The organism is Providencia sp. PROV150, assembly GCF_028481025.1.
Classification (GTDB): Bacteria; Pseudomonadota; Gammaproteobacteria; order Enterobacterales; family Enterobacteriaceae; genus Providencia; species Providencia hangzhouensis.
Window position 1 is genome coordinate 1 of record NZ_JAMPPJ010000007.1, and the last position, 57,671, is coordinate 57,671.

A 57,671-nucleotide genomic window follows, 5' to 3' on the forward strand; every position below is an offset into this window, starting at 1 on the left:
CAAGCCATTATCAAGCAAGCAATCCAAGTAATATTTACCTAAGTAAGTACTTAGTTGTCTAATCGCTCACAACAATAAAAGCACCGCATTCCTTTGCTGTGCTTCATTTATATTTATCTTATTTTACAGTGTTTCAGGGAGTAGGGCGTTATCCTGCAAAATGCCAATAAGCAGTTCTTGCATTTTTTCTGCCATAAGCTGCATATCATTGAAGCCTTGAAGGCTAGCGAGCTCGGTAGCTACTTCATTAAAGCAGCGCATCAAACACTGAAGAGACAATGAAGCGCTGTGAGCCGTTCCACAATTAAAAATGACCTCCAATGCCTCGATATAGGGTTTAGGCATCCATTCGTGATATTGACGGCCTTTATACCAAACATGCTTACCTTGCAGAGAAACTAGGTTTTCAACTAGTGTGAGAAAATACTGCTTCATATCTGCACTTCGCGACCATGCCACCCATAGCTCATTTCGTGTGAGTGCGATGGCGACTTGATGAGCCTCATGCCAAAAATCGGTGATTATCTCGGCAAATTCAGAGGCACTAACAGGCTTTGGCTGTAAAGATGTTGAATTGGCAATTTCAGGCAGCTCATTAGCGATCCCTGTTTTATCCAATAAAACAGTAAAGCCCCGTGAAAATGTCGCATCTAAACCTTCACACTTCATTTTTTCGAGACGCTCAGGTTCTGCAAAAGTGAAATCAACTTTGCGGCCTTCTTCATAGATCACCAAGCAAGTAGGCCAGTCTGGCGCATCATTTTCTTCGTTAAGTAAATGAAGAGCAGCCAAGGGGGTACCAAAGTTATTAATCCAATGTGTTTGTTGGAATAGCTCTGTCACCCCGTGGCCAATCAATTCGATATCAATATCAGAATAACTATCGATATGTTGTTCTCGCCCTCGAGAGCCGGTTAATACCACGGCTTCAATTCTTGGATCGAGCAATGAAACTGAAATAATTTTATTTATTAATAATGCAGGTGATTCCATAACTGACCTAATGAATTAAGTAAGGATGGCTACGATACCGATAAAGAGGTAGAAAAGCGAAGGTTCAAACGTAAAAAGTATGAAAAGAGTACTTAAATGACTAAGTTTTTTCTAAAGTGAGGGAAAGTCGTTAACATTTATAGGAGAGGTATCAGAAATTCGGCTGTGTTAGTACCAAAATTGCCTTAATCGCTAAAAGTATATTACATTAAACATGGGGATGAAAAAGATTACAATGATGATATAGCTAATCTGAATTTACTTTAAGTTTTACTTTTTGAAAGCACTCTGAAATTACTCTGTATTTTATTATTTGTAACTATATTTATAAGGTATTATTTCCTCTGTTATATATTAATATGAAATTTGTATTTAATTGCTTAACAAATTATTATTTGTTTTTTTTAAGAGGGAATTAAAATGGGAATGAGAACAAAGGAACTAAACGGAGATGAATGTTTTTTGGAATTAAAAAAACATTATGAATATATGAATGGAATTATACAAGAACTTCATGCAGAACTAGGTGAGTTAGCTGAAAAAATATTAAAAACAGAAACTAAACGTAAGAGTATATTCGATGCCGAAAGTGATCTGTTTGAAAGTAAACTAACATACTCTGAATATGTTCAATCTAAAAAATATATTTATAGAATTAAAGATTATATTGATACCGTTAAGGATGGTCTAAATAGCTATCAGAAACTGCAAGATAACTTAAGTTTTTATATTAAAAACCCAGCAGAGAAAAAAAACATTACACCAAACATCGCTGAGGATTATGATAATGTGACAGAAAAAATTCGTAATTATCCATATATTGGTTCTAGATTACACCGACTGTTATCCAAGTCTGATGCCAGGGTTAGCCAGTTGGTCATTGATGCTAAAGGGGATACTTTAGCTTTTCACGGTTCCTTGGCTAAAGTAAGATACACTGCAAATGATATATCTTATATGGTAGAATATTTACATTATAATAACCAATTAGATGAGAGTTTAAATACTAGTAATTTTGAGAATGATGAACTTAAAATTGTTGATGAATATAGACAAGAAATGGACATGTCGAGTGATAAATTAATACAAGATAATACTAAAGAAGGTGAGGTTATCAGTAATAAAAATAAAATAAAATCAGAATGGCATATTGATGGTGGTAATTTAACAGATAATATTGCAGGACTTTATAGCAGAGAGCAAATTCTATCTAATGTAGTAAGTCATGATAATATTATAGAATCCATTCTTCTACCTATACCAATATATTAGTTGCATATCTTCCTTTGATTCATCATACCTGCCTACAATGCAAGTAGGTAGGTTGTTACTTTTTCATTTCATGACATTTATAACCGTAATTCTTCAAGTTGCAGCGCTTTTCGTTGAGGTATAAGTGACTAGGCTACGCTCGCCGAGTCACAGAGTTTATCTATGCATCCCGTCTATTTCCCTTGTCGCATACCACAGTTTGAATTGTTTGGGTTATGTAAAATTAACTTGTACGCTCCCTATTACATATACAAATTAACCTTCTAATTAAACACTATCTATTGATAAATCAAAGAGCAATCAACTTTTGCTTTGATGTCTGGTATACCCTTTGAGGTAATTGGGTAATAGGGAGGAAATGATGCTAGATAAGTAAAAATAGTGAAGACTTATTGGGTAAACTAGCGTATCGTGTTTAGTATATAAAACAAAAATTGTAAGGTTAGGCGGTTTTTAGCTTGATTTAACTATTAAAATCGCTTTTTGCTAAACAGAGGCAACTAATGAGCGTGTTTATCGATTTTGACCAGTCAGTTTATCCGTTCCCAGCAAAACCAGCACGATTAAGCTCGGATGAAAAAGAATTTTATCGGCAGAAGATTAAGTCGCTATTGGTGGAGAAAAATGCGGTAATCGTTGCACACTACTATACTGATCCTGAAATTCAAGCTCTTGCAGAAGAAACTGGGGGCTGTGTTGCAGATTCACTTGAAATGGCGCGTTTTGGGGCTAAACATTCGGCATCTACCTTAGTTGTTGCTGGAGTGAAATTTATGGGCGAAACAGCAAAAATTCTCAGCCCAGAAAAACAAGTCTTAATGCCAACATTAGAAGCCCAATGTTCCCTTGATATAGGTTGCCCTGAAGAAGAATTTATCCGTTTTTGTGATGAGCATCCAGATAGGACTGTGGTGGTGTATGCTAATACTTCAGCAGCAGTAAAGGCTCGGGCTGATTGGGTAGTCACATCCAGTATTGCTGTTGAATTAATAGAGCACCTTGATAGCTTAGGTGAAAAAATAATTTGGGCTCCAGACCGCCATCTTGGGCGTTATGTCCAACAACAAACCGGGGCTGATATTCTGTGTTGGCAAGGGGCTTGCATCGTTCATGATGAATTTAAAACACAATCATTAGAAAAAATGAAAGCCCTATACCCTGAAGCTGCGGTATTGGTTCACCCTGAGTCGCCACAAGCGATAGTCGACCTTGCAGATGCGGTCGGTTCTACAAGTCAGTTAATTAAAGCAGCACAAAATTTACCTAACCCATCGATGATAGTGGCGACGGATAAAGGTATTTTTTACAAAATGCAGCAAGCTTGCCCGGAGAAGACGCTTTATATCGCTCCAACAGCTGGTGAGGGCGCAACATGTCGAACTTGTGCACATTGCCCTTGGATGGCAATGAATGGCTTAAAAGCGATTGCTGATGCCTTAGAAGGGAATTCGCAAGACCATCAAATTCAAGTCAGTGAAATATTACGAGAAAAAGCATTACGACCATTAAATAAGATGCTAGATTTTGCAGAGAGTCTAAAATAATAAAATACAATTTCAATGAAATACTGAGCAATACAACATTAACGAACACTTATAAAGGATTTTGGGATGGATTTCTTTAGTACAGCCAATACGTTAGTGCAGATCCCGCTTTGGGGATCGGTTTATGATTTATCTTACATTGAAGCCGTGGGGACCATTGCTGGTTTACTTTGTATTCTACTTGCGAGTCTAGAAAAAACGATTAATTATCTATTTGGGTTAATTAACGTTTCTCTGTTTGCAGTTATTTTCTTTCAAATTCAGCTATATGCAAATCTATTGTTACAGATATTTTTCTTTGTCGCCAATATCTATGGCTGGTACGCATGGAGCAGAGTTACTAGTTCGCAGCAAGCAGAGCTAAAAATTCGTTGGTTGAGCTTACCAAAAGCAGCTATAACATTGGTTATTTCAGTTATCGCTATTATTTATCTGACATTTAATATTGATTCGGTATTTGGTGTGCTGGCGAGATGGGCCGTCGAGTTATTAAATCTATTTGGCGCTAACCTCGCAATGCCTGCAATAGAACCTGATGCCTTCCCATTCTGGGATTCGACGATGACCATTCTTTCCGTTGTCGCGATGATTTTAATGACACGTAAATATGTAGAAAACTGGTTGTTGTGGGTCATTATTAACGTCATCAGTATTGTAATTTTCTTTATTCAAGGTGTTTATGCCATGTCCTTAGAATACTTAATTTTATTAGGTATCGCCCTAAATGGCTCTAGACTTTGGATAAAATCAGCAAAAGAAAACGGCTCTTTGCCTGTTTCTCGTACTTAGACAGAAAAAATCATCTAAAACAGCTAAAGTGGCATTATCGCCATTTAGCTGTTTTAGTTATTATTTGCTCTGAAAAATGCCAGTTCTGCCTACTTATCATGCTAAATTTCAACATTTCACCTCATTTTATAATTGACTACTAATAAAGTCCTAGTTTTATCGTGCGCTTGCCTGTTTACAGATGTCTGTTGAACGGTTAGATTAAAATTTCGATGCTAATTATCTTTTATCCTTTCGAGTACAGTGAAGGAATTCAGCTGTCTACTCTGCGCTTTGTTCGGGCGAAGCCAACTTGGATAAATTTGGCATGTAAATCAACTACAGTAAAAATAATAAACATTGGATATACAGGTATGAATTATCAGAACGATGACGTCAGAATAAAACAAATAAAAGAATTATTACCACCAATTGCTCTACTTGAAAAATTTCCAGCAACCGACAAAGCTGCGTTTACCGTTCATGAAGCACGCCTGGCAATCCACAATATTTTAGCCGGTAAAGATGACCGTTTAGTGGTAGTTATTGGCCCTTGCTCGATTCATGATACTAAAGCGGCTTTAGAATACGCAGAGCGCTTGGGTAAATTACGTGAGGAATTAAAAGGTTCTCTGGAAATTGTGATGCGCGTGTATTTTGAAAAGCCACGCACAACGGTAGGTTGGAAAGGGCTAATTAATGACCCTAAAATGGATTGTAGCTTTGATATTAACGAAGGTTTACGTATTGCTCGTGAATTATTGCTGACAATCAATAACCAAGGCTTACCAACCGCGGGTGAGTTCTTAGATGTCATCAGCCCACAATACGTGGCAGATTTGATGAGTTGGGGAGCTATTGGTGCTCGAACCACTGAATCACAAATTCACCGTGAGCTAGCGTCTGGTTTATCTTGCCCTGTTGGTTTTAAAAATGGTACAGATGGCACAATTAAAATTGCCATTGATGCAATTAACTCAGCGCGTTCAGCCCACTGTTTCTTGTCAGTGACTAAGTGGGGCCACTCTGCGATAGTGAACACCAGCGGAAACCCAGATTGCCATATTATTTTACGTGGTGGTAAAGAACCAAATTACAGTGCTAAGCATGTGCAAGAAGTCCGTGAAGGGCTAGAGAAAGCGGGGCTTGTGCCTAGTATCATGATTGATTTTAGCCATGCAAATAGCTGCAAAAAATTCGAGAAACAAATGGAAGTGGCGACGGACGTTAGCGAGCAAATCCGCCAAGGTGACCGTTCGATTACAGGGATTATGATTGAAAGTAATCTTGTTGAAGGTAACCAGAATCTCGAATCTGATGAGCCATTAGTTTACGGTAAAAGTGTGACGGATGCGTGTATTGGTTGGAGTGATACTGAAAAAGTATTGCGTCAGTTATCAGATGCGGTGATCGCTCGTCGAAATAAATAATTTAAGAATAATAAGTACATCAAGCCAGATATTTTAATATCTGGCTTTTTTTATATATATACAGCACGATGGAATTTTATATTTTTTATTATACAAAAAATAAATTAGTTTTTTATTCTAAGCTGCATTATTATTTTTTTTGTCATTTTTATTAATGGCATTCTTTAAAGTTAGTTAAGTTTTCATATAAAGGAGTATATAAAATGGCATTAACTGATAAATCAAGAATTAATTATGAAATCAATCTTAGAGTGCTTTCTAATAAATTGAAAGAGAGTGCAGAAATAATGCAAGAAAGTATTATGAATGCTAGGAAAGAGTTAGAGGAAGATCGTGTAAGGCTGAATAATGATATTGATATTAGCATTAGAGGAGGCTGGGGGAATGATAAAGATAAAACCGATTCATTTAAATATATTGATTCGTTAAATGATTATCTTAACATAAGAGCAAGTGAATATAAGGATAATATTAAGGTATCTGAGTTAATGAATGAGTACATTGAAAACCCAGATAAAAGAACGGCTATCTTAGAACAAATCCGCCCTCTCGCTGAAAAGGTAAGTCAATTAGATGAAGTGCCTATTTTGTCTCGCAAAAATTATCCTTCAATGAATTCAGCAATTTGGTATGATTTGAAAGCGAATATTTCTGGACCTAAATTAAATAATGATTTCAAGTATGAAGTTGAATATATATTTAATTTAATGAATGCAGAAATAGATAACGATAATGGATATATTTCCAATAATGTCTATAATTATATGGAGGATGTTAAATATATTCGGGAAGGAATCCCCCGCATTGAGAAATCAATTTTAGAATATGAGGCAGACTATGTATCGGACAAAGAATCATTTCCTAGCACTGAATATTACAATGAATTTATATCAAGTTTAAAAGATAAAGTTAAAGAAGATAAAAGAATAGTTTCTATTATTAATGAAACTATTAAAGAATATGCAATTAAAAATCCTAATAGTACACTTCATTTAAGTGGGAATAGTGGTTTTTCTCCAGTAGATATTTTGGGAGAATGGACTGTTTCGTTCATAGATAATCACTTTATTAGTATAGGTTCTCCTAATGAAGTGAATATTATTAACTTGACTCCACCTGTAATACCTATGATACCTAACGCAAATTAATCGTAACGACTGCCGGCTTGTCAAGCGGCAGTCATTGTGTCGCCCACTTACTGTTTTTTTTGAATTTGGTTAATGAAGGTATTCAATTTTGACTGTTCTTCAGGTGTTGCATTCGCCGGAGTTGCCGTTAATTGCAATCGTTCAGTATCGGTCTGGACATCAAAATGTACTTTGCCTTTCTCGCCTTTTGTATATTCCACCTCTTTTAATGGAATACGATAACAGTAAGCGAAAATGTTTGGGCGAATATAGAAATATGAGTCTTTAATCGCTAAATAGACACCATCACCCGCTTTTTTGCCAAAGTAACCAAGGAAAATGGTGAAAACAAACAGGAACATCCCTAAGCTTTGGCTTAATATAATAAAGGTGATACTGATTAAGCCAAGTGCAACAACTAAAATACGGTTATTGCGTTTGTTGAACTCAACGCGTTGGTCAAATTGAACATTTAAAGAGGTATCAAATTGGGTTAACTGATGGTAACGCCAGCGGATCGCAGAGAAAATCATTCCCATGGTAAATACAATGGTGATTGGCATTAATGCTAGGCTACTGAGTACGGCAAGGACAATGGATAATCGAGGTTTATAAGTCATCACCATCATACTAATAATTTGTACTGGGAAGCTGATACAAGCAATGATCATTAAGGTTTTCATCAGCTCGGCATTAGCAGCACCATTTGAACCATCAACGACTAATTCGCCACCTTGGATCATATACAGCAGGGAACCCAAGATACTGGCGCTAAGTACAAGGCCAACCCAAACATACATATTAAATTTGTTCATTTTATTGTTTTATCAACCTTTCAATGTGTTTTCCCTATAATAATCGGTTATTGGGATTTCTTACACTGTGAGTTAAGTTTTTTTGAGGAATAGAAGTAAATGGATAAGAAAAAAGGGCTAAGCATATGGCTTAGCCCTTCAATATTTAGAGATAAAGTTAATAATTACTTCGCTTTACCTTGGTTTGCTACTGCGGCTTGTTTTGCAGCAATTTCATCTTGGTTACCTAAATAGTAACGTTTGATTGGTTTCATGTTTTCATCGAACTCATAAACCATTGGTACCGCAGTTGGGATGTTTAATTCCAAAATTTCATCTTCACTTAAGTTGTCTAAGTGTTTCACTAAAGCACGCAGAGAGTTACCATGAGCGGCAATAATGACTTTCTCGCCACTAGTAACGCGAGGCTTGATGACTTCTTCCCAGTAAGGAACGACACGCTCAATAGTGGTTGCTAAGCTTTCAGTAACGGGTAATTCTTTATCTGACAGTTTCGCGTAGCGAGGATCGTGCCCTGGGTAACGCTCATCATCTTTTTCTAAGTCTGGAGGTGTGATAGCAAAACCACGGCGCCATAATTTAACTTGTTCGTCACCGTATTTTGCCGCGGTTTCTGATTTGTCTAAACCTTGCAGAGCACCGTAGTGGCGTTCATTTAATTTCCAGCTTTTTTCAACGGGTAGCCATGATTGTTCAACTTGATCAAGGATATTCCATAAAGTATGAATAGCGCGTTTCAGAACGGAAGTGTAAGCAAAATCAAACACAAAACCTTCGTCTTTTAGCAGTTGGCCTGCAATTTTTGCTTCTTCGCGGCCTTTATCGGACAGTTCTACATCAGTCCAACCTGTGAAGCGGTTTTCTTTGTTCCACTCACTTTCACCGTGTCTTACTAAAACCAGTTTAGTTACAGCCATAGCTAAAACTCCTATCAGTACACTCAAATTAAAAATGAATTATTGCTGACCTACATTATAGGGATAGTCAACTCGAACGCTAGTAGCAACTTGCATTTTCTCCCTATCAATGCGAAAAACAAATTTTACACGAGAGTGATGACTTGTTTTCTAGGTTCATAGATCCTGTGGATACTCTAAATTTAACTCGAATTGAATCGATACAGCAAGTGGTAAAATGATTGTTTGTGCATTCCCATGATAGATATCAATCTAAGCACTCAATTACCTCTAACAAGAAGAACCAGTAATGGTTGTTTTTTACGAGTTATTGGAGATTATTGCTTCTATCTATAATTTTACAGCATTAGATTCTCTTTTCGTATGATTTTTGTTCAAGGATGCATTCACTCTAAATTTTTTAATGATATAGCTAAGAAAAATGAGCATGAAAGTGACTAATGGATTGATAAGGTTGAATTTTTTAATGTTTATTTATGCGTTATTTTATAATCTTATATTGAGTAATATCATTTAGGTGCTTTAGGGCTATCAATCGAATTATTATATTTCTCTATCCTAAATTAATTGTTTTTTGATTTTTTTGTTTCATTGTATCTCTTTAAATTTAGCCAATAAGAAAAATGGCATTCTATATAAAAACATATAAAAATAGCTTCTATTGGATTAATATAAAAAGCTCAGATTAATAATTAATAGTATTGCGAAATTCTTAGATTATTATACTTTTAGGCTTTCAGTGAGGTTATTATTTATCTAAAAAATTTATTTTAGATAAATCTTTGATAATCAGGTTTTTATTGAAGAATGAAAATAGCCATTAATATTTTTAGCATTTTAATTTTTATTTAATTTAATAAATGAGGGTGGAATCACAGTAATTTTCTATTTTATACGTTTAGAATGGTACTAGTTTCTAAAGGGGGACACTATGTCTTTACATTTTGCTTTATTTTTTAAAGGCTGCATTTTATTTTTGCTATCACTTGATAGCAAAATGAAAGCTTTATTAAGCAAAATTTGCTGGTTTGTACCAATTGCTTCCCTTGAAAAAGATGAATCTGAGAATTCTAATCAATCTGAAAATGATTTCTCAGTTAATTGGTCGCAGTTATGGCAGAGTGCACAGAAGCTTTATATTTCTGTATTTGATAGCGATTTAACTAAATTAGAAAGAAATGCTTATGTTAATCCTTTAATATCATTAAATATTCGTAAACGTCACGAATTGATCTTTTTATTCCTTGTGTCCAGTTTGCGCCACATAATGATTTGTCGTCATTCTAGTGGTGCACCTGGAAATATTATTTCTTTACCTTTAGCTGCCTTTAAAAAGCACAATGCGCATTTATGCCATTGTGCTTTTTTTATTGTCTGAATTAAATTTTAAGGAGTTGTTATGTTTATTGTTTGTGTTGCGGCTTGTCCTACTGGTGTTGCTCATACATATATGGCTGCTGAATCGTTGGATATCATAGGAAAAAAAAGAGGCCATGAAATTAAAGTTGAAACTCAAGGGAGTATGGGAATTGAAAATGAGATTACCAGTGACGATTTAGCAAGAGCAGATGCGGTCATTTTGGCTGCTGATGTCGCTGTTATTAATAAGGAGCGATTTAATGGGATGATTAAGCTTGAATGCAGTGTTGCAGACCCAATCAAGTATGGCGATGCAATTATTGATGCAATTGAGGAGGAAATGAAAAATGGGGCAGTCTAATGGAACATCGAAACTAGGCATTGGTACGGAAATAAAAAATGCCATTATGACGGGTGTGTCATGGATGCTGCCATTTGTTATCGCAGGTGCAGTGATTATGGGGATATCTCGTATTGGTGCATCTTTATATGGTATTGATAATATTTGGGATTCTAGCCATCTGGAAGCTACAAATTTCGTCGTCCAAGTGCTTCATAAATTTGATGGTTTTGGAGGATTAGCACTCTCTCTTATGTTACCTATCGTCGCGGGGTATATCAGCTTTGCTATCGCGAATAAGCCTGGTTTAGCGCCTGGAATGGTCGGTGGTTTGTTGGCAAGTAATTTAGGCACCGGGTTTTTAGGGGCCTTAGCAGCAGGGTTTATTGCTGGTTATATTGTACGTTTATTAGCTAAATATACGAAATTACCAAAATCACTTGCATCAGCAGGACCGATTTTTATTTTGCCAGTAGGTGGTACATTACTCACCTGTATTATTATGGCATTTGTGATTGGTGCACCTTTAGCGGCACTTAATCATGGTATGGAGCAATGGCTTTTATCAATGTCGGGATCTAATAAAGTAATTCTTGCTGCCGTTATTGGCGCAATGGTTGGATTTGACCTTGGTGGCCCGGTTAATAAAGCCGCAGTAACCACTGCAATGGCATTATTAGCATCGGAAATTTACGAGCCAAATACAGCAGCTCAAGTTGCTATTATTATTCCCCCAATTGGGATCGGTTTAGCAACGCTAATTTGGTCAAAACGTTTTCCTGAATCATTAAGAGAAGCAGGAAAAGCTTCTACGCTAATGGGGTTAATTGGCGTTTCTGAGGGCGCGATCCCATTTGCTCTTGCTAATCCAAAGATTATTATCATTAACATTATTGGTGCAGCAACAGGTGCAGCTATGGCGGTCGGTCTAGGTGCGATAAATCATGCTCCTATTTCGGGATTTTATGGGTGGTTAGCCGTAGATAAATGGCCGATATATATATTATCGGTTGCTGTGGGATCTGCAATTATTACTATTGGCTCTTTATTAATATTTCGTGGTAATGAAACGATAGAAACTAAAAAAACAGAAACAGCTATTCCTAAATTTAAAGTCGGTCGTTAATTAGAGAGTTATTTTAATAATGTCGTACAGTGTTAATTAGCGTGAATAACGTGACGGGGCTGTTCTGCTAAAAATATTTTAAGGTCATAAAATGAAAACGGTACATTTAATTCAACATACGCACTGGGATCGTGAATGGTATTTCACTGAGAATGATTCAAAAATTGTTCTTTATTATTTCATGAATGATTTAATTAAACATTTAGAAGAAGATCCTTCTCTTGGCCCCTTTGTTTTAGATGGGCAAACCGTGGTGCTGGAAGATTATTTACAGGTTGCACCAGAAAGGCGTGATTGCTTACAGAAATTAATTAAACAAGGCCGAATTCTTATTGGCCCTTGGTACACACAAACTGATTTTTTAGTCGTTGGAGCGGAATCTATCACGCGAAACTTACTGTTGGGAAAAGTAGATTGTGAGCAATGGGGCGGTTATATGCCAATAGGCTATGTGCCTGATTCATTTGGACAAAGTGCACAGCTACCTATGTTTTTGCAAGAGTTTGGTATCAAACATGCGGTCGTATGGCGTGGATGGTGTGAACATGATGTCGCAAGTAGTGAATTTATTTGGAAATCGCAGTCAGGTCATAGTGTGGCTACTGCTGTATTACCTTGGGGCTACGGCTGCGCGAAATGGTTACCTGATAATCCAGAAAAAGCCTCTGCCGTTTTACCTGCTATCTTGGAAAAACAAGCCCGTTTTGCTCACTCAGACCAAATATTACTACCTAATGGTAATGACCAATCCCCTTTTGAATATGCCGTACCTGCGATGCTTGAGCAATTAAATAAAGCTCAAAAGGAATATTATTTTGTCAAAAGTAGTTTCAGTGCATTTTTTGATGCTTTACAAGCAAATAGCACTGAACTACCTGAATTTAATGGTGAATTGCTGAGCCCGAAATATATGCGTGTACATCGTGGTATTTTTTCTACTCGAATGGACATTAAATTATTAAATGCAAAATTAGAACAATTTGTTAGTCAACAACTTGAGCCTCTTCTATCCATTAACTGGCGGCTTGGTTTACCTTATCCACAAACTGCGATTGACAATATTTGGCGTAAAGCTATGCAGTCACACGCTCATGATAGTATCGGCGGATGTAATTCTGATCGTGTTAATAGCATGGTGAAAGCACGCTTACAAGATGGTTTAGAAAGTGCAAATCAACTGTTTGACCTTAATATGAAGATGCTTGCTCGCGGGATTGAAGCAAAACAAGATGGTAAAAAAATTATCATTTTCAATTCGTTGCCACATAAAAGAGATGCTCAAGTTCGTATTACTCTTTATACACCTGAAAATGATTTTTGTATTAAAGACGATGCAGGAAAACCTTGTCGCTGGCAACTTATTCATGAAGAAAAACAAGATATGTCTTTGATTGTACAAGAATTGGCGAATAGTACGACAACGACATGGTACCGGAAATGCGAAGTCTTGCTTGAAGTGAAAGAGTTACCTTCATGTGGTTATCAGACTTTTTATTTGGTTGAAGGGGAAAATTCAGGTTTTGAAATTCAACAAAACATTCAAACTGAAAATACATTAGAGAATGAATGGCTGAAACTTGAACTGCACCAAGGGCGATTGTTATTAACTGATAAACGTAATCAACAACAATACCCAAATATTCTTAGATTAATTGATGGTGGGGACGAAGGAGATAATTATAACTATTCGCCACCTGAAGATGATTGGTTAATTAGTAGTGATGGACACTTACAGCAATTTAACTGTGTAAGAGCATCGTTAATGGATTCATTTATTCTAAATTGGCGAATTCCAGTACCACAGAATGCAATTGCCCGCCAAACCAAACAGGTTAATGCGCGTTTATCTGCCACAATGCAGGTTTCTTTACCTCATGATAAGGCATGGCTAGATGTTGAAATCACAATTGATAATACCATTGAAGACCATCGAATTCAGGTTGAAATTCCTACGGAAATTCAACAGACATTTCACTTTGCAGACCAACCTTTTGGTTTGATTCAGCGAGAAAATAATCCAGCCAATATGGATATTTGGCAAAGTGAAAATTGGGTAGAGGCACCAACAGCGCTTTATCCAATGCAAAGTCTGGTAATGCAACATGATGATAAAAAAGGTATTTGTATCGTTACTGAAGGGCTAAGAGAGTATGAAATCCCAGCCAATCAACCTGACATAATAAGAATAACACTTTTGCGCAGTGTGGGTTGGCTAGGCCAAGCAGAACTAACTTGGCGGCCAGGGCGTGCATCAGGTATGGTTTTGCCGTCACCGGAATCACAAATTCAGGGGCTTCATCATTTCCATTTTGCTATATTGCCGATAGAAAATGGCCAAAGCGCTCAACTATGGCGTGATATTGAGCATTGGCGTTTACCTGCATTTGGTTACCTAGATTCCGGTTGGCCTCAATTTAAAACGAATCCTCATTATATTGTTTTTCCTGATAATTATAGTCTATTGACGTGGGATAGTGAGCTGCACTTCAGCACGTTGAAAAAAGCACAGAATCAAGAGTCACTGATTTTACGTGGGTGGAACCCAAGTAGTGAAACCAAAACCTATACAGAACCTAAGTCGAATACGTTGATACATCAAGTTACTTTATCGGAGTCTATATGCATAAACACAGATAAAGCAGCTCCTTGTACACCTGTGTCTTGGTTAATTGACTAATTAATAAAGGAAAAATTATGCAAATACTTCCATTTCGTTGTGAGTTACCTAATGGTATTCATGCAAGACCAGCGAGTGCAATTGAGCAAAAAACAGCTTGTTTTCAATCAGATATTTTACTTTTTAATAAAAGCAAACTACGCCAAGCCAATGCAAAAAGTGTTTTGGCTCTTGTTGGGGCAGATGTCGCTGTTGGTGATGAATGTTATTTTACAATCAGTGGAGATGATGAAAATCTGGCTTATGAAAAACTAAAGGTATTTATTGAACAAGAATTTATTCATTGTGATGGATTAATGCCAAAAAAAGATAAACCAGAGCAAGGAATGATCCCTATATATCTGAGTCGGACATCATCTCAAATTATTCAGGGTTATGGTGTTAGCCAAGGGATTGCAAAAGGTAGGGCTATCTATATGAAATCTTTTGATTTACAAAAGATTTCATTATTAGAGCCATCAAATTCACAATCAGAACAATGTGAAATACTAAAACGTGCGTTACAAAGTGCTCGTCAACAATTTAGTCTAGATATTCAGCAAGCTGATAAAACAGCGGTTGATATTTTAGAGGCACAAAGCCAATTATTGGATGATGAGGATATTGAAGCGTGCTTACTTGAACCAAGAGAGGCAAATAATGCGATTGCTGCGTTATCAATGGCAATTGAAGAGCTCAGCTTACCATTTCGAAGCAGTAGTAATGAATATTTACGCCAACGTGAGTTAGATATTAAGGATCTGGGATTGCGTATAGCAAGGCATCTTGGTATCGAATCTAAAATACAACTTCCTAAATTAACAGAAGATTCGATTATTATTTGCCAAGGATTACTGACACCAAGCGAATTATTGGCATTGAGAGGGGAGTATTTGCAAGGTATTGTGATGGCTTCAGGGGCAGAAACATCACATACCGCTATTTTAGCACAATCTTTCTCTCTTCCTTTAATATGTCTTTCATCTTCCATGATTGAATCAATTCAATCTGCTCATGTTTTATTATTAGATACGCAATACGATTTATTAATTATTGAACCTGATACATATGCAGATAATTGGTTCAAGCTTGAAAAAGATAAATTATCTTGTTTGTTTATCTCTGCTAATACGCCAAAAAATGATTATTCAGTATTGGATCCGTCTTTAATTTTTCTTGATGAAAGAATGGAATGTAAAGAGGAAGTCATTAAACGATTAACTGATAATTTAGAAGTTAATCACCGAACTGACTCTGGAGCACAAGTTGAACAAGCAATATGGCAAAGAGAAGAGATTTTTAGTACGGCATTAGGTTTCTCAATTGCAATACCGCACTGTAAATCACCTTTTGTTAAACACAGTAGTATTTCTGTATTACGTTTACCGAATGAGTTAGCGTGGGGAGATAATGTTAATGTTAAATTAGTAATTATGCTAACAATTAATGATTCAGATGAAAATCAGCATATGCGAATCTTTTCTGTTCTCGCACGTAAATTAATGCATGAGTCTTTTAGAAATAAAATGTTAAATGCTAAAAAATCAGAGGGTATTGTTGAATTATTGAAACTGGAATTAGAGTTATGAGATAAGAATGTAAAAAATTAAAATTTTAATAAATTAATTTTCTTTTAAGTTATTTAAAAGGATGGGATGGTTTTTTCTAAAAATAGAAGGGGTATATCTATAAATAAAAGATAAATAATGAATCATTGTTTTAACGATTAAATAAAAAATAAATGTTAATTATAGGAATCAGTTTATGAAAAACTTAACTCTAGGTATCTCTACATTATTATTTTGCACAGCAGCGAATGCGACATATATTGACTATCGTCATGAATGGTTAGGGGATGAACATCGCCATGAAGACCGTGTCAAAATTGGCCATAGCATGCAAAATGGAACTTATTTTAGCCTTGAAGGAAAATGGAGAAGTCGAGATGGTGGTTTTGGTGAAAACCTATCATCAAAAGGAAATGAGGTTGAAGTTGGTTATAAATATAAAGCCACAAAAGATTTTGTTTTAACACCTTCTTTTGCTCTAGATTCAGGAGATAAAGATACGGCTTATAAATTCAGTGTCAAAGCTGCCTATAATTTAACGGATGATTTTAATATTGGAACTCGTTTACGTTATGGCGTAAGGCATTATGATAACTCTAATAAGCCTAAAAAAGATAATCAGCATTATTGGCAGAGTAATTTTTATTTAGGTTATAAGCTGCAAGATTTTTCATTAAGTTATGACTTTGAATATAAATTTGATACTGATTATCCTGCATATAAAGGTAAAGAAAAGGATTATGCACATAATCTGAATGTGTCTTGGGTTGGTAATAAGACATGGGTTCCTTATGTTGAATTAGGGTATGTGTCCTATGATGATGGTTCATATGTCAAAAATGGACAAACTTACCGTGATGCATGGCAGTGGCGTTATCGCGTTGGCATTGCATATAACTTCTGATAGAAATAGTTAATTATCTAAAGGGAACAAATATGAACAATAAATTAAAATATAGTTTTGCCCTTGCATTAATGTCCATTGGAACTGTCGCAATGGCAAATGCCCCTACGGCTCAACCTTATAATTATCGCGTCGCGTTTATGCCTGATATCCATTTTCATGATGTATATGGGCAGTTTGCTGATAATGCATTTGAAGGATTAAAAAATAGTAAAAGTGGTCAAAATGCCGTTATTCGTTCTATGTATGCGCAATTAACATCTACGCGTTTATTTAATGAAAACTATTTTGCTCTACGTGCTGCACTAGATGATGCAGGTAAGAAAGGTATTAAACTTATTGCATTACCTGGTGATTTTACTGATGACGGCCAACCTATTCACTTACGTGGGTTAGTAAAAGTATTGCAAGAGTATGAGCAAAAATATGGTATGCGTTTCTTTGCTACACCAGGGAATCATGATCCGAACCGTCCATTTGATATGCCAGCAGGAAAAGAAGATTTTCTTGGAGCTGATGGTAAAACGCAGCGTATCTTTAGTTTAGGGGCAAGTGAGTGTACGGGATATAAAGGAAAGATTGCTGTTATAGAAACGGGAGCTGAGCTGCCAACAATTTGCTCTGAAGAGATGGTATATAGTGGTTATGGTCGAGTGATGGATGCAATGAAATCATTTGGTATTAATCCGTTACCAGAAGATATTTATTGGGAAACACCATACTCAAACTATGGTTCTCAAGGTTACAACTATGAAGCAGCCTTAAAAGCCAGTGATTTTAACCAAAGGCAGTATGAAATTTGTACTCAAGGAACAGGCGGTAAATATAAACAAGAGGGATATGGGCCTTGTTTTAATGTTGCAGACAGCAGTTACCTTGTTGAGCCTATTCCTGGTTTGTGGTTAATGGCCGTTGATGCCAATGTCTATGTTCCTTCTGAAAAAGCAGATATTAATCATCCTAAAGCAGCTAAAAACTTTGCAGGGTCGGGGAATGCGGGTTACAACAAAATGTTGACACACAAACAACAGACTGTTGAGTGGATGGCGGATGTTGCAAAGCGCGCGAAAGAGCAAAATAAAACATTAATCACGTTTAGCCATTTCCCGATGGTTGAATTTGATAATGGTGCAGCAGATGACCTTGAAACCATTTTTGGCAAAGGTAAATTTCAGTTAGAAAGGGCACCAAAAGAAGACACTAGCCATGCAATGGCAAAAACAGGTATCGGTGTTCATGTTGGCGGTCATATGCATTTTAATGATACAGGTGTACGTAAGTATTCGGATGGCAGCTTACTTTTTAATATTCAAGCTCCTTCAATGGCTGCATATGTTCCTGCTTATAAAATATTGAATTTTAGAAATGCGAATGAAATTGATGTACAAACCATTGTAATAGAAGATGTTCCTCGGTTTGATGAGTTATTTGAGCACTATCAGCAAGAGTGGGAACACCTCAAAAATACTAATTCGTCGCATCTTTGGAATAAAGATATCTTAAGCGCAAATAATTATTATGACTTCACTAACTGGCATATTACTGAACTGACACGTTTGCGTTTTATTCCTGAGGAATGGCCCTGTGAAATTCGTCAAATGTTATTTAGTTTGAATGGCGAAGAGATGCTTATTTTAAGCCAGTTAGATACTAAGAAAGCTTATAATGAAGTATTAACGGCACCATTGAGTCAAAATCATGAAATTTGCGCTAAAGACCCGGGAACTGTCAATGTCACCGAAATCTACTTGAATAAAGACTCCGATGCATGGAAAAAAGCCAGTGATAAAGCTGCTATTCTTGCTAAAAATATAGGGTATCAGTTAAATGATTTTGCAAAATGGAATGGTTTTGACCTTGCTGTGGATTTTTATCGTTTACGTAATGCAGACGAGCTTGCGTTGCAAGATATACCTGTAGAAAGATTAAACCAATATCGATTCCTCACAGGAACCTTGTTATCGTCATTACCAAATGAGACTGATAAAATTAACGCGAATAGTTCATTTGAGAATATTTTTAAATTACGCTTTGGCAGTATTTTCACTGTAATTGATAAATATCTACAAGGAAATCCAAGTCGAGATTTTTATCTTAATATTGAGTCTGGAGAAATTAAGCCAATGAATGTTAATCAAACTAGTCATTAGATTAACGATAGATAACATGGTTATAATAATGAAAAATCACTAACATTATTCGTGTTAGTGATTTTTTACGGTGAAGATCATCCAATTTTTGAGTGATTATGAATTTTTAATTAGTTAACATTAATTAGAAACCAACTTAATTGGATAAGTAAAAAATAACAGATGTCCCAAATTTAACCCGAAGTGAATCGATACAGCCAGCCATAATTTACCACTCCACATCCAAGTTAGGCCATAAATCAAACCCGCTAATGTAGCAAAGAGAATTAACAGTGGTCCACCTGCAAAATGCACAGCGCCAAATAACAGTGAGGTAATCACTAGTGCGAGGTAAGGAGACCTCAACCAAAGGGTTAGACGTTGCTGTAAATAACCACGGAATAGCGCTTCTTCAGCTAATGAAACAAAAAGTAGGTTACAGAGCACAAAAGCAGGTAACCAACTAGGAAAATGCCATTCAAAGGCTAATCCGCCAGCAGCAGTTGCGACCAGCAATAAAAGTGGCACAGAAATAACCAGCAATACCCATTGAACTTTAGTTGCATGCTTGGCTGGCCGACAGACAAATAACGTTGGTAAGCAGGCGAGTAAAATAAAGGGGACGAGTGCCTTATCAAAATTAAAATACATTGTGAAAGGGGCGCTATGTTCCCCTACGGTAACTTTATCGAGATATCTCAGGTTATTAAACCCAGGGAATAAGTGAATAAATAACCCAATCGTACAGATTAGTAAGATGATTTCACTAATAATTTTGGTGGATAGATAGTGTTGGAAACGCAAACGAATAATGGCAATTATTGTAATACAAACCAATAGTAGAACCGCTTGCCAATCAATAACGTGTGTAAGTGCTGCGGTAATAATTGTGCAAGCGAGTAAAAAAAGAGCAATTAAACGGTGTGTTGCAAGTACTGCAAGTGAAGAGGCTAACATTAACCAAGCCATAAAAAATATCCATTATGATGTCTAAATTATTAGAATAGGCGCAGTGTAATGATTTTATGTGAATTTTCTAATTTAAAATAACCTAAAAAATATAAATAAAAATAAAATCAAAGAGTTATTTGTGTATAACTTAGTTACCATCTATTAAACATTAGATTAATTTGCCAACAGTTTCATCGTGTCTATTGGCAAATAAGTCAAAAATTAAAGTTTTTCAATATCATAACGGTATTTCCCATTATCAGGGACAAAAGTGAGCCGATGTGTAATACAAGCAGGGGCATCTTCTTGATGATGACTGACGAATAAGAGTTGTGTGTTACCTTGGCTTAGCATTACATCAATAAACCGCAGAACTAACAACCTATTAAGGCCATCGAGCCCTTGCAATGGCTCATCTAAAATTAGCATGGCAGGGTGTTTAACCAGAGCTCTGGCTATTAGAACTAAGCGCTGCTGCCCCCACGAAAGACTGTGGAAAGGTTGTTGAGCTGTTTGCGTAGAAAAACCTAACAGAGCTAGCCATTCATACGCTAATTGTATTTGACGATCAGAGGGGGTTTGGTACAAGCCAATAGAATCATGAAAACCGGAAATAATGACATTGAGTACACTGGTTGCGACACGGTATTCTTGGTGAATGCTATTGCTGACGTAACCAATATGGCGCTTAATATCCCATATGGTTTCTCCTGACCCACGACGGTGACCAAATAAGGTTAAGTCATTACTATACCCTTGAGGGTGATCTCCTGTAATCAAGCTCAATAAGGTGGATTTTCCAGCGCCATTTTCACCGATAATTTGCCAGTGTTCGTTTGGGTTTACCTGCCAATTTAAACCGTGCAAGATCGGTTTGTCATTGTAGCTAACAGTTCCATTTTTCAAAATAATACGAGGTGTCGTGTCATCCAGTTTTTCATCTGCGGTTGGAGCCTCAGTTTCAGGGATAGAAAGCTGTTTAATTTTCTCACTATGCTGTAATTGCGTTATTAGCGTGTTAGCAAGTACTGACTCCCTATTTCCCACCATTGCTAGTTTGCAATCAGCGACAACACCTATGTTTTCAATAAAATCAGGGAGTTCATCAAAGCGGTTCAACACTAACACTAAAGTTAAGCCTTTTTCAGACAAACTTGATAGTAGTTCGCTGAGCTGACTTCTTGAATAAACATCTAGGCCATCAAATGGCTCATCAAGGATCAGTAAGTCAGGATTACCCATCAATGTTTGGCATAACAGTACTTTACGAGTTTCACCCGTAGAAAGGTACTTAAACCGACGAGACAACAAGTCACTGATACCGAAGCGAGCGGCAAGCTCAAGGCAGTATTCATTGTCTTTATGGTTAAATTGAATGATTTCAGCTGCGGTATATCCCGTATCATCTTCATCATCACTGAGCAAATCTGTGTTATTACGCTGCCACTCTTCACTAATGATTTTTTGTAATTGTTCAAATGATAAACGAACAGGAGAGGTGAATGTATTTTTTACGACACCAGAAAGTGGAGGGAGCTCATTGGAAAGTACTCGAGCGAGTGATGACTTACCACTACCGTTGGCGCCAATAAAAGCCCAATTTTCCCCTTTTTCGATGTTAAGTTGCTGAATGTCTAAAGTCTGAATTTCACTGAGCTTAAAGTTGCCGTGTTGTATTGTTATTGCGCCCATCAAGCTTCCTTATCATGATTATTTACCTTGTCATCTATCACAAATAATCAGGATTGAAGATAAAGTCAACAACAGAACGATATGATAAGGAAAAAAGGTGAATGCTTACTTACTTTTATTGTAAGTAAGCAGGGCAAACTAGCAAATTAGCAAAGTGTGGCAACAATCACTTGGTCCGCATTGAATAATGCCATAACGCTATTATTCACTTTCAAAGATTGGGCATCGATTTCGCTATTTGGCATAGTTGAACATAAAGTTTCACCGCCTGTGAGTGTCACAATCACTTCACTGTTCTCATCACCCCGCTCTAAAGTGGTAATTTTGCCTTCAAGGCGGTTATCAAAGCCTGTTGGGTTAGGTTGTTTAGTAATTTTGACCCAAGGTGCTTTAATCAATGCAAGCACTTCTTTTCCTTCGGCTAACCCTAAACGGTTAGCGCTTTGCTCTGTCAATGCCGCGTTGATCACCGTTCTGTTGTCTGCTAAACGAATTTGTACATGTTGCTGAACTTGCATGTGGTCGCGTGCAATTAACGTCCCAAAAAATTGGTTACGGGCACTGGTTTGCAGTGAAAAACGCGAAATAGCTGCTAATAAGCTGTCTAAAGGGAGATTATCTTCTTTGAGTACATCAAAGGCTTTTTGCTGAATTTGTGCTAGTAAATCATATAGTTGAAGTAATCGCTCACCATAGTGAGTCAGTGTTGTGCCGCCACCGCCTTTACCACCTGTCGCCCTATCAACAAGGATATCATCAGTGAGTTGATTCATTTCATTGATGGCATCCCAAGCACTTTTATAGCTGATCCCTGCGAGTTTAGCGCCTTGGCTGATTGACCCTGTCGCTTTAATTTGTTTTAGTAGCGCGATACGGCGAGGATCAGCAAATAAACTGCCCTGTAGTTTCAGTGTGAGTAAAATTTCGGCCTGCATAAATTTCTCCCTTCCGGCGTGGCTGGTGATGACAGACGTAAAAAGCACGTTTAGTATGTCGTTAGTATAATATTTTGTCTAAAATAGTCTCCATTATAACGTAATTGTGCGTTATTATTTTGATTTGATTTATACTCAATATACTGAGAGTCAAGTTTTCCCTCGTCAGCGTATCTTGTAGGCTGGTGGGTACAGTATCACTGAAGAGGCTTTTTCCTATGTTAGAACTAATTAAAAGTTTGGGTTTTGCCCTGATGATGGTTCCAGTTGTTATGTTTTTGATCATGGGTTTGATCTACGGTTTGGGCGCGTTCTTTAACTTACTGTCTAAAGCACACGTACCTCATCATCATAATACTGAAAACAAGTAATTTTTAACAAAATTTCTTGTCTGACTGATTATAGACCCCCTGATTGTAAATGCAGTCAGGGGGTTTTTCATATAGCAGTGGGCATTATAATGATGGATATTTGCTATCATGGTAATTTGAATATAGCTGTCTGCGGTTTTGAATATTAAACTCTTTTTGTTCAGCCATCGTCTTTTTTATAAAAATTTCTTGAAATTCTTTTAATGTATCATAAGGATCTTGCTGAGCATTTTCAGTGAGTTGCTTAATAGCTTCAACAACGAATAATCCACATCCGTTAGGGACTTGTTGTTGGATATTCCCTTCAATATAGGCTATATCTTTTTCTATGATACCTGCCTTTTCTGCGGCTTTTGCTATTTCATTAGTAATTTCAGGGCTGACATTTTGGTATGAATTAAAGACGACACATTTCATATCTTGCTTATATTCCGGCTGATAGAACACAGCTAAGACCCAATGGTTATCATTGATATTGATAGGAAATAACTCACATTTATCTAATGTTTTATTATTTAAAATTTTTTGTTCAATTATATCGGCTAATAAATTGTAGCCATTTTGCATGAGTCCTATTGAGCAATTGATGGTCATGTTTGATGGCAAAGTTGGGTTATTTTTATTGCTTGCATCAATCTCATCACTTGTTGTCATCCTGTTATTATCCCAAAGAGTAGATTCCGCGGGTTCATTTTTCATCAATAGTTTTGTTAAACTAATTTTATCAATAACTTTTTCTATTGCAGATCCGACAATATAAAGCAGCTTAGAAGGGGTCGTTAGCTTCGAATCTTTTAAGTGCTTCGTGATTTTTGTATTAAGGTGTAATTGATATAATTTTTTGCTAGTTTCTTGTATCTCTTCATCTATACCTTTCTTTGCAGGCAGCTTTCCGCTAAATAAATCAAATAGGATATTTTCTGCATTTTTTCCAGCTGAATCCTGTCTAAGAGCGATATTGTGAAGTAAATCGATACTCTCTAAGTTCCCATCACTCGCCGATTTTGCTAGAGAAGCTAAGGTTTCAGGCGCTATTTCTTTATCAAACAACCCATTAAATTGTTCGACTGTTAACTCGGCCATAAGGTGAGTAGTTAGTTTTGTCTGAAACGTCACCATATAATTACCTTTGTTATAGGGTTTGTAAAAGTGGAATAAAATACTGAAATAAGCACAATTTGTGCCGATAAAGTTACAAAGGATATAAATTGTTCTCTATATAAAAACGATTTTACGGCTGAGGAATTTTTCATCATTCGTGGGATTTTAGAGAAAAGATGCAACAAAATTGCATCATTTCTTGCGCCAGCACACTTTTATCACGAGTTTGACTTTAAGTTATCGCTGTGTCCTGTTATATATAACGTGTCGATTAATACTAGGGTAGATAAAAATGAAAAAAGGTTTGGTATCACTTCTTGCTGGCGCAACATTAACGTTAACGATGGCTAGCAATAGTTTTGCAGCTGATAAAATTACGGTTTTTGCAGCGGCTTCTCTAACTAATGCACTGAATGAAATTTCTGAGCAATATAAGAAAGACACTAAAGTTGAGGTTGTTGCATCTTATGCGTCTTCTTCAACATTGGCTCGTCAAATTGAGCAAGGCGCTCCCGCTAATTTATTTATTTCTGCTGACCAGCAATGGATGGATTATGCCATCGATAAAAAATTGATGGTAGAAGATACGCGCTATACATTATTAGGCAATGAGTTGGTGTTAATTGCACCGAAAGATGCCAAAATTGATAAAGTTGAAATTAATAAACAAACTGATTGGAAAAAACTATTAGATGGTGGTCGTTTAGCCGTTGGTGACCCTGACCATGTCCCTGTTGGTATTTATGCCAAAGAAGCATTAAGCAACTTAGGTGCATGGGAAACAGTTGACCCGCTGTTAGCACGTACGAATAACGTGCGTAGTGGTATGGCACTCGTTGAACGCCAAGAGGCACCTTTAGGGATTGTATATGGCTCTGATGCTGTTGCTAGCCAAAAAGTCAAAGTGGTGGGTGTCTTCCCAGCTGATACCCATAAACCTGTTGAATACCCAATGGCAATTGTTAAAGATCAAGATAACAAAGCAACTCGTGATTATTATGAATACTTAAAAACCCCTGCGGCTTCAGAAGTATTCAAACGTTACGGTTTTGAACCTCGTACTAAATAAACGTTAAGAGAGTATTTTTTTGCAGATGTTAAGTCCTTATGAATGGGAAGCGATTTACCTAAGTCTAAAAGTATCCAGTGTGGCTGTAATTTTCAGTTTGCCATTAGGTATTTTAATGGCATGGGTATTAGTTCGCTGTAATTTTCCTGGCAAAACACTGCTCGATAGTATTATTCACCTACCACTGGTATTGCCGCCAGTGGTAGTGGGGTATTTATTATTGATCAGTATGGGTAAACGCGGTTTTATCGGTGAATGGCTATATAACTGGTTCGGCTTTAGTTTTACCTTTAGTTGGCGGGGTGCTGCGCTTGCGTCTGCCGTGGTTGCATTTCCACTAATGGTGCGTGCTATTCGTTTAGCGCTTGAAGCGGTTGACCAAAAATTGGAATTAGCCGCGAGGACATTAGGCGCAACACCATTACGTGTATTTTTCACGATAACCATTCCGCTTTCTCTTCCCGGTATTATTGTTGGAACAGTGTTAGCATTTGCACGTTCACTTGGTGAATTTGGCGCCACAATTACTTTTGTTTCAAATATACCAGGTGAAACACAAACCATCCCATTAGCGATGTATACCTTAATTGAAACGCCAGGGGCAGAGGTAGACGCTGCGCGTTTATGTGTCATTGCGATTATTTTAGCCTTGATTTCATTACTGATTTCAGAGTGGCTCACCCGTTGGGGTAAAAAGCGTTTGGGGGTGGCTTAGCATGTTAGAACTCGACTTTTCTCAAAAACTAGGGGACTTACAGCTTGAAGTCACAACACAATTGCCAACGGAAAGTATTACTGCCGTTTTTGGGCTTTCAGGCGCAGGTAAAACCTCGCTTATCAATGTGATAGGTGGGTTAACTAAACCTAATACAGGGCGTGTTGTATTAAATGGCCGTACATTGGTGGATATGGAAAAAGGTATTTGCTTACCACCTGAACAACGCCATATCGGTTATGTATTTCAAGATGCACGGCTATTTCCCCATTATCGGGTGAAAAGCAATTTGCGCTATGGCATGTCACCCGTAATGAAAGACCGCTTCGATGATATTGTTGAATTATTAGGGATTGAAAAATTACTCAATCGCTACCCTATAACCCTTTCTGGTGGTGAAAAACAACGAGTCGCCATTGGCCGTGCATTACTTACAGCCCCTGAAATTCTCCTAATGGATGAGCCGTTAGCCTCTTTGGATTTACCTCGAAAGCGTGAATTGCTGCCGTATTTAGAAAAGCTTTCTCAAGACGTGAAAATTCCCATTTTATATGTCAGCCATAGTTTGGATGAAATATTGCGTCTGGCTGACAAAGTGATTGTCATGGCGCAGGGAAAAGTTAAAGCATTTGGCGCTTTGGAAGATGTTTGGGCAAGCAGTGCTTTACGCCCTTGGTTACAGCAAGAAACGTTAAGCAGTGTGGTAAGTGCAACGGTGCATAGCCAACACTCTGATTATGAAATGACAGCGGTGATTGTTGGTAGCCAAAAACTGTGGATCCCTCGAGTTGAAGCCCAACAAGGTGTTGATGTGCGTATACGTATTGACGCTGCAGATGTTTCTTTGGTACTCGAAAAACCACAAGTGAGCAGTATTCGTAATATTTTAGCCGCAGAAGTGGTTGAATGGATTGAAGATGGCGAGCAAGTAGATGTGAAGCTAGATTTAGGCGAAGAACATTATTTATGGGCGCGGATCACTCGCTGGGCAAGGGATGAGCTTTCTATTCGCAAAGGGCGTAAAGTTTATGCGCAAGTGAAGTCGGTGTCACTTTCCCGCCATTTATAGCAAGGACATATTTTTCTCTTCTATCCAAAAAGTAATCAATAAGAGATATCGCAGCTTACGTATAAAATACGATATCTCCTTTCATAGATTAATTTTTATGTATAAATAAAGTTAATCTCTACTTTACTGTTTGCTGTAGATAGTGCTTAACTGTTTCACGAGCGCCAACAGAGATTAGCTGCTGATAGGCTGTTTTTACATTTTTGACGATATCTTGATTTTGAGAAAACTCAAGTGGAAAGATAGCGTTAATCGCTAAAAGCCTATCAACAGCTTCCAAACCAACCCCACATAGGTGATAGATTTCAGCAAATTTATGTTGTAAAGGATCCTTAATATCTATTGCATTACCTTGCTCATCTTGTCCACTGACATATTTCATCCAGGCAGCAACTCCGAGAGCGAGAAATGCATAGTCTGAGCCGTGCTTTTGATGCCACATTATTGAGTCTAGTAAGCGTTGAGGTAATTTTTGGCTCCCATCAGCCGCAATTTGTGCAGTTTTATGTTTGATTGTCTTGTTAGAAAAACGCTTTATTAAAGTTTGTGTATATTGTAATAGGGTTGTATTGTCAGGGATGAAAAGTGTAGGTGCTTGTTCGTTTATTATTAAGCTGTACGCCGCTCTACTGTAATCAGAGTTTTGCATAGCATCGGAAATAAATTCATAGCCACCTAAGTAACCTAGATAAGCAAGAAAAGAGTGGCTTCCGTTTAGCATACGTAATTTCATCATTTCATAGGGTGTGACATCAGGCACAAATTGAGCACCGACATGCTGCCAGTCTGGTCTACCATTCACAAAATTATCTTCAATAACCCACTGGCGAAATGATTCACAAATGATGGCACATGGGTCATCTCTGCCAATTAATTGTTTAATTTCTGCATATGATTCTTGAGTCATGGCTGGGACAATTCGATCAACCATTGTACTTGGGAATGAAATGTGTTGATCAATCCATTGCGCTAGTTGTTTATCTTGTTGAGCGGCTAAACCAACAATAGCACGCCGTGCGGCCTCACCGTTTTTACGAATATTATCACAAGAAAGAATGGTAATAGGGGGTTGTTGTCGTTGAAAACGTAAACGAAGTGACGCGACGATATAACCTAAAACCGATCGTGGTTTTGTTGGGTGTGCGATGTCATGTTGTATGTTGGGGTGTGACAAATTCAACAGGTCTGTTGCAGGAGAAAGGCAATAGCCTTTTTCTGTGACCGTTAATGAAATAATTGCTGTATCAGGGGAAGCCATCTTTTCTACCACAGCATCTATGCCATCAATGCGTGGATGCATTGCTTCTTTTATCACCTTAATCGTTCTAACGGTCGATTTTTCTTCGTCTTTTTCAAGTAAAGTGTAATGGCCGTTATATTTATTTAATTGATTAATTAACACAGCTCCGCTATCGGACATCAAATTAATTTCACAATATCCCCAATTAGAGAGAAATTGTTCAAATAATAAGTGAGTGTAAAGAGCTTGATGAGCTCGATGAAATGCACCACAACCAAGGTGAACAATACGGGGAACGAGCAATGGTTTAACTTCTTGAACGGGCTGGAAAGTTTGATTATTTAAGTGAGGGGTATGTGGCATAACTCGATCCTTATAATAGAAGCAATCAATGTAGAGTAAAGACATTTCAATATGGCAAATTAAATATTAAAAAACAAATATGTTTTAAATCAATTGGCGGTTATAGAGAGATTATTTATAATCAAATATCTTTTATATTATAAATATATTTTTAATTGAGCAGGGGTTATTTTAATGGTTACAATGTCTACTTTGTCATATATATTTGATTTTGCTTATAATGTTAATTGTTTGTTTGTGTTTTTAATAAAAAATTAAAATAAAATTAAAATAAATTATTTTAAATAAAAGTATATGTTTTCTCATTGAAATATGATTTCGATCTCATTTCTAAATAATTTAAGAACGATCATGTTCTAAATTCAGTTTAATAGTGCTAATTTCAATAGTGCGCGCTTTTTGTCCGTTTTGTTTGAACAAAACATACCTCAAATAATGTATTCCTAAAATAAATGTAGGGGGCAGTATGAGTGACACTATTTCAGAACAATTAGCTACCGATACTGCAGCTGATAAGCCAGCTGCAGATAAAAAAACGATTAGAAAAGTGATGATGGCTAGCGTGTCAGGAACGGTCATAGAGTGGTACGACTATTCATTGTATGGTGCAGCAGCAGGGCTAGTGATCAATAAACTTTACTTTCCGAATCTATCACCCACAATTGCAACATTAGCAGCGTTTCTTACCTTTGCTGTAGGCTTTATTTCACGTCCTTTAGGGGGGGTAATAATAGCTCATATAGGAGATAGATACGGGCGCAAACCAGCTCTTATTTTTGCCATTGTTTTAATGGGGATCGCAACACTCGCTCTTGGATTACTTCCGACTTATTACCACATTGGCATTTGGGCCACGATTGCATTAGTTGTAATCAGATTAATGCAAGGTTTTGGTTCAGGCGCTGAGCTAGCAGGTGCCCAAACTTTTGTTGCGGAATATGTCCCTATGAAGCAGCGGGGGTTTTATACCTCGTTAATTAATGCATCTACAGGGATCGCCATTCTATTGTCGACTGCCGCTTTTTTTGCTGTATCACAACTCCCTGATGATGCCTTTATGAGCTGGGGTTGGCGTGTTCCTTTCTTGCTATCTATCGTTTTATTTATTGTCGCTATTTATATTCGCAAGCAATTGGATGAAACCCCTGAATATGTTAAATCAGTCGAAAAAGCAGAGAAAGATAAAAAAGAGCAAAAAATTCCGATTAAAGAATTATTTATTCATAGTCGAAAAAATTTACTCTGTGGTTTTTTTAGTTTGGCGGGGCATCAAGCAAATGGTTATGTACTTAGTGTATTCAGTATTAGCTACCTCACTAATACGTTAGGAATGGAAAAATCTGATGGATTGATGGCATTAATGGTCGCTGTACTTGTTAATACAGTCATGACGCCTGTTATGGGGAAATTAACTGATAAATATGGCACAACTACAATCTTCTCATTCGGCGCTATTTTCTTAGGGGCTTTTGCGTTCCCATTATTTTGGTTCCTTGGCAGTGGTAGTTTAGTACTGGCAACACTGGGTATGTGTATTGCTTATGGTATTGGCCATGGCGCGACATCAGGAGCTCAAGGCGCATTCTTAGCTAATCTATTCCCAACACAATATCGTTATTCAGGTATTGCACTTTCTCGTGAACTAAACAGTGTTATTTTTGCAGGCTCAACCCCAGTTATTGCAGCTGCTTTAGTTTCTGTTGGAGATGGAAAACCGACTTATGTTGTTTACTACTTGATTTTCTGCTGTGTGCTGACATTAATCGCCGTGCAAATGGCCAGAAAATTAAAACAACACCAATAAGATACAGATTAAATTTTTACTTATTTAGTATGAGGTTCATATGGATATTATTGTTTCTGAAGATAAACAAATGTTAGGTAAAAAGGCCAGCCAAGCGGGAGCACTTGCGATTAAACAGGCGCTTAGTAAAAAAGCAGATGTCGCCATTATCGTCGCAACAGGAGCTAGCCAATTTGAAATGCTGGAAAATTTAATTAATGAAGATATTGATTGGTCTCGTATTACTATTTTTCATTTAGACGAGTATATTGGCCTGAATGAAGGACATCCGGCTAGTTTTCGCCGTTACTTACAAGAACGACTTGTCAATAAATTGCCATCACTGAAGCAATTTATTGGGGTAAATGGTTCTGCTGAGAATATAGAAAAAGAAATTCAGAGGCTAAATCATATTATTCGCCAGTATGACATTGATGTCTGTTTTGCAGGAATAGGAGAAAATGCTCATTTAGCGTTTAATGACCCACCTGCAGACTTTAACGTGAGCTCGCCTTATCTTGTGGTTAACCTTGATGAAGCATGTAGAAAACAGCAATTGGGCGAAAAGTGGTTTGCCCATTTGAATGAAGTACCTAAGCAAGCTATTTCTATGAGTATTTCGCATATTTTAAGTTCAAAAACTTTAATACTTAGCGTACCTGACTTACGTAAATCTATTGCAGTAAAAAATACAATAGAAGGTGAAATAACCAACCAAGTTCCTGCGTCAATTATTCAACAACATCAAGATTGCCGAATATTCTTGGATAAAGATTCTGCTTCCTTGTTAACAGGGCGCTATTAAGGAAAAGTATTGAGGGATCAAACGATGAAGGTAACCAGTGGACTATTTGATATTCAGGTAAATGGTTTTGCAGGTATTGATTTTAATGATGAAAATATTACTGCAGAAGCATTAGATTATGCACTAGATAAAATGTTAAAAACAGGAGTAACATTTTGTTTGCCAACGTTAATTACAGCATCGGAGTCTTCTCTTATAGAGCGTTTTCGGGCATTAGATAAGGCCGTATCGAAAAGCCATCTTGGTAAACTTATGGTTCCTGGTTACCATTTGGAGGGGCCATTTATTAATCCAGAAGTCGGGTATGCGGGATGTCATCCTCCCTGCGATATTATTAAACCAGATATTAATTTGGTTGCTAGTTTAGAAAGAAAGGTTAGCAAGCCGATACTGCTAGTGACTTATGCTCCAGAGTTTGACCGGCAATTTCAATTTGTAAAACAGTTAGTTGCCATGGGGAAGTGTGTGGCGGTAGGGCACTCTAATATCAATTTTAGCCAAATGGAGGAAGCGGCCAAAGAGGGTGTTTGCATGAGTACACACTTAGGAAATGGTATTCCTCAATATTTACATAAATTGGAAAATACGCTTCAAGCTCAATTAAGTTGCGATGCTATTGGTGCCAGTTTTATTGCTGATGGAATACATATTCCATTTCCCGCATTAAAAAATTTATTACGAACTAAGACGGTCGCTAGGTCAATTTTAGTGACAGACGCTGTCAGCGCTGCAGGTTGTAATAAAGCAGGGAATTACCAATTTGCAGCGATGTCAATTGAACGTACTGATGATGGCACCGTGCGGGTTCCCGGGGAAGCTAATTTAGCGGGGTCTAGCCTGACATTAGACCAAGCGGTACGTAATATAGTGAACAATAAGATAGCAAGCTTTGATGAAGCTATTATGATGGCGACCACTAATCCACGCCATTATTTACAGCCCGCATTGATGAGGTGTGGAATAACCCCTCCAGTATCAGCAATTACCTGGGATGACCAACTAAATATTGTAAAGAGCACTATCAATCGTGAAGTTGTGCGTGAATATACATTTTAATTACTTTAGCGTATTGTTTTAACCAGCAAAAGCCAGGCTGCCTTACCGCGTTCTGGCTTTTTTCTTTTATTAATAAGGATTGATTGACGATAGACCCTTGAGGCATACTTTATCGATAGTTATTTACCATTTTTCTGACTTGAGAAGGGGTAAGCTGTAGGTAGGTTGCCTATTCCTATTTGATGAATGGTGCAGGGACCTAGATTAAACGGCTTTATATCGAATTATTATGATATTAAAAACAACGACTGGCTTTTTATCACATTTACCGATCACTCAGTCTATTACAAATGATAAGGAACGTATTTTTTTTGCCATTTTAAATGGCCAAATCACGACACGTCGTGAAGCAGTAAAATTTCTGAATATCCGCTCAACTACCGTATCAGAACATGTTACTGAGCTTTTAGATAACCGTTTATTGACCGAAACAATCAGCCAACATTCAGGGCGAGGTCGGCCATCAATGATACTGGTAGTGAATCCTAATCGTTTAGTAACATTAGTTTTCCAAGTCATTAGCTTGTCATTACATGTTTTTGCTATCAATTTAGTTTCTAATGTCATTGCGCATGAGCAGCTTGAAGCATCACCTGAGTGTGATAGCCAAGCATTAGCCAGCAAAATTAGCCAACTTCACAAAAATATTCTGCAAAAAATACCGAGAACAGCGGAAGTTTCGGGGTGTGTCTTCTCTTTAGGGGGGTTATTTGATCGCAAAACTTATCATTGGATACATGCATCTCGTTGGCCTAGAATGAATAATTTAGATATCAAAAGTTTATTTCCCCCTGAGTATCGTGTTGTTTTATCAAGAACTTTGGACGACGAGTTAATGCTACATGTACTTGAGCGTCGCAAAAGTACGTTATTACTGCATTGGGGGTACGGTGTCGGGGTTGCCTTTAGTACCGCAGATAATTACATCAATATAGGTGGACATGCTTTTGGTGAAATAGGGCATTGGCATATCCCAGGGCAAAATAAGCCGTGTCAGTGTGGGCAAGTTGGGTGCTTAGAAACGGTTACTGCATTATGGGCAATTGGTCCAGATGTGCTTGCTGGTAAATTTAAAGCCCATGATGATGAAGAAAATGTGGCAGAAATTTTGGCTACTCATGATCTAGTTAATAATGCAACGATGCAGCAAGCTGTTTCTCATATGGCAAATGCAGCATCAAATATTTGTCGTGTATTTTTCCCTTCACGTTTAATTGTGTCGGGGCCTTTTGTGAAAAACCCGCAAATTTGGGCTGCATTTTGTGAGAGCTTCCAACAGCAAAATCGTTTTTTTGGCCAATCATTACCGGAACTCTCAATGAGTCAGATGAGCCGAAACTCACGAATTTATGGCGCGGCCTTACCTGTATTAGAGCAAGCGTTAATCGAATTACTTACCCAATAAGTTGTATTGATTCATCAATTATGTAGAGTTTTTTCCGGTTACTGACAATCTTTAACCGAAAAGTATGGAAAGTGTCAGTAACCTGAATTGAACTAAGTTTTCTTGTTATTTCATAACCCCGTTAGAGAACGTATTTACGGATAACTTCAGCAATACCCGGCTCCGTGTTGATGCGAGTGACTAGCTTGGCTTGTTGCTTGATTTCATCAACGGCATTGCCCATTGCTACACCTAAACCTGCGGTTGTCAGCATACTTAAGTCATTAAAATTGTCACCGAAAGCCACAACATCATTCATCGTCATCCCTTGGGATTCGACCCACTCTTTTAAGCGTTGGCCTTTGCTATTGCCTTTGCGGCCGACATCAACCTGATCCATCCAAGACCATTCACAGTCCAAACCAAAATCATTTTCAATTTCGCTAACGACTCGATGAAGTTGCTCCGTATTTGGCGAGCTAACAGCAAATTTCCAAATAGAATCATAGTTATGCATCACATCAGCGTAATCTTCAACAAATTCAATGGTTGGACGCTGTGCAACAGGTAAGGATTCGGCCCAATTCAATGTACGTTTAATGCCTTCTGTTTGTGCGTTATAGAGCATTGCATTATCAACATACATTAAATGCTGAATATCTGTTCCACGCAGTTTGTCTATCATTTGTGTGACAGAATCGAGGGTCATAGGATCTGATTTTAGAACTTTTTTGCCTAAATAGTCGTATAGGTAGGTTCCATTACAACAAATGGCTGGAGTATCGAGGTCTAAAGTTTGATAAAACGGATGAATCGCAACATGATGGCGGCCTGTGACAATGATCACTTTGACGCCTTGGCGGCGTGCTTCTTGTAAGGCTGCTAAAGATTCAGGCAGAATTTTCTTTTGGTGATCAAGCAGTGTTCCATCAAGATCGAGCGCAATAACGCGGTATGACATAAACGGCTCCACGTGATTTAGTTGTTACCTATCTTACTAAAGGGGTAGAGATAGGGAGATGATGAATTTAACGAATAATGAGAAATTATTGCTATAAAAATAGTCAACTTGATATGTTTTATCATCATAGCGTTAACTGAACCGTTTTAGTATCATTATTATTTGTTCTTGGTACGATATGTAACAGCCGCGTCAGTGCTATTTACCCAGTGTAATTTGCATAATATAAAGTATAGTGAAGCCAATATAGTGGATTATAGATGCGGTTTTGTATTTTTATCATGAATTAAGGAGTCAGGATGAATCAGGTTGTTTATATTGCGAGCCCCGAGAGTCAGCAAATTCACGTGTGGTCGATGAATGAGGTTGGGGAGCTTACTCTTCTGCAAACGGTAAAAACACCGGGTCAAGTGCAACCTATGGTATTAAGCCATGATAAAAAACACCTTTATATTGGTGTGCGCCCGAATTTCCGTGTTGTAACCTATGAAATTGAAGAGAAAGGGTTACTACGTTTAAAAGCGGAGACATCAATTCCAGGTACACCGGTTCATTTATCCCTTGATAATAATGGCAAATATCTATTTGTTCCTTCATATCATCAACATAACTTGTCAGTGTTAACCATTAATGAAGAAGGCGTCCCAGATCGCGTTGTTCAAGTGATTGAAGGCTTGCGTAATCCACATTCTTCCCATGTTGATGTTGATAACCAACAGCTTTGGGTTCCTTGTTTAGGCGAAGATCATATCCGTTTATTCGATTTACATGAAAATGGTTATTTAACCGAAGCAACCGCAGATCAAATTACCACAGCTGCGAAATCCGGCCCCCGTCATCTGGCTTTCCATCCTACTGAAAAAGTCATTTATTGTGTGAATGAGTTAGACTCAACGGTAGGCGTGTATCGTAAATTTACTCGCTATCGTAACATGCAAACTTTGGCAAATTACCCATTAGGTAACGAAAGTCAGCGCTGGGCTGCAGATATCCACATTACGCCAGATGGCCGCCATTTGTATGTTAGTGAACGTTCTGAAAGTTACCTCAGCCACTATCTGGTTTCTGATGACGGTTGCGAGCTAACATTAGAAGCACGTTACCCAACAGAGACGCACCCAAGGGGCTTTAATATCGATGCAACAGGGCGCTTTTTAATTTCGAGTGGGCAAAAATCAGACCATATTTCAGTTTCTGAAATTGACCCGATTACAGGGAAATTGACGCAGATTGGCAGGTATATGGTCGGGAAAGGTCCAATGTGGGTCATTTCAGTCATCCTTTAATCTCCGTCATATTTCGAGCTATAGCGGTGTTGGCTTCACTCGGCTACTTGGGTCACATACTGATGTATGCTCCCCAAGATATCCTCGATTGCCGCCTTGCTATAACTCGAATTATTTAGAAGATTTTCTAATTAAAAATCCAGAAAAAATCACTTCGATTACCATTGAATTTATTGTGCTATCCCAACACTTTTGCCATTGCATTTGTTACTTTACTGAGTTGCTCGGGGGTGATGATATACGGTGGCATAACATAAATAAGTTTGCCGAATGGGCGAACCCAAACACCATTTTCCACGAATACTTTTTGTAAAGCGGCTGTATTGACTGGCTGCTTCATTTCAATCACGCCAATTGCACCAAGAACACGTACATCTGCAACACTAGGGTGGGATATTAAAGGCATCAGTTCAGCCTTAAGTTGTTGTTCGATAGTGGCAATTATTTTCTGCCAAGGACTATTGAGTAACAAAGTCAGGCTGGCATCCGCCACCGCACAGGCAAGAGGGTTACCCATAAAGGTTGGTCCATGCATAAAGCAACCTGCTTCACCATTGCTAATGGTTTCTGCCACATGGCGAGTTGTGAGTGTGGCAGAAAGTGTCATATAGCCCCCAGTTAGTGCTTTACCTAAACACATAATATCGGGTGATATATCAGCATGATGGCAAGCAAACAATTTACCCGTACGACCAAAACCAGTCGCAATTTCATCAGCGATCAACAGTAGACCATATTGATCACACAAATGGCGGACTCCCTTTAAATATTCAGGGTGATAGATACGCATTCCACCAGCCCCTTGAACGATCGGTTCAAGGATGATCGCCGCAATTTTGTCGCTATTTTCGGCAAGTTGAACTTCAAGAGGATGCAAATCGGCGCTGTCCCATTCGTCGTAAAAACCGCATTGAGGGGCTTCCACAAAAATATGTGGAGGTAAATACCCCTTATACAGGCCATGCATTGAATTATCAGGGTCACAAACGGCCATCGCACCGAAGGTATCACCATGATATCCATGACGTAATGTGAGGATCCGTTGACGCTTTTCCCCTTTGGCTTGCCAATATTGCAATGCCATTTTCAGAGCAACTTCAACTGCCACGGAGCCTGAGTCAGCGAGAAACACACATTCCAGCGGCTCTGGTGTGATAGCAACCAACTGTTTACATAGATTCACTGCGGGTGGGTGCGTAATCCCGCCAAACATCACATGGGACATTTTCGCTAATTGCGTTGTTACCGCTTGGTTTAATACAGGATGATTGTAACCATGAATGGTTGCCCACCATGAAGACATGCCATCAATTAATTTTTTCCCATCGGCCATGATTAGCTCGGCTCCATGGGCTTCAACAATCGGATAAGCCGGAATTGGCTGGCTCATCGAGGTATAAGGGTGCCAAATATGTTTGGCATCAAACTGAATATCTACGTTATCCATTTGCTATCATCGTCAACTTTTCTAGATCATTTTAGTTGACATGATAATCGCAATATTTAAACTGGCAACAACTTTTTCAACTGGAGAGTTTCCGTGAGCCAATTAAAACAGTGGACAATAAAACGAGCTAATGAACTGTTTTCAATGCCTTTTTTTGAATTATTATTTCAGGCACAGCAAATTCATCGCCAACATTTCGACCCCCAGCAAGTGCAAGTCAGTACTTTGCTATCGATTAAAACTGGGGCTTGCCCAGAAGATTGTAAGTATTGTGCGCAAAGCGCGCGCTATAAAACAGGACTAGAAACTGAAAAACTAATGGAAGTTCAGCAAGTTCTGGAGTCTGCGAAAAAAGCTAAGCAAGCAGGTTCAACTCGTTTTTGTATGGGCGCGGCATGGCGCAATCCGAAAGAACGCGATATGCCTTATCTTGAAATGATGGTAAAAGAAGTGAAGTCATTAGGGATGGAAACTTGTATGACTTTAGGGATGATTGATAATTCTCAAGCTCAACGCTTAGCAGAAGCCGGGTTAGATTATTATAATCATAACCTTGATACATCTCCTGAATACTATGGCAATATTATTACGACTCGCAGTTATCAAGACCGCTTAAATACACTCGAAAATGTCCGAGACGCAGGGATCAAAGTCTGCTCTGGTGGGATTTTAGGCTTAGGCGAAAAAGTCAGTGACCGAGCGGCCTTATTGGTGCAACTGGCAAATTTACCTAAACCGCCAGAAAGTGTGCCGATCAACATGTTGATGAAGGTTGAAGGAACCCCGATGGCAGATAACGAAGATGTCGATGCGTTTGATTTTATTCGTACTATTGCCGTTGCACGTATCATGATGCCAACGTCATACGTTAGGCTGTCGGCAGGCCGTGAATACATGAATGAGCAAACTCAGGCATTATGTTTTATGGCCGGTGCGAACTCAGTATTCTATGGGTGTAAATTATTAACGACGCCAAACCCTGATGAAAACAAAGATTTAGCACTATTTAGAAAACTGGATATTAACCCTGAGCGAATTGAAACTGACGAAGGGGATAACCATCAAGCCGCTAAGTTAGCCGAAACGTTGTTAACCGCCGATAACCCTCAATTTTATAACGCAGCAGTATAATGACTTGGCAATCATTTATACAAAACCAGATAGAGCAGCGTAAGCAGGCTTCTATCTGGCGTCAACGGCAGTGTATTGATAGTGCCAATGGTCGTTCGCTTTTTCTGGCTGGAAAAGAATTTCTTAATTTCTCATCCAATGATTATTTGGGATTAGCCCATCATCCTCAAGTGGTTGCCGCGTGGCAACGTGGGGCTGATGAATATGGTGTGGGTAGTGGAGGATCGGGCCATATTACAGGGTTCACCAAAGCACATGATAAATTAGAGCAAGCTCTCGCTGATTGGCTCGGCTACCCAAAAGCCTTATTGTTTATTTCAGGCTTTGCCGCGAACCATGCGGTGATCACGGCATTAATGTCGGAAAATGATCGTATTTTAGCGGATAAACTTAGTCATGCATCGATAATGGAGGCCTCGATTCATTCAGGGGCTCAATTAAGGCGCTTTAAGCATAATAACCCTCTATCACTTGATAACTTAATCCAAAAACCCGTTTCGGGAAAAACGCTTGTCGTCACAGAAGGCGTTTTTAGTATGGATGGCGATAGTGCTCCACTTCAACAATTGCAGGAAATCGCTAGAAATCAGCATGCTTGGCTGATGGTTGATGATGCACACGGTATTGGTGTTATCGGAGAACAAGGCCGTGGTAGTTGCTTCGCGAATGGGGTTAAACCTGAAATTTTAGTCGTGACATTTGGTAAAGCGTTTGGTTTAAGCGGCGCAGCGGTATTGTGTGATGAGTCAACGGCTGAATTTTTTGTCCAATCCGCACGCCATTTAATTTATAGCACTTCAATGCCTCCGGCTCAGGCTGTCGCGCTTCTAGCGGCAGTTGAGCAAATTCAGCTCGCAGATCAAGCACGAGAAGACCTTAACCAACATATTGCGTATTTTAGAAATAATGCTGATTTTAATGGCATGCAGCTGGCTAATTCAATGACGGCTATTCAACCATTAATTATCGGGGAAAACCAAGCTAGCCAACAGTTAGCCAATTTCTTACGCAAAAAAAATATTTGGGTGCAAGCGATCAGGCCGCCAACGGTTCCGCCTGGGAGTGCTAGGTTACGAGTCACATTAAGCGCTGCGCATCAACGTCAAGATATCGATCAATTATTGGAGGCTTTACATGACGTTATCGCTCAGTCGTGAAAAGCATAAAATTGCAGCGGCATTTGGCCGTGCGGCTAAAAGTTATGACTCAGTGGCAAGTTATCAACGATCAACAGGAACACAACTGCTTGGTCAACTGACTTCAGTCTTAAACAGTTCAGAACTCACAGCACCATTACATATTTTAGATGCAGGGTGCGGTACGGGGTATTTTAGCCATAAACTGAAAAATCAAGGACATCACATCACGGCTTTAGATCTTTCTGCTGGTATGCTCGAAATGGCGCAAACGAAAGCTGTGGCTGATCATTATTTATGTGCTGACATAGAATCCATTCCGTTAGATTCACAAACCTTTGATGTGGTTTTTTCCAATTTATCGGTCCAATGGTGCCAAGATCTCAGCAAAGCATTAAGTGAATTATATCGAGTAACAAAACCGGGGGGAGTTGTGGTGTTTACCACACTTGCAGAGCATTCTCTCGCAGAATTGTCTTCAGCTTGGCATTCACTTGACGGCTATTCACATGTGAATTCCTTTCTCAGTGTTCAGCAGATACAAAATAGTTGTCAGTCATGGAGACATAAACTTATTTTTCAGAAGGATACCGTCTATTTTCCTGAATTAATAGCGTTGCTTCATTCATTGAAAGGCATTGGGGCGACACATTTGACTGCTGGGCGTAAAGCAGGGTTAATGACCCGCCAGCATTTGCAGCAACTTGCTTTGCTCTATCCAATGACAGAGCAAGGCTTACCTCTAACTTATCATACGGTGTTTGGAGCGATTTACCGTGACTAAAATGTACTTTGTAACAGGAACGGATACAGAAGTAGGGAAAACCGTTGTAAGTTGTGCTTTATTGCAAGCTGCGGGTTATCAAGGTTTGAATACGGTGGGCTATAAGCCTGTCGCATCTGGGAGTGAGCTCACGGCGGATGGCCTACGTAATAGCGATGCGTTGTTATTACAAGCCAATAGTCGAGTAAAATTACCCTATGAGGCGATTAATCCTATTGTATTTGAAGCGCCAACTTCACCGCACATTATCAGTGAGAAATTAAATCAACCCATTGAATTTTCAGTGATAAATAAAGGGTTGGTTTATTTGAAGTCCCAAGCGGATTGGTTATTAGTCGAGGGGGCTGGTGGATGGTATACCCCGTTATCTGTAGAAAAAACTTATGCAGATTGGGTGATTGAACAGCAACTCCCCGTTATTTTAGTTGTTGGTGTTAAGTTAGGCTGTATAAACCATGCATTGTTAACCATGGAATCTATCGAAGCTGCAGGTTTACCCGTAGCCGGCTGGGTTGCCAATGAAGTTGAACCCGCAGGTATTTTCCAAGAGCAATATTTGTTAACACTTAACCGAATGATCAAAGCACCTTGTTTAGGGGTGATCCCACACCAAAAAACACTCAACGGTAAATTAGGAAGCTATTTGGATCTTTCTTTATTAACTATTTGATTATATAAAAATATCAATACTTTTCCCCAAGCCACACTCAATGCTTGGGGCTGATCAATTGTTAAATAGGGAGCCGATCTTTTTTAACGTTCTCAACTAAAATACTGTCAAGTATTTCAGTAAAAATACCACTCAGATCTTAATAAAAAATATAAAATCTGTTTTTCATAGCAGTTACTACTTAAAAATTTTTTCATTAAACTGCCATCTTTTTGTCATTTTGCCTCCATTGAGTAAATCTTAGAGATCCTGTGAATCCATGAGCTCTAAGGGCTTCAAGAGTTATCCACCATTTCTGTGGATAACCTTGTGTATTAACGTTATAAAACAAGTTCTACGCTAGGTGACAAGCGGCTTTGGGTTTATTTGATGTGATTCTGGACTTTAAATTAATCTATAATAAATACAAATGGTTAAATAAAATCAAGCCTTCAATTTGTATTTGAGGTATGGCATAAAAATGCAATAGCATAAAATATAAAGTTTCAAAAAGGTCAAGTACTTTTTTGGGGATAACATTTTTATAAACATATCAGAGCGGAGATTAACAGAAAATTTAGCTTCAATACTTGAAGCTGGTTTTTTATCCAGTATCATATTGGAAGAAACTTGTTAAGGGGCGTTAATATGAGTAAGGATTTTAAGCTGTATTCTGATTTTCAGCCGGGAGGGGACCAACCCGAAGCTATCCATAAATTAAGGGAAGGGCTACAAGATGGACTTGCTCATCAAACTCTATTAGGCGTAACGGGGTCCGGTAAAACGTTCACTATTGCCAACGTCATTGCGCAAGAGAACCGGCCCACCATGCTAATGGCGCATAATAAAACCTTAGCGGCACAGCTTTATAGTGAAATGAAAGCCTTCTTCCCAGATAACGCTGTGGAATATTTCGTTTCTTACTATGACTATTATCAGCCTGAAGCTTACGTCCCAAGCTCAGATACTTTCATTGAAAAAGACGCCTCTGTAAACGAACATATTGAGCAAATGCGTCTATCTGCGACTAAGGCCTTACTCGAACGCCGCGATGTAATTGTGGTGGCTTCTGTGTCAGCTATTTATGGTTTGGGTGACCCTGACAGCTATTTAAAAATGATGTTGCACCTAACGGATGGCATGATCATCGACCAGCGCTCAATTTTAAGGCGTTTAGCGGACTTACAATATACGCGTAATGACCAAGCCTTCACGCGAGGGACTTTCCGTGTTCGCGGCGAAGTTATCGATATTTTCCCAGCGGAATCAGACGAATATGCCTTACGCGTTGAGCTATTTGATGACGAAGTTGAACGGTTATCATTATTTGACCCATTGACAGGTCAAATACAACATCGTGTTCCTCGCTTTACCGTTTATCCAAAAACGCACTATGTCACACCGAGAGAACGTATCCTTGAAGCAATGGAACAAATTAAGGTTGAATTAGCGGATAGGCGAAAAGTATTACTGGAAAACAATAAACTACTTGAAGAACAGCGTATTACCCAACGAACACAATTCGACTTAGAAATGATGAATGAGCTCGGTTATTGTTCAGGTATCGAAAACTATTCGCGCTACTTATCGGGTCGTGCGCCCGGTGAACCACCTCCGACATTATTCGATTACTTGCCTGCAGATGGCTTGCTAGTGGTAGATGAGTCTCACGTTACCATCCCACAAATAGGCGCGATGTACAAAGGGGACCGCTCAAGAAAAGAGACCTTAGTTGAATATGGTTTTCGTCTTCCTTCTGCATTAGATAACCGGCCAATGCGTTTTGAAGAATTCGAAGCTTTAGCGCCGCAAACTATTTATGTTTCAGCAACACCGGGTAACTATGAGCTTGATAAATCAGGCAATGAGGTGATTGAGCAAGTTGTTAGGCCTACAGGCCTACTTGACCCGATAATTGAAGTTCGCCCAGTTTCTACCCAAGTAGATGATTTACTGTCTGAAATTCGTATACGTGTGCAGAAAAATGAACGTGTGTTAGTCACCACATTAACTAAACGTATGGCCGAGGATTTAACGGAATATCTCGAAGAACACGGGGAGCGAGTTCGTTATCTTCACTCAGATATCGATACAGTCGAGCGCGTGGAAATTATTCGCGACTTGCGGCTTGGTGAGTTTGATGTGCTGGTTGGGATCAACTTATTAAGAGAAGGCTTGGATATGCCAGAGGTATCTCTGGTGGCTATTTTAGACGCGGATAAAGAAGGTTTCTTGCGTTCGGAACGTTCGCTTATTCAAACCATAGGGCGTGCGGCTCGTAACTTAAATGGTAAGGCAATCCTCTATGGAGACAGGATCACCAACTCCATGCAAAAAGCGATTGCAGAAACAGAGCGTCGCCGTGCTAAACAAATGGCGTTCAACGAAGAACATGGCATCGTTCCACAAGGGTTGAATAAGAAAATCGGTGATATTCTGCAAATTGGCCACAAAGTGGGTGGCAAAGGAAAAAGCCGCACGAAAGACAATACCAAAAATAATAATTCGGTTGATATTCAATCAATGTCAACAAAAGAATTGGAGCAACGGATTTCGCAACTTGAAGCGCAAATGTATAAGCATGCTCAAGATCTTGAATTTGAAGCGGCTGCGCGAGTCAGAGACGAATTGCAGGAGATACGCTCCCAGTTTATCGCTAATTCCTAATTTTCATCATTTTCTTCATACTTCGCGTTGTGGGGGTGTTGGCTTCGTTCAGTCACTCGGGTCACATATTTATGTATGCTCCCCGAGCTGCCTTTATTTTCTTCATACTTCACGCTGTGGGGGTGTTGGCTGCGTTTAGTCACTCGGGTCACATATTTATGTATGCTCCCCGAGCTGCCTTTATTTTCTTCATACTTCGCGTTGTGGGGGTGTTGGCTTCGTTCAGTCACTCGGGTCACATACTTTATGTATGCTCCCCGAGCTGCCTTCACTTGCCGCCTACCCACAACGCAAAGTATTTTGAAAATGGGTATTGTAACAATAAGGTTGGAAGAGTTTTCCGCTGCGGGTATTTAGCAGCGGAATGGCGGTTGGGGATTATAACAAGTTGATGGTTTCTTCGATGGCTTGCAGTAACAGCTTTCTATCATGGCGATACGGAATATCGTCAGCTTCGAGTACCCGTTGGATTATTTTGCGGTCATGGCTGATATTATTGGTTTGTGTGCGTGGGCCAAGGATTAACGCATCAATTTTTTGGCAGCCAATATACTGTTCCATCATTTTTAGTTTGTCAGGTAAAGACAGGTTTGCAGCAGGGGAGCTAATTTCTTTCGCTAAATTGCCAATATAAATCATCGGGGCTTTACATTCGCGTAGTGCAGCCGCAATTTCATCCAAAAGTAATAATGGCATTAAACTAGTAAAAAAACTGCCAGGGCCGATAATAATTAAGTCTGCTTGGTGGATAGCCTGCAAGGCTTCTTTAGTTGCCTTGACTGTTGGATACAAACGTAACTCTTGTGGGATTTCATGTAAGGCATCAACATTCACCTCACCGTACACTTCATTACCCATTTCATCGACAGCCATTAAATCAACAGGAGATTCCGACATCGGGATCAACTGCGCATCGACTTTTAGCATATTACGGATAAGATTTATGGCTTCTAGTGGGCGCACACTTAAGTGATCTAATGATTTTAACATTAAATTACCTAAATTATGGCCTGAAAGCTCACCATTTCCGCTAAAACGGTATTCAAACATCGCTGAAGCAATGGACGGCTCAGTAATTAGCTGATTTAAACAGTTACGCATGTCTCCCCAAGCTATCCCACCTTCAGAGCGACGAATACGACCAGTCGAGCCCCCATTATCGGTTGTGGTGACAATACCCGTTAAACGAGAACCTAAAGAAGAAAGTGAAGACATCACGCGACCAAGCCCATGGCCGCCACCTAAAGCGACAACATGTTTGAGATCCGCCAGACTACAATTCGGCATAGTGTTCCTATATCAGTTAATTTTCAGTACTTATAAAAGCAAGTAAACCAGCGAGTTACGAAATACGTTTTTTACGCTAATGCCCGTTTTATGGCGACTAAAATAAATTGGGCGTTAATCTATCATAAAACATCATTCTTGGCTTAAGTACCGTGACAAAAAACAATAAAAGAGACGATTCTGTATTGGTGTGTAATTCCAAGGTATCTTCATCTGTCGCCTAATCACAACTAACAACGCAAATTATTTAGCGTTTTGATTAATGAATTCTGTGCTTCACTATTTATTTTTAATTGATATGCCAATTATTCAATTTGAAATATCGGTTTTGATAAGCGTTAAGTGCTGATATTTATAACGTAAACAATCAGATGGGGAGCTTGCTCCCCATTTTAGATCTATATCAATAAATGTTTAATTAAATAGTTAGAGATGTTAATCAATTAGTATGAAATTATACGGTTTGAAACCACTCAAAATGGAAAATTGTCATTGATAATAATAGCTTCGGTGATTCAACTATGTCTTTTGTAAGTCGTTGTATATAATGATATATATCGAATTGCAATTCGCTTTTTCAATTTCTATCGGCTAGAATCCTTACATAAATTAAGTGAACAGAGTGACGCATTTTGCAGTTTAAAATCAGTGACTCGGTTCCAGATAAAACTCCTAGCCTTTGCGTCTAAGTTTGAACGACTGAATATGATGCACTGGCCGTGGCCTAGAGCCACCAGGGTGCAAGATAGAAATGTCTGCATCTCCCGTACTTGGAAAGGTGTGATTATGCAGCAACTTGTCGATCAATTTGACCGGAAATTTTATTATCTTCGGCTTTCTATAACAGATGTTTGCAACTTTCGTTGCACATACTGCCTACCCGATGGCTACAAGCCAAGCGGTCGCCATGAATTCTTAACATTAGATGAAATTCGTCGTATCAGTACGGCATTTGCAGAATTAGGCACAGAAAAAGTGCGTATTACGGGCGGTGAGCCGACTATGCGCAAAGATTTCAGTGATATTATTGCTGCCATCAATGAAAATGAATCAATCAAAAAAATAGCCGTAACAACCAACGGCTACCGTATGGCGCGAGATGTGCATGAATGGAAAGCCGCAGGGTTGAACGCGATCAATGTGAGCGTTGACAGCTTAGATTCACGCCAATTTGCGGCCATCACAGGGCAAGATAAATTCTTTCAGGTGATGAAAGGCATTGATGCCGCCTTTGAAGCAGGCTTCGAAAAAGTAAAAGTCAATGCAGTGCTCATGAAAAATGTCAATGATATTGCGTTGAAGTCATTCCTAAATTGGATCAAGCACCGACCAATTCAATTACGTTTTATTGAACTCATGGAAACCGGTGATGGAAGTGATATCTTCCAACGCTTTCATATTTCAGGCGAAACTATTCGCGAACGTTTAATCGAAGAAGGCTGGTATATGCTTCCTCGTTCTCGTAGTGATGGGCCAGCTCAAGTCTTTAGTCATCCAGATTACCAAGGCGAAATTGGGCTTATCATGCCTTACGAAAAAGATTTTTGCCAAAGCTGTAACCGCTTACGTGTTTCCTCACTAGGAAATCTCCATTTATGTTTATTTGGTGAAAATGGTATTCCACTTCGTGATTTATTGGGCGCAGATGACCAAAACGAAGCGTTAAAAGCGCGTATTCAACGGGGCTTACACCATAAACGAGAAACCCATTTTCTGCATATGGGCGATAGCGGAATTACACCAAATTTATCCGTAATCGGCGGTTAACTCTTTTTTATTTCAGGAGAAAATATGTCCCAACTGACTCACCTCAATGCGTCGGGCGAGGCGCATATGGTTGATGTTTCAGCCAAAGCTGAAACTATCCGTGAAGCTCGCGCAGAAGCTTATGTCACCATGAACCCAGCAACCTTAACGATGATTGTCGATGGTAGCCATCATAAAGGGGATGTGTTCGCCACGGCACGTATTGCGGGTATTCAAGCGGCAAAAAACACTTGGCAGCTTATCCCATTATGCCACCCATTGTTGTTAACCAAAGTTGAAGTGATCTTGAAAGCGGAACCTGAACATAACCGCGTCCGTATTGAAACTTGTTGCCGGTTAACAGGGAAAACAGGGGTAGAAATGGAAGCGTTAACAGCCGCATCCGTTGCTGCGTTGACGATTTATGACATGTGTAAAGCCGTGCAAAAAGATATGGTGATTGGCCCTGTTCGTTTATTAGAGAAAACAGGCGGCAAATCTGGACATTTTAAGGTGGAATAATGATCACAGTATTATTTTTTGCTCAGGTACGTGAGCTAGTTGGAACGGAACGTTTAGAACTTACAGACTCGTACCAAAAAGTGGAAGACTTGCGCCAAGCACTTTCACAAAAAGGGGATCGTTGGGCGTTGGCACTTGAAGATGGCAAATTACTTGCCGCTGTTAATCAATCATTTGTTTCACTAGACCACCCTCTCTCAGAAGGGGACGAAGTGGCATTTTTCCCACCTGTCACTGGGGGGTAATATGGAAAACACCCATATTGCAGTACAAACTGAAAATTTTAGTGTTGGTGAGCAATATCAATGGCTTGCACAGTGTGATAGTGATGGCGCAGTGGTGACTTTTACGGGGAAAGTGCGTAACCATAATTTAGGTGACAGCGTTGCGGCATTAACACTCGAACACTACCCAGGAATGACTGAAAAAGCGTTAGCGAATATAGTCATAGAAGCAAAAGAGCGTTGGCCATTGCAGAGAGTTAGTGTGATCCACCGCATTGGCACCTTACAACCCGGCGAAGAAATTGTTTTTGTTGGGGTCACGAGTGCTCATCGTAATGCTGCATTTCAAGCGGCTGAATTTATTATGGATTACTTAAAAACGAAAGCCCCATTTTGGAAAAAAGAAACCTTACCTGAAAATGAACGTTGGGTGGAAGCGAAAGAAACCGACGAGGCGTCTGCAAACCGCTGGTAATCGCATTTTTTCCGCTAAAAAATACGAATTTGCTGAATGGTATTGTCAAAAGAATGTGTTAGACTTTGGTTAATTTCTCCGATTGCAGTATTTTTACTGGGTCGATTTTTCTTTTAGCGAAAGGGTAACCATCATGGGTCAGTTTGATCAACGTAATGATTCTCTTGTCCAGGGTGCCAATACTGGCGTTCAGGCATTTATGTCGCAAGTATACGGCTGGATGACAGTCGGTCTACTGCTGACAGCTTTTGTGGCATGGTATTCTGTAAGCAGTGGTTTGTACTACACCATTGCAACCAATAAGATTCTCTTTTTTGGAATGATAATTGCTGAACTTGGTTTAGTGATGGGCATTTCATTCCTGCTGCAAAAAATTAGTGGCATGGCAGCAACGGGCATGTTTATGCTCTATTCATTGCTCACCGGCTTAACGATTTCAGTTATTCTTGCCGCATATACTGGTGAGTCTGTTGCGGGCACATTTGTCATTACTGCGGTAATGTTTGGTGCATTAAGTTTCTACGGCTATACCACTAAACGTAGCTTAACAGGTATGGGTAACTTCCTGTTTATGGCGCTGATTGGTATTGTTGTCGCTTCTTTGGTTAACATCTGGCTGCAAAGCACCATGATGTATTGGGTGATCACTTACGGTGGTGTTTTACTGTTTGCTGCTTTAACTGCTTATGACACTCAAAAACTGAAAGAAATGGGTTCACAAATTGATGAAGACGACAGAGAAACAATGCGTAAATACTCTATTATGGGTGCGTTATCTCTGTATTTAGACTTCATTAACCTGTTCTTAATGTTGCTGCGTATCTTTGGTGACCGTCGCTAATTTGAGTGGCTTTCCTCATTACTCAGTGAAATGAGGGGATAGAAGTCGTTAAAATTGAAAACCCTTGTTACTTTGGTAACAAGGGTTTTTTTGATCTAAATACTATCGTAAAATATGATTTGAATATTATTAACTTGTTTGTGATTCAAGGCGTTAATGATAGTTCCAATGCTTTTAATTGTATTTTCAAAGTGTAATATTATTTCTTTTGATCACGCTATCTTCTTCCTAAATAAGTAATAGGCCACTGAACTGGTGATTATCGCAATGATGAATAATGGCCATAAACTATGGAAGATAACTGAAAAATCAGCATTTTTTAGGTATATCTGTTTGGTGATTTCAGTGAAATGACGAATTGGGTTAATCCAAGTGATTTGTTGCAGCCAAATTGGCATGTTTTCGACTGGGGAAATATAACCTGATAGCAGCACTGCTGGCATCATAAATACAAATACTCCAATGAACGCTTGTTGCTGAGTTGAACACAGTGCTGAAATAAGTAAACCAAACCCCACCAAGGACAACCCATAGAATAACATGGTGGCATAAAAGAGGAGTAGGGAGCCAGCAAAAGGAATTTGATAGCAAAAGATCCCAATAACTAGGACTAAACTTGCCTGTGCAGTCGCTACTATCAATGCAGGTACCGCCTTACCAATAAATATTTGCCAAGTGGTAAGGGGAGAAACGAGCAATTGGTCCAGGGTGCCTTGTTCTCTTTCCCTCGCGATAGAAAGAGATGTCACAATCAGTACCCCGATCGTAGTTATTAAAGCTACTAATGAAGGCACAATAAACCATTTATAATCTAAATTGGGGTTGTACCAATTACGAACGATTAATTCACTGTTGTTCGGCAGAGTCTGTGATTGCGTTAGCTCATGTTGGTATTGAGTGACAATTTGTGCAACATAATTTGCTGCAATTTGCGCACTATTTGAATTACGTCCATCAAGGAGTAACAGCATATTAGCGTTATGGTGGCTTTCAATATCAGCACTAAAGTTTTGCCCAAAACGGACAACCAGCAGAGCCTTACGGTTATCGAGCGTTTCACGAATTTCATGTTCATTCTTCAATAATAAAACTTGAGAAAACGCACTGGCTTTGGCGAGACGTTGAGTCAACTCGATAGAATGCTCACCACTGTCTTGGTCAAAAATTGCAATGGTGGTGTTAGTGACCTCAAGAGTGGCAGCCAGAGGAAATAAAATCATCTGAAATATCACGGGTAAAATCAAAATAGCCCGTGTTTGTGGTTCTTGAAGTAATGATTGAAGCTCTTTCATAATTAAGGTGTATAGGCGATAAAACATAACTTCACCTCAATCCAAACGACGGCGAGTTTTTAGCGCCGTCAGTCCAATAAATAGTATTGCAGAAGCGATGAGTAGCAGGAAATCTATCAATAAAACAATATAGATATCACCTGCAAGAAAGAGAGTTTGTAAACTGCTGACAAAGTACCGGGCAGGGATAAAATAAGTCACAGCTTGAATAATGGCTGGCATACTATCAATTTCAAAAATAAAGCCAGATAACATAATAGCAGGTAAGAAGGCGGCATTCAGAGCAACCATCGCTGCATTAAATTGGTTACGAGTAATTGTTGAAATCAATAACCCCATCCCTAATGCCGTTGCCAAATAAAGGCTGGTAATGACAAATAATACCAATAGAGAGCCGCGATAAGGTACTCCTAAGACAAATGTGGTGACAAACATGCATAACACCATCACAAAAGTACCAAGCACTTGGTAAGGCAATAATTTTGAAAGCAATAACTCAGTTTTAGTGATTTGGGTTGAAAGCAATGCTTCCATCGTGCCACGTTCCCATTCTCTTGCAATAACTAAAGAGGTCAAAATAGCACCAACTACGGTAATAATGATGCTAATTGCCCCTGGAATAATAAAATGCTGACTAATTGCCGCTTCATTAAACCAATAGCGCATATTGAGTTCAATTAGTGGGTCTGTTGGGTAGCCTTTATTTTCCCCTTGCTGCACCAGCCACGTTTGCCACACACCTTGAGTATAAGCTTGCACAAAGTTAGCCGTATTCGGTTCGCTGCCATCAGTAATGACTTGAATTGCGGCATGACCTTGTTTTTGCAGCAATTGGGCTGAAAAATTTACAGGAATGACGATAATGCCGCGAATTTCACCCGCTTGCATTTTATCGATTAATAAATGGCGGTTATTACTAATAGTCGCATCGATAAATGGCGAACCAGTGAAGGTATCAACCAATTCACGAGCTTGCGAACTTTGTTGCTCAAGTAAAATACCGACACGTAATTTACTTGAGTCTAAATTGATACCATAACCAAAAATAAATAGTAACATCAATGGAATAAGCACAGCTATAAGAGCGCTGCTAGGATCCCGCACAATTTGTTTACTTTCTTTCCAGCATAGTGCTTTAAGCCTACGCCATGAAAAATGAGAAGCGGTGTGAGTCATAGTGCCTCCTGTTGCTTATCATAATTCATGATGAGCTCGATGAATGCATCTTCCATGGATGGGTCAGGGTTTTCAGCACTTGCGACTTGCTGTTTCAGTTCATCAGGGGTTCCTGCCGCAATAATTTTTCCATGGTAAACCAGCCCGATACGGTCACAATACTCTGCCTCATCCATAAAGTGAGTCGTGACCATAACGGTAACGCCTTTATCAACCATTCCATTGATATGTAACCAAAATTCTCTACGAGTTAGTGGGTCAACACCTGAGGTTGGCTCATCTAAAAATAAGATATCAGGCTCATGCATTAATGAGCAGGCGAGGGCTAAACGCTGCTTATACCCCAGAGGGAGGGATTCAGTCACCTGATTGATAATCGGTTTGAAATTAAAGGCCTCAACCATTTCTTGGATTTTTTTGGTTTGTTGTTGATGATGTAAACCATAAACACCCGAAAAGAATTTCAGGTTTTGCCCCACTTTTAGGTTACCGTACAGCGAGAACTTTTGTGCCATATAGCCAAGGTGCTGCCTGACTTTGTTTGAACTCGTTTTTAAATCCATTCCAAGAACGAGTGCTTGCCCATCTGTTGGCTTCATTAACGCACACATCATTTTAAAAGTTGTCGATTTTCCCGCACCATTTGGCCCCAATAAACCAAAAATTTCTCCTCGTTTAACTTGGAAATTTACGGTATCAGTTGCCGCAAATTGGCCAAATTTTTTGGTTAAATTACGCGCTTCTATGACGGTTTCTTCAGGATTAGGTGGAATTTGCGGTACGATAGCGGCTAATTCCGAACGATGAGATGGGCCCCCGCCTAATAAGTCAATAAACGCATCTTCAAAACGTGGCTGTGCTTCAATGAGTTTTCCATCTGCCATATTTAATGCAGTTAATAAATTTGTCTGTGATGCATTAGGCTTCAAAATTAAGCGAATATAGCGGCCTTGGATTACACCATCGGTAGTTTCTGGTAATACGAGTGCGTTTTGTAATACAGTACGTTTTTGTGTGGCTGGTACATCAAGTAAAAACGAGCGTCCCGCCATTTTTTCAGTTAATAACTCGGGCTTGCCTGCATAAAGCTGTTTGCCTTTATTTAATAGCAGCACATTTTTACATTGCTGAGCTTCATCTAAATAGGAAGTACTCCAAAGAATGAGCATTCCATCATCGGCAAGAGTATGAACCATTTGCCATAGTTCGCGTCGAGCGATGGGGTCAACACCAACACCGGGTTCGTCGAGTAAAAGAACCTTGGGTTTTCCTAATAATGTACAGGCTAACCCGAGTTTTTGCTTCATCCCCCCCGATAATTTACCGGCTAGCCTATTGGTAAAAGGGGCTAGGCTGGTGAAAGAAAGCAGTTGCTGATAGGTTTTTTGGCGCTCTTCGCCGAGTACGCCACGCAAATCTGCGTACAAATTTAAATTTTCTTGTACGGTCAGGTCTTCATATAAACCAAATTTTTGGGGCATATAACCAAGGCCAGCTCGCATAGCAATGCTGTCGTCGATAGGGTCGAGCCCCATCACGCTAATTTTCCCTGCATCTGGTTTTAATAGCCCTGCAATCATGCGCATTAAAGTTGTTTTTCCTGCACCATCAGGGCCGACAAGGCCTGTTACAGAGCCCCCATGAATATCGATTGTTAAGCTTTCAACGGCTGGAGTATCCAAGCCAACAAATGTTTTCTCGACATTGGATAGGCGGATACTGTAATCATCACTCATAGCAAACTCTTACTGTTTATTATCAGTAAATTGAATAGTTACAGGCATACCTTGGCGTAAAGCATCATCTGCATCATTGACGACGATACGTAGTCGATAGACTAAATCGGTTCGTAAATCCGGTGTTTGTACGCTTTTAGGGGTAAACTCGGCGGTAGGGGAAACAAACCCGATGGTACCATGGTAAGGCTGATTTGGGCGGCTATCCGTATACAGCAAGACTTCTCTACCGGGGATGGCATCACCGAGGTGCGGTTCGCTAACATAGGCTCTGACCCAAACAGGATTTGTTAAAGTGACGCTAAATACGGTATTACCTGCACCGATGATTGTGCCAGGTTCGATTGCTCGGGTTAAAATAGTCCCAGAGGAAGGTGCAGTTAAAACGGTGTCTTGTAAGTCGAGTTCAGCTTGAGCGACAGCCGCTTCGGCTTGTAACCATTCGCCTCGAGCGGCAGCTATCTCTTCTTGGCGAAAACCGCTTTGGTATTGATTTAGTTTATCTTGTGCCGCTTGAAGGGCTGCAAATGCTTGGTTTCGATTGTTCTTCGCGTTATCTAAATCATTAGCTGAAATAACGCGGGAGGCAGCAAGCCCTTGCTGACGTTTATAGAAGTTATCGGCATATTGCCAAGCCGCTTGTTTTTGAGCCACTTCAGCTTCAACTTGTGCAACCTCTTGAGAACGGTAACCACTTTCTTTTAAAGCAAGTTGGGCTTTGGCGCTGTCACGTACCCCTTTGGCTTTATTTAACGCGTTAATGTAGGGGGCATCATCCAGTAGGCCAAGTTGCTCGCCTGCAATAATTTTTGCACCTTCATCAACGCTTAGGGATTTGAGCTTACCTGACACTCGAAAACCAAGATTTACCGTTCGGACATCAACATTGCCGTAGAGTGTTAATATTTTGTCTTGCTGTGATTGATAGTAGTAATAACCACCAATTGCAGCACCGATTAATATGAGAATAATGAAAACAACAACAGAACGGTTTTTATTGCTCATAGCTAACCTTACTTAAAGAATCAACGATATGAAAACAAACTTTGTTGTTAGAGGCCGCTGTTTTTAATGAAGAAATGTGGCACCAGCTGCAATAAAATCACCAGCCTCTAGTTATTATCAATGTGAATGAATCACTTTAATTATTTTATCATATCACTTTTCATATTGTTTGCGATGGCGTAAGCCTGCTAATAATATATTTGTATGTTCAATAAGAACTTGATTAATAATTTTAAATTCATTTTCATTGATATGTTTCCAACCCGTTTGGCGTAACAAAGTTTCTCGAGCAATTCGAAATGAAAGTGTTTCGCCAAGGATTGCGTGTGTGTGGATTAGCGTTGTTAAATGATTGGGGTCAGCACCAATGTAAATCGCAATCAAGCGGTTTAGGCGCGAATGTATTGGGCCTAAAGCCTGTTCATGGATTACCGTATAGGCTTCGGTCGGGTTGAGTTGTTCTCGTGCTAATATCCGAGAAAAACTTAAATTTTTCTTTTCCAACTGAAAATGATTATAGGCAATGACTGTTTTTTGTAGTAAATCAAGTGCATCATCAGTTACTTGTACTGACAAAGGTTGATTTAGAAAGTTGTCAATTGCTTGAAAAACATCATGGAAATCGTCCCGAATAGTTTTTGCGATAAGCTGAGCTACCGCTAAGTAAAGACCTTCTTTTGAGCCAAAATAATAAGAAATTGCGGCAATATTTTGCCCTGATGCCTGTGCGATCTTGCGTGTAGTAGCGCCATCAAGCCCTTGTTCTCCATATACATCAGCAGCAGTGAGAAGCAATTGCATTTTCGCATTTTCTCCTCGCAACGTTGACGATGAACCTGTATTCATAACCATTCCTTTAAAAATTCAGAATTAAATAACACCTAATTAGCTCTTAATGGCTTTTCATTTTTATAAAAAGTAAAAAACGACATCTCATAGTACAATGTAAGTATATATACTATGTGGGTCGGATTTTATATTAATTTATTAACCAAACTAAATTAATATATTTATCATCTGTAAATAATGTTAGAATTTTACACAGTGTCGCACGGCAGTTTGCGCTTTATCTTCTGACTCACTTCCCCCATAACTGCCACATTCAATTTGAAGCGGTGAAGCCCGGAGTAATTTAATTTGACTACTTTTTCAGACCTCGCGTTAAACGAGGAAATTTTGCTTGCCATTAATGAATTAGGTTATGAAAGCCCTACGCCTATTCAACAACAAGCTATCCCAGCCGTGCTTGCAGGAAACGACCTTTTAGCTAGCGCCCAAACTGGTACAGGTAAAACAGCGGGTTTTACATTGCCAATTTTACAGAAGCTGATTACAACTCCTCGAGCAGGAAAGGATCGCAAGCCTATTCGTGCGTTAATTTTGACGCCAACAAGGGAGCTTGCAGCGCAAGTTGCTGAAAATGTAAAAGAATATAGCCGTCACCTGCGTATTCGTTCTTTTGTCGTCTTTGGTGGGGTAAGTATTAACCCACAAATGATGAAGTTACGTGGCGGGGTTGATATCTTAATTGCAACTCCGGGGCGCTTATTAGATTTAGAACACCAAAATGCAGTAGATCTTTCCCAAGTCGAAGTTTTTGTTCTGGATGAAGCTGACCGTATGTTAGATATGGGGTTCATTCATGATATTCGTAGGGTGATTAATAAATTACCTAAAAAACGTCAAAACTTATTGTTCTCAGCGACGTTTTCTGACGAAATCAAACAATTGGCGAATAAATTACTCAATAACCCTGTAACTATTGAGGTTGCTCCGCGAAACTCAGCTTCTGAGCAAGTGACTCAATATGTTCATCTGGTTGATAAAAAACGAAAAGCGGAATTACTTTCGTTTATGATTGGCCGTGAAAACTGGCAACAAGTTCTTGTTTTTACACGTACAAAACATGGTGCAAACCGTCTCGCTGAGCATTTAAATAAAGATGGTGTCAAAGCTGCTGCTATCCATGGTAACAAGAGCCAAGGGGCTCGTACTCGTGCATTAGCTGATTTTAAATCTGGAGATATTCGTGTGTTAGTGGCAACGGATATCGCAGCTCGTGGCCTTGATATTGAACAGCTTCCTTATGTGGTGAATTTTGAGCTTCCTAATGTTGCAGAAGACTACGTTCACCGTATCGGTCGTACAGGCCGTGCAGAAGCAACTGGGATGGCAGTTTCCTTAGTATGTATCGATGAGGCTAAGCTACTCAAGGATATTGAAAAATTATTGAAAAAATCGATTCCATTGATGGCGATTGAAGGCTATGAGCCCGACCCCTCCATAAAGGCGGAGCCTATTCAAAAAACACCACAACGCAATGAACGTCGTTCAGGTGATAGAAACCAAGGTAAACCACCACGTCGCAGTAATTCGCCATCGTCAAAGCCTAGTTCAGGGAAGGGGGCAAGTTCCCCATGGAAAAACGCCCAGAAAAAAGTCAAACAAGGGCGAAGTGACAGTTAATCTTCCATAAAGCTTGTAGCTCTTTTTAATGTTAATGGCATTAACTAGAGCTACTTATGAAACTATTTCAAGCCTGTCACTGGTCACCCCCATCTTAGAATTTTCCTGCTCATCTATTCAATAAACGGTATGATAAGCAGGTGTTATTACGTTTTTTGTGAGCCATTTATGCGCGTTTTATTAGCTCCTATGGAAGGAGTTTTAGACCCTTTAGTACGTTGTCTATTAAGCGAAGTTAATAACTATGACTTGTGCATAACAGAGTTTGTTCGCGTGGTTGATACTCTTTTACCGGCAAAAACTTTTTACCGTTTATGCCCTGAACTAAAACATGGTAGTCGTACCCCTTCAGGGACATTAGTTCGCGTGCAGTTATTAGGGCAACACCCTCAGTGGTTGGCAGAGAACGCAAACCGAGCGGTCGAGTTAGGATCTTGGGGGGTTGATTTAAATTGCGGGTGTCCATCAAAAACAGTTAATGGCCACGGTGGTGGTGCGACGTTATTGAAGCAACCTGATTTGATTTATCAAGCTGCGAAATCAATGCGTGAAGCAGTTCCAAAAGAATTACCTATTTCGGTTAAGGTTCGTTTGGGGTGGGATAGTTCCGAATTTGCTTATGAAATTGCAGATGCGGTTCAACAGGCGGGGGCAACAGAACTTACTGTCCATGGTAGAACCAAAGAAGACGGTTATAAAGCAGAGAGTATTAATTGGTCTGCCATTGGAGAGATCCGCCGTAAATTATCGATCCCAGTGATTGCTAATGGTGAAATTTGGGACTATGCAAGTGCACAGCGCTGCCTTGAAATCACAGGTTGTGATGCCGTGATGATTGGTCGTGGAGCATTAAACACCCCAAACCTTAGCCGGGTGGTCAAATTTAATGAATCTAAAATGCCTTGGGAGCAAGTTGGCAGGTTGTTATTAAAGTATACAGAACTTGAAAAACAAGGGGATACCGGCCATTACCATGCAGCCCGGATTAAGCAATGGCTAGGCTATTTACGTAAAGAATATCATCAAGCAGATGAACTTTTTTCTCAGGTTAGGTCGTTAAAAAATGCCCAACAGATTGCGCAAGTGATAACTGAAATTGTGAGCAATTAGTTATGAATAATGTTGATTGGCAAAATTTTATAGTTGCGAAATTAACTTATAGGGTCTTTACTTAATTGGTAGGAGAGCGATTTTATTTATTTAAAGCTCTACTATTATATGAGAACATTTTGACATTATAGTGAAATTACCTAGTCTGGGAGGCGTAAGATGGGTGTAATTGCTTGGATTATTTTTGGTCTAATTGCAGGTGTTTTAGCTAAGTGGCTGATGCCAGGTACTTATCACATGGGGTTCAT

General features: G+C 39.1%; 51 protein-coding genes and 1 riboswitch (1 of these 52 running past the window's edge). Of the genes, 34 read left to right on the forward strand and 17 right to left on the reverse strand.

Annotation, left to right across the window (positions count from 1 at the left end; translation table 11 throughout):
- Positions 1–123: 123 nt before the first annotated feature.
- A complete protein-coding gene (locus tag PSE83_RS06715) occupies positions 124–993 on the reverse strand; it encodes an aminoglycoside 6-adenylyltransferase (protein WP_164565423.1) in 870 nt (289 codons plus the stop codon).
- A gap of 420 nt (positions 994–1,413) precedes the next feature.
- On the opposite strand from PSE83_RS06715, the gene PSE83_RS06720 reads away from it, so the two are divergent.
- The 5 genes from PSE83_RS06720 (at position 1,414) to PSE83_RS06740 (ending at position 7,155) form a co-directional block, all read left to right on the forward strand.
- Positions 1,414–2,265 carry a hypothetical protein gene (locus PSE83_RS06720; RefSeq protein WP_004256771.1) on the forward strand — a complete coding sequence of 284 codons (852 nt, stop codon included), beginning with the start codon at positions 1,414–1,416 and terminating at the stop codon, positions 2,263–2,265.
- A gap of 503 nt (positions 2,266–2,768) precedes the next feature.
- Positions 2,769–3,809: a quinolinate synthase NadA gene (gene nadA, locus PSE83_RS06725; protein WP_004256768.1), complete on the forward strand. Its 1,041-nt coding sequence runs from the start codon at positions 2,769–2,771 to the stop codon at positions 3,807–3,809.
- A 66-nt stretch (positions 3,810–3,875) separates the two neighbouring features.
- Positions 3,876–4,598 carry a nicotinamide riboside transporter PnuC gene (gene pnuC / locus PSE83_RS06730; protein WP_004256760.1) on the forward strand — a complete coding sequence of 241 codons (723 nt, stop codon included), beginning with the start codon at positions 3,876–3,878 and terminating at the stop codon, positions 4,596–4,598.
- A 353-nt stretch (positions 4,599–4,951) separates the two neighbouring features.
- On the forward strand, positions 4,952–6,007 hold the full coding sequence (gene aroG / locus PSE83_RS06735; RefSeq protein ID WP_036957937.1) for a 3-deoxy-7-phosphoheptulonate synthase AroG: 1,056 nt from the start codon (positions 4,952–4,954) through the stop codon (positions 6,005–6,007).
- 203 nt (positions 6,008–6,210) lie between these two features.
- The gene (locus PSE83_RS06740) at positions 6,211–7,155 is read left to right on the forward strand and encodes a hypothetical protein (RefSeq protein WP_004256756.1); all 945 of its coding nucleotides are present in this window, start codon (positions 6,211–6,213) and stop codon (positions 7,153–7,155) included.
- 47 nt (positions 7,156–7,202) lie between these two features.
- Here PSE83_RS06740 and PSE83_RS06745 read toward each other — a convergent pair whose 3' ends face one another.
- The gene (locus PSE83_RS06745; RefSeq protein WP_004256754.1) at positions 7,203–7,949 is read right to left on the reverse strand and encodes a hypothetical protein; all 747 of its coding nucleotides are present in this window, start codon (positions 7,947–7,949) and stop codon (positions 7,203–7,205) included.
- Positions 7,950–8,113: 164 nt separating this feature from the next.
- Positions 8,114–8,866 carry a 2,3-diphosphoglycerate-dependent phosphoglycerate mutase gene (gene gpmA, locus PSE83_RS06750; protein ID WP_004256752.1) on the reverse strand — a complete coding sequence of 251 codons (753 nt, stop codon included), beginning with the start codon at positions 8,864–8,866 and terminating at the stop codon, positions 8,114–8,116.
- A 931-nt stretch (positions 8,867–9,797) separates the two neighbouring features.
- Between gpmA and PSE83_RS06755 the strand changes: the two genes are divergently transcribed.
- The 7 genes from PSE83_RS06755 (at position 9,798) to PSE83_RS06785 (ending at position 18,969) form a co-directional block, all read left to right on the forward strand.
- A complete protein-coding gene (locus PSE83_RS06755; protein ID WP_004256749.1) occupies positions 9,798–10,244 on the forward strand; it encodes a hypothetical protein in 447 nt (148 codons plus the stop codon).
- A gap of 21 nt (positions 10,245–10,265) precedes the next feature.
- Positions 10,266–10,586, forward strand: a complete 321-nt coding sequence (locus tag PSE83_RS06760) for a PTS fructose transporter subunit IIB (protein ID WP_004256746.1) — start codon at positions 10,266–10,268, stop codon at positions 10,584–10,586.
- A complete protein-coding gene (locus tag PSE83_RS06765) occupies positions 10,573–11,691 on the forward strand; it encodes a PTS fructose transporter subunit IIC (protein ID WP_004256743.1) in 1,119 nt (372 codons plus the stop codon). Before PSE83_RS06760 ends, PSE83_RS06765 begins: the two co-directional genes overlap by 14 nt.
- Positions 11,692–11,782: 91 nt before the next feature.
- Positions 11,783–14,368: a glycoside hydrolase family 38 C-terminal domain-containing protein gene (locus tag PSE83_RS06770; RefSeq protein WP_272660742.1), complete on the forward strand. Its 2,586-nt coding sequence runs from the start codon at positions 11,783–11,785 to the stop codon at positions 14,366–14,368.
- A gap of 17 nt (positions 14,369–14,385) precedes the next feature.
- Positions 14,386–15,936: a fructose PTS transporter subunit IIA gene (locus PSE83_RS06775; RefSeq protein ID WP_272660743.1), complete on the forward strand. Its 1,551-nt coding sequence runs from the start codon at positions 14,386–14,388 to the stop codon at positions 15,934–15,936.
- A 175-nt stretch (positions 15,937–16,111) separates the two neighbouring features.
- Entirely contained in the window at positions 16,112–16,819 is a 708-nt protein-coding gene (locus PSE83_RS06780; protein ID WP_110591349.1) for an oligogalacturonate-specific porin KdgM family protein, read from the forward strand.
- 32 nt (positions 16,820–16,851) lie between these two features.
- Positions 16,852–18,969: a metallophosphoesterase family protein gene (locus PSE83_RS06785; protein ID WP_004256736.1), complete on the forward strand. Its 2,118-nt coding sequence runs from the start codon at positions 16,852–16,854 to the stop codon at positions 18,967–18,969.
- A 120-nt stretch (positions 18,970–19,089) separates the two neighbouring features.
- On the opposite strand, the gene PSE83_RS06790 is transcribed toward PSE83_RS06785, so the two are convergent.
- The 3 genes from PSE83_RS06790 to modE all read right to left on the reverse strand — a co-directional run bounded on the left by PSE83_RS06790 (position 19,090) and on the right by modE (position 22,526).
- Complete coding sequence (locus PSE83_RS06790) at positions 19,090–19,917, reverse strand: CPBP family intramembrane glutamic endopeptidase (protein ID WP_272660744.1); 828 nt, start codon at positions 19,915–19,917, stop codon at positions 19,090–19,092.
- A 204-nt stretch (positions 19,918–20,121) separates the two neighbouring features.
- Entirely contained in the window at positions 20,122–21,591 is a 1,470-nt protein-coding gene (gene modF, locus PSE83_RS06795) for a molybdate ABC transporter ATP-binding protein ModF (RefSeq protein ID WP_272660745.1), read from the reverse strand.
- A gap of 146 nt (positions 21,592–21,737) precedes the next feature.
- Entirely contained in the window at positions 21,738–22,526 is a 789-nt protein-coding gene (gene modE / locus PSE83_RS06800; RefSeq protein WP_004256732.1) for a molybdenum-dependent transcriptional regulator, read from the reverse strand.
- Positions 22,527–22,744: 218 nt separating this feature from the next.
- Here modE and PSE83_RS06805 point away from each other — a divergent pair, with 218 nt between their 5' ends.
- Positions 22,745–22,897 (forward strand): AcrZ family multidrug efflux pump-associated protein, encoded by a 153-nt coding sequence (locus tag PSE83_RS06805; protein ID WP_004256731.1) that lies wholly within the window; start codon positions 22,745–22,747, stop codon positions 22,895–22,897.
- A gap of 84 nt (positions 22,898–22,981) precedes the next feature.
- Here the strand turns inward: PSE83_RS06805 and PSE83_RS06810 are convergent, their stop codons facing one another.
- A complete protein-coding gene (locus PSE83_RS06810; protein ID WP_272660746.1) occupies positions 22,982–24,016 on the reverse strand; it encodes an ElaD/SseL family deubiquitinase in 1,035 nt (344 codons plus the stop codon).
- A 274-nt stretch (positions 24,017–24,290) separates the two neighbouring features.
- Here PSE83_RS06810 and modA point away from each other — a divergent pair, with 274 nt between their 5' ends.
- Genes modA through modC form a run of 3 tightly spaced genes read left to right on the forward strand, consistent with a single transcriptional unit; the run spans position 24,291 to position 26,851 of the window.
- Positions 24,291–25,067, forward strand: a complete 777-nt coding sequence (gene modA, locus PSE83_RS06815) for a molybdate ABC transporter substrate-binding protein (protein WP_096864111.1) — start codon at positions 24,291–24,293, stop codon at positions 25,065–25,067.
- A 25-nt stretch (positions 25,068–25,092) separates the two neighbouring features.
- Complete coding sequence (modB, locus tag PSE83_RS06820; RefSeq protein WP_094962413.1) at positions 25,093–25,782, forward strand: molybdate ABC transporter permease subunit; 690 nt, start codon at positions 25,093–25,095, stop codon at positions 25,780–25,782.
- A 1-nt stretch (position 25,783) separates the two neighbouring features.
- Positions 25,784–26,851, forward strand: a complete 1,068-nt coding sequence (gene modC / locus PSE83_RS06825) for a molybdenum ABC transporter ATP-binding protein ModC (RefSeq protein WP_004256721.1) — start codon at positions 25,784–25,786, stop codon at positions 26,849–26,851.
- A 118-nt stretch (positions 26,852–26,969) separates the two neighbouring features.
- Here the strand turns inward: modC and PSE83_RS06830 are convergent, their stop codons facing one another.
- Positions 26,970–28,454, reverse strand: coding sequence for a mannitol dehydrogenase family protein (locus tag PSE83_RS06830; RefSeq protein ID WP_153673652.1), 1,485 nt, complete (start codon positions 28,452–28,454; stop codon positions 26,970–26,972).
- A gap of 466 nt (positions 28,455–28,920) precedes the next feature.
- Here PSE83_RS06830 and PSE83_RS06835 point away from each other — a divergent pair, with 466 nt between their 5' ends.
- The 4 genes from PSE83_RS06835 (at position 28,921) to PSE83_RS06850 (ending at position 33,503) form a co-directional block, all read left to right on the forward strand.
- Entirely contained in the window at positions 28,921–30,258 is a 1,338-nt protein-coding gene (locus PSE83_RS06835; RefSeq protein WP_004256715.1) for an MFS transporter, read from the forward strand.
- Positions 30,259–30,298: 40 nt separating this feature from the next.
- Positions 30,299–31,042, forward strand: a complete 744-nt coding sequence (locus tag PSE83_RS06840; protein WP_004256714.1) for a glucosamine-6-phosphate deaminase — start codon at positions 30,299–30,301, stop codon at positions 31,040–31,042.
- Between the two features lie 24 nt (positions 31,043–31,066).
- Positions 31,067–32,098, forward strand: a complete 1,032-nt coding sequence (locus PSE83_RS06845) for an N-acetylglucosamine-6-phosphate deacetylase (RefSeq protein ID WP_096864114.1) — start codon at positions 31,067–31,069, stop codon at positions 32,096–32,098.
- Positions 32,099–32,327: 229 nt separating this feature from the next.
- Entirely contained in the window at positions 32,328–33,503 is a 1,176-nt protein-coding gene (locus PSE83_RS06850) for an ROK family protein (protein ID WP_094962416.1), read from the forward strand.
- Between the two features lie 121 nt (positions 33,504–33,624).
- Here PSE83_RS06850 and PSE83_RS06855 read toward each other — a convergent pair whose 3' ends face one another.
- Complete coding sequence (locus tag PSE83_RS06855) at positions 33,625–34,443, reverse strand: pyridoxal phosphatase (protein WP_004256692.1); 819 nt, start codon at positions 34,441–34,443, stop codon at positions 33,625–33,627.
- A 299-nt stretch (positions 34,444–34,742) separates the two neighbouring features.
- Between PSE83_RS06855 and pgl the strand changes: the two genes are divergently transcribed.
- Entirely contained in the window at positions 34,743–35,729 is a 987-nt protein-coding gene (pgl, locus tag PSE83_RS06860; protein ID WP_094962417.1) for a 6-phosphogluconolactonase, read from the forward strand.
- Positions 35,730–35,907: 178 nt separating this feature from the next.
- On the opposite strand, the gene bioA is transcribed toward pgl, so the two are convergent.
- A complete protein-coding gene (bioA, locus tag PSE83_RS06865) occupies positions 35,908–37,176 on the reverse strand; it encodes an adenosylmethionine--8-amino-7-oxononanoate transaminase (RefSeq protein WP_164565417.1) in 1,269 nt (422 codons plus the stop codon).
- A 93-nt stretch (positions 37,177–37,269) separates the two neighbouring features.
- Here bioA and bioB point away from each other — a divergent pair, with 93 nt between their 5' ends.
- The 5 genes from bioB to uvrB all read left to right on the forward strand — a co-directional run bounded on the left by bioB (position 37,270) and on the right by uvrB (position 43,543).
- Positions 37,270–38,307, forward strand: coding sequence for a biotin synthase BioB (gene bioB, locus PSE83_RS06870; protein WP_136135076.1), 1,038 nt, complete (start codon positions 37,270–37,272; stop codon positions 38,305–38,307).
- Positions 38,307–39,464 (forward strand): 8-amino-7-oxononanoate synthase, encoded by a 1,158-nt coding sequence (gene bioF / locus PSE83_RS06875; RefSeq protein ID WP_172767360.1) that lies wholly within the window; start codon positions 38,307–38,309, stop codon positions 39,462–39,464. The genes bioB and bioF overlap by 1 nt, the downstream gene beginning before the upstream one ends.
- Positions 39,442–40,227 (forward strand): malonyl-ACP O-methyltransferase BioC, encoded by a 786-nt coding sequence (gene bioC, locus PSE83_RS06880; protein WP_004256683.1) that lies wholly within the window; start codon positions 39,442–39,444, stop codon positions 40,225–40,227. The genes bioF and bioC overlap by 23 nt, the downstream gene beginning before the upstream one ends.
- Complete coding sequence (gene bioD, locus PSE83_RS06885; RefSeq protein WP_172767359.1) at positions 40,220–40,897, forward strand: dethiobiotin synthase; 678 nt, start codon at positions 40,220–40,222, stop codon at positions 40,895–40,897. The genes bioC and bioD overlap by 8 nt, the downstream gene beginning before the upstream one ends.
- Positions 40,898–41,524: 627 nt before the next feature.
- On the forward strand, positions 41,525–43,543 hold the full coding sequence (gene uvrB / locus PSE83_RS06890; RefSeq protein ID WP_004256681.1) for an excinuclease ABC subunit UvrB: 2,019 nt from the start codon (positions 41,525–41,527) through the stop codon (positions 43,541–43,543).
- Here uvrB and PSE83_RS06895 read toward each other — a convergent pair.
- Together PSE83_RS06895 and PSE83_RS06900 are read right to left on the reverse strand one after the other, a co-directional pair.
- Positions 43,540–43,782, reverse strand: coding sequence for a hypothetical protein (locus PSE83_RS06895; RefSeq protein WP_272525689.1), 243 nt, complete (start codon positions 43,780–43,782; stop codon positions 43,540–43,542). The two genes, uvrB and PSE83_RS06895, sit on opposite strands and share 4 nt — an antisense overlap.
- 139 nt (positions 43,783–43,921) lie before the next feature.
- The gene (locus PSE83_RS06900) at positions 43,922–44,830 is read right to left on the reverse strand and encodes a gluconeogenesis factor YvcK family protein (RefSeq protein ID WP_004256678.1); all 909 of its coding nucleotides are present in this window, start codon (positions 44,828–44,830) and stop codon (positions 43,922–43,924) included.
- A 657-nt stretch (positions 44,831–45,487) separates the two neighbouring features.
- Positions 45,488–45,627, forward strand: a riboswitch (molybdenum cofactor riboswitch).
- On the opposite strand from PSE83_RS06900, the gene moaA reads away from it, so the two are divergent.
- The 5 genes from moaA to PSE83_RS06925 all read left to right on the forward strand — a co-directional run bounded on the left by moaA (position 45,617) and on the right by PSE83_RS06925 (position 48,638).
- Positions 45,617–46,597: a GTP 3',8-cyclase MoaA gene (moaA, locus tag PSE83_RS06905; RefSeq protein ID WP_036957935.1), complete on the forward strand. Its 981-nt coding sequence runs from the start codon at positions 45,617–45,619 to the stop codon at positions 46,595–46,597. It overlaps the preceding riboswitch by 11 nt.
- Positions 46,598–46,621: 24 nt before the next feature.
- Complete coding sequence (gene moaC / locus PSE83_RS06910; RefSeq protein ID WP_004256674.1) at positions 46,622–47,098, forward strand: cyclic pyranopterin monophosphate synthase MoaC; 477 nt, start codon at positions 46,622–46,624, stop codon at positions 47,096–47,098.
- Positions 47,098–47,343 (forward strand): molybdopterin synthase sulfur carrier subunit, encoded by a 246-nt coding sequence (gene moaD / locus PSE83_RS06915; RefSeq protein ID WP_004256672.1) that lies wholly within the window; start codon positions 47,098–47,100, stop codon positions 47,341–47,343. The genes moaC and moaD overlap by 1 nt, the downstream gene beginning before the upstream one ends.
- 1 nt (position 47,344) lies before the next feature.
- Positions 47,345–47,797 carry a molybdopterin synthase catalytic subunit MoaE gene (gene moaE / locus PSE83_RS06920; protein ID WP_004256668.1) on the forward strand — a complete coding sequence of 151 codons (453 nt, stop codon included), beginning with the start codon at positions 47,345–47,347 and terminating at the stop codon, positions 47,795–47,797.
- Between the two features lie 133 nt (positions 47,798–47,930).
- The gene (locus PSE83_RS06925) at positions 47,931–48,638 is read left to right on the forward strand and encodes a Bax inhibitor-1/YccA family protein (protein ID WP_004256664.1); all 708 of its coding nucleotides are present in this window, start codon (positions 47,931–47,933) and stop codon (positions 48,636–48,638) included.
- 212 nt (positions 48,639–48,850) lie between these two features.
- Here the strand turns inward: PSE83_RS06925 and PSE83_RS06930 are convergent, their stop codons facing one another.
- The 5 genes from PSE83_RS06930 to cecR all read right to left on the reverse strand — a co-directional run bounded on the left by PSE83_RS06930 (position 48,851) and on the right by cecR (position 54,699).
- Positions 48,851–49,957 carry an ABC transporter permease gene (locus PSE83_RS06930; protein ID WP_036957934.1) on the reverse strand — a complete coding sequence of 369 codons (1,107 nt, stop codon included), beginning with the start codon at positions 49,955–49,957 and terminating at the stop codon, positions 48,851–48,853.
- Between the two features lie 9 nt (positions 49,958–49,966).
- On the reverse strand, positions 49,967–51,106 hold the full coding sequence (locus tag PSE83_RS06935) for an ABC transporter permease (protein WP_004256657.1): 1,140 nt from the start codon (positions 51,104–51,106) through the stop codon (positions 49,967–49,969).
- Positions 51,103–52,842 (reverse strand): ATP-binding cassette domain-containing protein, encoded by a 1,740-nt coding sequence (locus PSE83_RS06940; RefSeq protein ID WP_004256654.1) that lies wholly within the window; start codon positions 52,840–52,842, stop codon positions 51,103–51,105. The genes PSE83_RS06935 and PSE83_RS06940 overlap by 4 nt, the downstream gene beginning before the upstream one ends.
- Positions 52,843–52,851: 9 nt before the next feature.
- Complete coding sequence (gene hlyD, locus PSE83_RS06945; protein WP_172767357.1) at positions 52,852–53,847, reverse strand: secretion protein HlyD; 996 nt, start codon at positions 53,845–53,847, stop codon at positions 52,852–52,854.
- Positions 53,848–54,000: 153 nt separating this feature from the next.
- Positions 54,001–54,699: a transcriptional regulator CecR gene (gene cecR, locus PSE83_RS06950; protein ID WP_004256610.1), complete on the reverse strand. Its 699-nt coding sequence runs from the start codon at positions 54,697–54,699 to the stop codon at positions 54,001–54,003.
- 285 nt (positions 54,700–54,984) lie between these two features.
- Between cecR and rhlE the strand changes: the two genes are divergently transcribed.
- The 3 genes from rhlE to PSE83_RS06965 all read left to right on the forward strand — a co-directional run.
- On the forward strand, positions 54,985–56,313 hold the full coding sequence (gene rhlE, locus PSE83_RS06955) for an ATP-dependent RNA helicase RhlE (RefSeq protein WP_110591365.1): 1,329 nt from the start codon (positions 54,985–54,987) through the stop codon (positions 56,311–56,313).
- Positions 56,314–56,481: 168 nt separating this feature from the next.
- Entirely contained in the window at positions 56,482–57,423 is a 942-nt protein-coding gene (gene dusC, locus PSE83_RS06960; protein WP_172767355.1) for a tRNA dihydrouridine(16) synthase DusC, read from the forward strand.
- A 159-nt stretch (positions 57,424–57,582) separates the two neighbouring features.
- Positions 57,583–57,671 carry the 5' end (the start) of a GlsB/YeaQ/YmgE family stress response membrane protein gene (locus PSE83_RS06965; RefSeq protein WP_004256598.1) on the forward strand. The gene runs 160 nt beyond the window's last position, so 89 of the gene's 249 nt are visible here — the first part of the coding sequence; it begins with the start codon at positions 57,583–57,585; its stop codon lies off the right edge, out of view.

Coding starts and splice junctions, on each gene's coding strand:
- PSE83_RS06715 (WP_164565423.1), bottom strand. CDS start 993: ATGGAATCACCTGCATTATTAATAAATAAAATTATTTCAGTTTCATTG.
- PSE83_RS06720 (WP_004256771.1), top strand. CDS start 1,414: ATGGGAATGAGAACAAAGGAACTAAACGGAGATGAATGTTTTTTGGAA.
- nadA (WP_004256768.1), top strand. CDS start 2,769: ATGAGCGTGTTTATCGATTTTGACCAGTCAGTTTATCCGTTCCCAGCA.
- pnuC (WP_004256760.1), top strand. CDS start 3,876: ATGGATTTCTTTAGTACAGCCAATACGTTAGTGCAGATCCCGCTTTGG.
- aroG (WP_036957937.1), top strand. CDS start 4,952: ATGAATTATCAGAACGATGACGTCAGAATAAAACAAATAAAAGAATTA.
- PSE83_RS06740 (WP_004256756.1), top strand. CDS start 6,211: ATGGCATTAACTGATAAATCAAGAATTAATTATGAAATCAATCTTAGA.
- PSE83_RS06745 (WP_004256754.1), bottom strand. CDS start 7,949: ATGAACAAATTTAATATGTATGTTTGGGTTGGCCTTGTACTTAGCGCC.
- gpmA (WP_004256752.1), bottom strand. CDS start 8,866: ATGGCTGTAACTAAACTGGTTTTAGTAAGACACGGTGAAAGTGAGTGG.
- PSE83_RS06755 (WP_004256749.1), top strand. CDS start 9,798: ATGTCTTTACATTTTGCTTTATTTTTTAAAGGCTGCATTTTATTTTTG.
- PSE83_RS06760 (WP_004256746.1), top strand. CDS start 10,266: ATGTTTATTGTTTGTGTTGCGGCTTGTCCTACTGGTGTTGCTCATACA.
- PSE83_RS06765 (WP_004256743.1), top strand. CDS start 10,573: ATGGGGCAGTCTAATGGAACATCGAAACTAGGCATTGGTACGGAAATA.
- PSE83_RS06770 (WP_272660742.1), top strand. CDS start 11,783: ATGAAAACGGTACATTTAATTCAACATACGCACTGGGATCGTGAATGG.
- PSE83_RS06775 (WP_272660743.1), top strand. CDS start 14,386: ATGCAAATACTTCCATTTCGTTGTGAGTTACCTAATGGTATTCATGCA.
- PSE83_RS06780 (WP_110591349.1), top strand. CDS start 16,112: ATGAAAAACTTAACTCTAGGTATCTCTACATTATTATTTTGCACAGCA.
- PSE83_RS06785 (WP_004256736.1), top strand. CDS start 16,852: ATGAACAATAAATTAAAATATAGTTTTGCCCTTGCATTAATGTCCATT.
- PSE83_RS06790 (WP_272660744.1), bottom strand. CDS start 19,917: ATGGCTTGGTTAATGTTAGCCTCTTCACTTGCAGTACTTGCAACACAC.
- modF (WP_272660745.1), bottom strand. CDS start 21,591: ATGGGCGCAATAACAATACAACACGGCAACTTTAAGCTCAGTGAAATT.
- modE (WP_004256732.1), bottom strand. CDS start 22,526: ATGCAGGCCGAAATTTTACTCACACTGAAACTACAGGGCAGTTTATTT.
- PSE83_RS06805 (WP_004256731.1), top strand. CDS start 22,745: ATGTTAGAACTAATTAAAAGTTTGGGTTTTGCCCTGATGATGGTTCCA.
- PSE83_RS06810 (WP_272660746.1), bottom strand. CDS start 24,016: ATGGTGACGTTTCAGACAAAACTAACTACTCACCTTATGGCCGAGTTA.
- modA (WP_096864111.1), top strand. CDS start 24,291: ATGAAAAAAGGTTTGGTATCACTTCTTGCTGGCGCAACATTAACGTTA.
- modB (WP_094962413.1), top strand. CDS start 25,093: ATGTTAAGTCCTTATGAATGGGAAGCGATTTACCTAAGTCTAAAAGTA.
- modC (WP_004256721.1), top strand. CDS start 25,784: ATGTTAGAACTCGACTTTTCTCAAAAACTAGGGGACTTACAGCTTGAA.
- PSE83_RS06830 (WP_153673652.1), bottom strand. CDS start 28,454: ATGCCACATACCCCTCACTTAAATAATCAAACTTTCCAGCCCGTTCAA.
- PSE83_RS06835 (WP_004256715.1), top strand. CDS start 28,921: ATGAGTGACACTATTTCAGAACAATTAGCTACCGATACTGCAGCTGAT.
- PSE83_RS06840 (WP_004256714.1), top strand. CDS start 30,299: ATGGATATTATTGTTTCTGAAGATAAACAAATGTTAGGTAAAAAGGCC.
- PSE83_RS06845 (WP_096864114.1), top strand. CDS start 31,067: ATGAAGGTAACCAGTGGACTATTTGATATTCAGGTAAATGGTTTTGCA.
- PSE83_RS06850 (WP_094962416.1), top strand. CDS start 32,328: ATGATATTAAAAACAACGACTGGCTTTTTATCACATTTACCGATCACT.
- PSE83_RS06855 (WP_004256692.1), bottom strand. CDS start 34,443: ATGTCATACCGCGTTATTGCGCTCGATCTTGATGGAACACTGCTTGAT.
- pgl (WP_094962417.1), top strand. CDS start 34,743: ATGAATCAGGTTGTTTATATTGCGAGCCCCGAGAGTCAGCAAATTCAC.
- bioA (WP_164565417.1), bottom strand. CDS start 37,176: ATGGATAACGTAGATATTCAGTTTGATGCCAAACATATTTGGCACCCT.
- bioF (WP_172767360.1), top strand. CDS start 38,307: ATGACTTGGCAATCATTTATACAAAACCAGATAGAGCAGCGTAAGCAG.
- bioC (WP_004256683.1), top strand. CDS start 39,442: ATGACGTTATCGCTCAGTCGTGAAAAGCATAAAATTGCAGCGGCATTT.
- uvrB (WP_004256681.1), top strand. CDS start 41,525: ATGAGTAAGGATTTTAAGCTGTATTCTGATTTTCAGCCGGGAGGGGAC.
- PSE83_RS06900 (WP_004256678.1), bottom strand. CDS start 44,830: ATGCCGAATTGTAGTCTGGCGGATCTCAAACATGTTGTCGCTTTAGGT.
- moaA (WP_036957935.1), top strand. CDS start 45,617: ATGCAGCAACTTGTCGATCAATTTGACCGGAAATTTTATTATCTTCGG.
- moaC (WP_004256674.1), top strand. CDS start 46,622: ATGTCCCAACTGACTCACCTCAATGCGTCGGGCGAGGCGCATATGGTT.
- moaD (WP_004256672.1), top strand. CDS start 47,098: ATGATCACAGTATTATTTTTTGCTCAGGTACGTGAGCTAGTTGGAACG.
- moaE (WP_004256668.1), top strand. CDS start 47,345: ATGGAAAACACCCATATTGCAGTACAAACTGAAAATTTTAGTGTTGGT.
- PSE83_RS06925 (WP_004256664.1), top strand. CDS start 47,931: ATGGGTCAGTTTGATCAACGTAATGATTCTCTTGTCCAGGGTGCCAAT.
- PSE83_RS06930 (WP_036957934.1), bottom strand. CDS start 49,957: ATGTTTTATCGCCTATACACCTTAATTATGAAAGAGCTTCAATCATTA.
- PSE83_RS06935 (WP_004256657.1), bottom strand. CDS start 51,106: ATGACTCACACCGCTTCTCATTTTTCATGGCGTAGGCTTAAAGCACTA.
- PSE83_RS06940 (WP_004256654.1), bottom strand. CDS start 52,842: ATGAGTGATGATTACAGTATCCGCCTATCCAATGTCGAGAAAACATTT.
- hlyD (WP_172767357.1), bottom strand. CDS start 53,847: ATGAGCAATAAAAACCGTTCTGTTGTTGTTTTCATTATTCTCATATTA.
- cecR (WP_004256610.1), bottom strand. CDS start 54,699: ATGGTTATGAATACAGGTTCATCGTCAACGTTGCGAGGAGAAAATGCG.
- dusC (WP_172767355.1), top strand. CDS start 56,482: ATGCGCGTTTTATTAGCTCCTATGGAAGGAGTTTTAGACCCTTTAGTA.